Raw genomic sequence first — 45682 nt, 5'->3', positions numbered from 1 at the left:
TAAGCGCTGACGTCAGACACACCGAAAATCCGCCGCATAATCAAACCAAACAGATGCGCCAGATCCTCTCTTAGCTCAGGCAGCCATCTGTCCCAAAATCCCCGACGACGGACAGTCCGACTGATAGATGTGTGACAAAGATCAAGCACGAGACGCGTCATCTGCGCATCCGTTAGACAAAAAAAGATTTGGCTTATTCGCCACCCATTTTTGAGCTGTGAATCATGCGGCCAATCGGAAATCAGTGGGTCCTGAGGTTACGCATTCGACGTGGATAAGACACACAGACAAACATCGGTTTGGTCCGACTGGACATTGCTGAACGGGTTATCTTTAGATGAATCTGCAGGACCTCAGCGACATCACAGCACGCGCGACAAGAACGCCTTGGTGCGCGGTTCGTGTGGTTGGGAGAAGAGCACCTCGGGCGGACCCTGTTCCAGGATGCGTCCGGCATCAAGGAAACACACTTTGTCTGCCAGCTCACGTGCAAAACCCATTTCGTGGGTGGCAAGTACCATGGTCATACCCTGCTTTCGCAGGTCCCTCAGCACGTCCAGAACCTCGCCTACCAGCTCGGGATCCAGCGCACTTGTAATCTCGTCAAACAGCATGATCTGCGGCTCCATCGCCAGCGCGCGGATGATTGCCACCCGCTGCTGCTGGCCGCCCGATAGCTGGTCTGGATAGTGTTCCATCCGGTCACCCAGCCCAAAGCGCGTGAAAAGCTGGGTCACCTTCGGGCGTAAGTCTTCTCTGCTCAGTCCGCGCACACGACGCGGTGCGAGCATGACGTTCTCTGCTGCCGTCATGTGAGGAAAGAGGTTGTAGCTTTGGAACACAATGCCGATCTGTTGGCGCACGGGCTGTGGGTCAAGCCCCGGTTCCGAGATGTCCTTCCCATCCAGCCAGATCTCGCCGTCATCGATGGGTTCAAGCAGGTTCATGCAGCGCAAGAGCGTGGATTTGCCAGAACCTGAAGCGCCAATGAGGCACACCATTTCGCCCTCAGCCACATCCAGGTCAATGCCCTTGCATACCTCGTGATCATCGAACCGTTTCCGCACCCCTCGCAAGGATAACTTTGCTGTCATGTACGGGCCCTGTTCTGCTTGTTCATAAGGTAGTCCGCATACCGCGTGGCTGGTATGGTCAGCGCAAGAAAGATAAGCGCTGCACCCACATAAGGCGTAAAATTGGCATAGAGCGATTTGTAAACACCAGCCTGTCGGAAAATCTCAACCGGGCCGATAAAGGACAATAGCGCCACGTCCTTCTGCAAAGCGATGAACAGGTTCATATTGGCAGGAACGACGTTTCGTATGGCCTGCGGCAGGACCACATAGCGCATGGTGTCCTGATCGCTTAGCCCCAGCGAGGCCGCGGCGGATCGCTGCGACTGGTGGATCGAGTCAATGCCCGAGCGGATCACCTCGGCCACATAGGCCGAATAGACCAAAACCAGCGCCAGGGTGCCCCAAATGTACGGGCTGTTCCAGGGCCTCGGCAGGCCCAACCCGGGCACGCCAAAGCCAATAATGTAGATAACAAGAACCACCGGCAGGCCACGGAAGATGTCCGTATATGCAATGCCGAATAACCGCAGCGGAAAAAGCGCAGGTGCGCGCGTGTCCCGACACAGCGCGATAACCAGACCCGTGATCGCGATAAGCGGCGCTGACCAGGCAAAAATCATCACGTTCATAAGAAAGGCTTCGAGCAATCCGGGAAACGTCTCGGCGAAGACCCGGCCGTTAAAAAACGAGCGTTGTACGGCCTCCCAACCGGGGGCGAGCGGGACGAGGACGACGATGGCAAGAGCCACGCTGACCGCCGAAATCAGCGCTATGCGATTTGAGCGACGCCGTACCTCGGCTTCATAAACCTCGCGACGCGTTGGCGTCGCGGCAGAGTGCTCAACCGAGTCTTTTTGCAATGACGTTTCTTTCATCTATTCGATGACCGGCACACCTGTAGCCTCGGACAGCCATTGGGTTTCAATCGCCGCAAGCTCGCCGCTTTCGGTCAGTTCTGTGATGGCCGCGTTGACGCATTCCTTCAACGCGTTGCCCTCTTCCATCAAAAGGCCGAACTGATCAGGACTTTCGGTTTGCCCCGGAGGGAACTGGCCAAGCAATGCACCGTTTTCGACCACGACAGCCGACAGATAGAGTGCCGTAGGCAGGTCATAAATTGCGGCATCGATCTGGCCGGCCATGATGGCAGCATTCACATCGGCATTGTCGTTGTAAAGCAGCGGTTCACTCGAAGGCTGGATCACGTCGTTCAGCATCGGGATTGCGGTCGTCGTGGCCACGGCGCCCCACTTCAAATCCTTGAGGCCGTCCAATGTCGCTTCTGCGCCGGAATCGACAACGTTCTGGGTGGTCAGAACCGCCATGGCCGAGGTGTAATATGGCAGGCTGAAATCAACCATTTCTTCCCGTTCGGGCGTGATCGAGTACTGCTGCATGTTGAAGTCAAAGCTCTTAGCGCCAGGCTGAATCGCCTCGTCAAAACTTGTACGTACCCAGGTGACATTGTCCTGGTCGAAGCCCATTTTCTTGGCGATGGCATAAGCAACGGCAGCTTCGAATCCTTCGCCGCTTCCGGGCGCGTCATTCATTACCCAGGGATAGTAGGCCGGATTACCTGTTGCGATTGTCAGGGTGCCCTCTGTGAGGGTCTTGCCCTTGGCGCAGGTCCCATCGCCCGCGGCAAACACCGAGGTTGTTGAGAAAAGCAAGGCCAGAGCTGGGCCAGCAATCAGTTTCATAAATCTTCTCCCTGTTTTTGTTTGGTCACAGGTTCTTATGCGCAGGGGGATTTGTCTAGGTGTTTGATCCCACGGTGTGATGGCGGGTTCTCTTCGTTCGTCAGGACCTTTGCACTAGAATCAACACAAATATGTCGCAGTTGTGGAAAGTGTGAAGCAACCAATATAGGAGTATGCTGCATCGCAGCGATTTGCCGAAGGGGCGTCTACCATGTTCCGTCTTGAAGGTTTGAACGCGCTTCTCGGCTTGGCCAAAGATCAATCAATAGCCTGGGGGTTGCGCGCGATCCCGAGCAGACCGCGTTGATCTTTGCTGGGATCTAGACGTGTGGTGGGGAATTTCAACACCACCGGTGGCGAGTACGGCAATTATCGAATGACAGGAGTTTCTCATGACATCGAATGTTCAGGCGAACACCTTGGGGACCAGCCGGACGCTGGCTGATGATACGGGCTATTTGCAGGACCGGACGGCAATAGCTGTGGCGCGGGCTCTGGACCGGTCCGGGTTACAATGGGAAATGCTGTCCCAAGCGGCATCGCTGAACGCGCGTCGGATCGCAGAAAACCACACAGAGCACACCCACCGTCTGATACAGGGGTTTGCCGATCTGGCCACGCAGATGACACCGGCAACGGTGGCGCGGAATTGGTCGGAATACCTCAGGGATGCGGGACAGCGGGTGGTTCTGACGCTGGACGCACTGCGCGAACGCGGCGATGTATTTCTAGAACATGAGGCTGCCGGCTGCCCGCCGGTGCTTGCCTATGAATACGAAGTAGTAGCCGATGGTGCAGATCTAGAGCGGCCCTGCAATTACCAGCTGTTGCGCATCATCCCGCCCGAAGGTGTCGCGGTTGACGATCAGAGCCGCCCTTATGTGATCATTGATCCGCGCGCCGGACATGGCGGCGGCATTGGCGGGTTCAAACCCGATAGTCAGGTCGGCGTGGCGCTGGCCAAGGGGCATCCGGTCTACTTCGTCAACTTCCGGCGCGATCCGGTGCCGGGACAAACATTGGCGGATGTGATGCATGCCGAGGCCGGGTTCGTTCGCGCCGTTCGCGCTCGTCACCCCGATAGCCCGCAGCCGGTTGTGATCGGCAACTGTCAGGGTGGCTGGGCGACTTTGCTGATGGCCGCTTGTAATCCTGACTTGACCGGACCACTGGTTTTGAATGGCGCGCCGGTTTCGCCGTGGTCGGGCGAGGTCGGCGAAAATCCGATGCGTTACAATGGCGGGGTGCTTGGCGGCACCTGGCAGCCAATGTTTTGGTCCGATCTGGGGGCGGGGCAATTCGACGGGGCCAATTTGGTGATGAATTTCGAACAGCTGAACCCCAGCCGGAATTATTTTGGCAAGTATTTCGACCTCTATCGCGACCCCGAAGGCGGGCGCGAACGGTTTATTGATTTTGAACGCTGGTGGGGCGGTTTCTTTATCCTGAACGAGAAAGAAATTCACTGGATCGTCGAACAGCTATTTGTCGGCAACCGGCTGGTCCGGAACACTGCCCAGCTAGAGCCCGGCGTGCCGCTGGACATCAAGGCGGTTCGCGGTCCGATCTTTGTCTTTGCCAGTCACGGCGACAATATCACTCCGCCTCAGCAGGCGCTGAACTGGATCGCCGACACCTATACTGACGAAGAAGAGATCCGCCTGCGCGGCCAGCGCATCATTTACATGCTGCATGAAGAGGTCGGGCATCTGGGTATCTTCGTGTCTTCGAAAGTGGCTCGAAAAGAACATTCCGGACTGACTTCGACGCTGGAAACCGTCGAGGCAATGGCCCCCGGTCTTTACGAGATGCAGATCGAAAATATCGAGGGTGAGGGGGCCGAGAAACGGTTCGAGATCCGATTTGTGGAACGTCGTTTGACCGATGTTGCGGCGCTGGATGATGGGCGGCGGGACGAAACCGGCTTTGCCGCAGTGGCTGAGGTGTCCGAGTTGCAGGCTGGCCTCTATGAAACCTTTGCCCGCCCGGCGGTGCAGGCACTCACCACGCCGAGCACCGCGAAGGCGCTGCGCGACCTTCACCCGCTAAGGGTACAACGGGCGGCACAGTCGTCGCAATCGACCGCTGCTTTCGGGGTTCAGCAACTGGCGCAGGCGGCCCGTGCCCAACGCGCACCTGCTGCACCCGACAACCCGTTCCTGACGGCCGAAAAACTGACGGCGGACTGGGTTGAGCAGGCGATGGATCTGGGCCGGGACCTGCGTGACGCTTGGTACGAGATGACGTTCCATGCGCTCTGGAACGGCCCGCTGGCAGCTACGTTCGGACAGCAGCAGGCAGAGCGACGCACCTTGCCCGATCTTGAAAGCCTGCGCGCGCTGCCCGAAGTTAAATCGGCCCTGGCACATATGGGGCAAGGCGGCGTAGCCGAAGCGGTGGTACGGATATTGATCCTGCTTGGGGGCAGCAACCGCAGCTATCGCTCCGAGATGCTGGATCGGTGGTCAGATATCTTCACTCGGGAAGAGCCCTTTGCCGACCTATCGGTAGAACGCCGCCAGCATCTGCTGCATGAACAATCGATTATAGCAACGCTCGACCCCGATGGCGCAGTTGAGACCCTGCCGGATCTTTTAGCGCACCCCGAAGACCAGGCGCTGGCGGTGGCGCTGATCGATCGGATCATCGGTGAGGTCGAGGCCCCAACCCCAGAGCTGAAGGCAATGGCGCGCGACCTGTGCCATGCGCTGAACCTGAAAACCCCGAAGGAATTTGCCGAAACCCCCACGAAACGGAAAGCTACGGGCGTGCGAAAGGGTCGCAAGATCTGAAAACTCCGGACACCGCACCGGTATTTCCAAGTTTTTGACATCGCTTGCAAAGAGTGTCGGACGATGCAGCCAGGTGGTCATCGTTAGAGCATGACCTTTCCAGAGATCAGGCGCGTCCGTTGGTACTGCGGCGACCCCATTGGCTCACTGCAACATTCAAGATGGTACCCGTCCCTGAGCAGCTTGAATTCCAAGCATCATGATTGCAATTGTCTCCGGCGTTTAACGTAACAATATCAATGGTCAAAAAACAACTTGCGCTGGTCCGGAATCAACTTAAACAGAAAATATGAATAGCCACCAAAATCCCACTCTGCTTGAACTAGGAAACAGCCCTGTTATCGCGAAGGGAAACAGGCAATTCGTATATGAACACCCATTTGACAAAGGGCTACTGTTAAAGGTTCCGCAACCTCACACGATGGATGCAGGTTCGAGGCTTGTAACCGACAAGTGGTATGACCGGCTGTTTCGTAGAGCTACCGTTTTTAAGGGTTTCATGCGTGAGTTTGACGAAGCGTTTTTTCTGATGGTCCGCCATCAAGAAAGTCCGGACGTGATGCCCGTTTGTAGGGTGTTTGGCACCGCACCGACAGACAAGGGTCTGGCGTTGGTCTATGAACGCATTTCTGATCCGGATGGACAGCTTTCCCCAAGTCTGGGTCAGTTGATTGCCGAAAGTCGCCTCACCCCTCAGCATTTGAGCGATCTCAATAAACACTTCGACCAATTGTCAGAAGAACGTGTCGTCATAAGCAATAAGAACACTGGCAATCTTGTCTATCAAACATGGCCCGACGGATCCGGGCGATGGGTTTGGATTGACAGCTTTGGGTCTAAACAAGTCATTCCTCTGCGAAGATGGGTTCGCAGCTACAATGACCGAAAGCTCGGCCAAGTTCGAAAAAAGTTCTTTGACTTGATAGACGCCGCAAAGGGCTAATCGTCAGACCAGCCCAGTCGATTGGAATCAACAGGTCCTTGCTGGTACGACTGGGAAGACGCCCATTCAGCTGGTGGCTAATGCAGCGAAGCCAAATCGACGCCATTTGATTACCGTAGAGCGGGTTCTATCAGCCAAGACCAAATGCTTGGCCCATGCGCGTCCGGCGGCGCTCGATGGATTTGCGGAATGCTAAATCAGAAACCAGCGTCAGCGGAAACAACACTCTTTCGCCCAAGCCATCGATAACGACCAGTTTTCCATTGCGCTCTTGCGCACGTACAATGTTTTCAAAACCCAGGTCGCCCACGATAATCCGGCCACGTTCAAGGTCGTCCATGAGTTCCATGAATTCACCGTGCAGCTGCTTGCGCTCTGACATGTCATCGCCCAATGCGGCCCGTTCCGATTCCAGCGTTGGCGCCAAATCGCCATCAGGACCGGTCATCTTTTCGACCACCAGCGCGGGTCCCTGAGATGTCGCCGCATACCCCATAAAATCCGCAAGGCGTTCAATCTCGGGGCAGCCTCGTGTCAACGCGGCTAAGTATTCGTTTGCTTCCCGGTTCCACTGACGAAGGTTGCCATAGCGCCTCTCAGCATAACGAGGAATTACGTGGTTACGCACCGGTTCATCCACCCGGACTTTCAACAGCGCGCGCTCAATAAACGGATGCTGATAAATTTCGTAGTTGCGGCTTCTTCGCATTGGCCGAATTTTACTTAAGTCTATCATGTTGTTTTGCCGATCCTAATAAAGAAGATCGCCGATTACAGCCATCCTCTCAAACCAAGGTCTCCAATTAGTCTTTTTCATGTTTGAGGACAACCAGATGCCGAAACAAGACATTTAGTACGGGCATCTTGCGGAACGTATCGATAGTGAAGCGGTACGGTTCATCGCGCCCAGATTGATGATAGATCAAATTTTCCGCTTTGGTTGGTCCCGTGATCTCCGGTCAGTTGAAGCTCAGAGTTGGCCGTTAGCCCGCAGGCACCCGATCACGCGGCTTGCCATATTTGCGCATCGCTTGCCTCCGAATGGAAAGATCGCTTCGAATCCACCACGAACCTGTCGTTCAAGCGCTGAACGCAGTCGGCGACGGGCGCGGAATAGGCGCGTTTTTACCGTGATCGGATTGATCTGAAGCTCACGGGCGATGGCCATAACGCTCATATCTTCGGACTCGCGCAACAAAAATGGAAGGCGCATATCGGGTGGCAGTTCGGAAACCGCGGTTTCCAATAATCCGCGGAGTTGCGCCCGGCCTATGGCGGCATCGGGAAGTTCAGAATTCTGACCGGGAAATGTCAGGATCCGAGACAGGTGAGTCTCGTCAACGGTGTCGTACTCTTCCTCTGGCTGGAATCGTCTGCGTTGCATGCGCGCGGTATTGATGACGATCCGGGTTATCCAGGTCGAAAAGCTTGCGCGTTCCTGAAAACTGTCCAGTTTGCTGAAAGCGGACATATAGGCCTCTTGCAGCGCGTCTTCGGCTTCGGAATCTGTATCGACGATACCCCGGGCAACGCGGAACAGACGCGGATTCAGACGCCGGACAAGTTCGCGGACGGCCGTTTCGTTTCCGCTCCGGGCGTCGGCCACAAGCTCTGCTTCGGTTTTAGCCGTTCCGTATTGGATTGCCGTCTTGTGACTTGTCCCGACCGTCATGATCTGTCCTTTCGCTTGATGTTACCTTTCGCGATTAATTCCTGTGCCAATGGCAATGCCTCCAAAACCTGATCGGATACATCGCTTTGATCTTCCGAGGTTCCTTCCCAACCCGCATCGGCGGGGGTCCCCACCACAATGCGGCCGACCATCGCCGCCATTTCGTGGGGCAGGCAATAGTAATCGTACACCCCAGGAGCTGTCAGCGTGACCTCGAAATATGCATCGGGCAGCAGAAAGTCGCTGTCCCAGGGGTCCGCCGCCGCAGGAATGCGACGTTTTCGGTCATAAAACTTGGGGTGATAGGCGGTCACCGTATGGCTGTTTCCTGGGTCCCGGTTGGTGAAACGGATGGTGGAGCCCGGTGCCACTGACAAGCCCAAGGGATCAAACCAGACCCTCTCGCCACGCGCGCTGCCGCGCATTTCAACATCGATAACTGTTTGTGCACCTGATGATCGTGTGCCTGCGCAGGTAGCGATCGCGCCACCTGCGAGCCACAGCGCATAGCGTCGCGTGCAGATCATTCGGCCAGCCGTTCTTTTGCCCCCTCATCATGGAACAGCACGACATGTGCGTGGGGCTTTTCCACTCCGGGGTGGCCGGCGTTGAAGTAAACATCTGTCGAACTGACAGTGTGCGACCCCAATCCCAGCCCGTCGAATGCAACTCCGTTCTGCAGATCGTCGAGCGGGGTCATGTAGATCGTTGCCGACAACTGCCCATCGCGATCATAAGCCAGGAACGGACCAGCGGGCAGGGTGGCCGGGTCTACAAACAGCGTGCCAAGACCCGGGATGAATTCTGGCAGAGGCAGCACGTCGCTCACTTTCACATAAGGATCACCGGCGGGTGCATTCATAAGAGCCTTTTCGTCATGCGCAGCGGCAAGCGTTGTGGTGACGAACAACAGTCCAATTGCAGACACAGAGATTTTAGTCATGGGCTTGTCCTTTCCATAGTTCACATCCGGTGCGTCACAATTGGCACCTGTGTTATTGGATGCGCTGCGCGCGAAAAGGTTCCCAAGTTTCTTCGATGGGTTTTTGATGGCCGGCCGCGCTTTGGTCAGCTGCGCGGAGTATTCCGGCGATCAGGATTGTATTTGCGACGTTCATGCCTGGACTGGCTTTGCTAGTGGGTGGCGCTCCACCTCATCCCCAAGTCCGACAGATGCCTTTGAACCCGTCCAGGATAGTCGGACACGATTGCGTCCACGCCCAGATTAATCATCTTGCCAATGTCTTCGTGTTCATTGACTGTCCACACTGCGACGCACAGGCCCAGCTTTTTGGCAAGAGCCACGCTTTCAGCAGTCACATCCGCAAAATACGGACACCAAAGCGCACCGCCCGCTTCTTTGACCAAATTTGGAATTTCATCGCGACGGCCACGAAAGTCCGGACAAACTGCTTTTGATGAGTCCTCGCCCACATCATCCGCGTTATCGGGAAGCTGCGTCAGGTACGAAGACGGCATATCAGGGGCCTGTCGCTGACATTCTTCCAATAGAGCCCAGTCAAAGCTGTGCAGAACCGCACGCGGCGACAAATCCTTGGCGCGAACGTCTTGAAGAACCCGGCCAACGAAGTTCTGTCGGTAAAACGCATCATGGGCCAAATCGGGATCTGACTTTAGTTCGAGCATCAGACAGGCATCGCTGTATTTTGGGTCATCGACCAGTTCCAACAGGTTCATCAGCGTTGGAACACGAACATTGTCCATTTGGGCCTGGTCTGGAAAACGACGACCATAGGCGGAATGCCCGTCCAACCGTCCGATGTCGAATTGCTGAATCCGTTCGACGGTCAACGAGGAAACCTTTGGCTCTTCTCCTACCAAAAATCGACCATTGGCGTCACGAAATGTCGGCGCGTGCAGGCGGTGGTTATGGGTTATGACCGGAACGTTATCTGCCGTAAGCACGACGTCAAACTCCAGGAGCGGGACGCCGATGGACAGCGAAAAGCCAAAGCCAATCATGCTGTTTTCAGGTAGGACGCCGCGTGCACCCCGATGCCCGACAACCCGGATCAGGTTTTCACCGCCACGAAAGGCTTCAACCTGTGGAAACGTCATCAGCTTTGCAGCCTTTCACCGGTTGAATGGTCAAACAGGTGCATATTCTCTGAGGCGATCGAAAACCGCATGTTCGGATGCTGGCCTTCGATTGGGTGGACACCCGGAAGGCTTATCGTAATCGCGCTGCCAGAGCCTATGAGCTGACCGTGCAATAGTGTGTTTGCCCCCAATGGTTCCGCAATCTGAATCGTTGCTTCCAACGGACCGTTTTCATCCAACAACAGATGCTCTGGTCGTATCCCCAATTTTGCCGCGATATCAGGCCCCTGGGATGTGCCGACCTCAATTTCTCCGATCTTGACTGTCCCGTTTTCACGCCGGGCGTCAAACACGTTCATCGCAGGGCTGCCAATGAACTGCGCCGCGAACAGAGTTCTGGGTGTTTCGTAAACTTCCAACGGTGTCCCGATCTGCTCGGCGCTACCGCCATTCATCACGATCATCCTGTCCGCCATCGTCATGGCCTCGACCTGGTCGTGAGTAACGTACAGGGAGGTGACTCCAAGCTTTTCCTGGAGCTCACGGATTTCCAGACGCATCTGAACACGCAGTTTGGCATCGAGGTTAGAGAGCGGCTCATCAAACAGGAAGACTGCCGGTTCGCGGACAATGGCACGGCCCATGGCCACCCTTTGGCGTTGACCGCCCGACAATTGCCGCGGCTTGCGATCCAGCAAAGCTTCAAGCTGTAGCAGTTTGGCGGCGTCAGTCACTTTTTGATCGATCTGATCTTTGGGAAGTCCGGCAATCTTCAGACCGTAACCCATATTCTGACGCACGGACATATGCGGGTAAAGCGCATAGTTCTGGAACACCATTGCTATATCCCGATCCATCGGCTCTTTGTCGTTGGCTCTTTCATCGCCGATCCGGATTTCCCCGGACGAGACCGTCTCCAACCCTGCCACCATTCGCAGCAGCGTGGATTTACCGCAGCCTGAGGGGCCGACGATCACGATGAACTCTCCGTCTGCGATATCGACATCGATACCGTGGATCACATCCGTCGGGCCAAAACTCTTTTTGACGTTCTCTAGGGTTACTGTTGCCATTTCTTACTTCTCGCTATCGACAAGGCCGCGGACAAAGAGCCTTTGCATTGACACCACTACGATGACTGGCGGGATCATTGCCAGAATTGAGGTCGCCATGATTGTCGGCCAATGGGCAAAGTCGTCACCGGACGGGAACATCTGTTTGATACCCATCACAATAGTGTTCATTTCAGGATCGGTGGTGATCAGCAGCGGCCACAGGTACTGGTTCCAGCCGTAGATGAACAAGATCACGAACAGCGCCGCGATATTGGTCCGGCTCATGGGCACAACGATGTCGATGAAGAACCGCATCGGGCGGGCTCCATCCACGCGGGCAGCTTCGGCCAGTTCATCAGGGATCGTCAGGAAGAACTGACGGAACAGGAAGGTCGCCGTTGCCGAAGCAATCAGGGGAAAGATCAGACCGTAATAACTGTTGAGCATGCCAAACCCGGCCACAACCTCGAAGGTTGGAACAATCCGCACCTCGACCGGCAGCATCAGGGTCAGGAAGATCAGCCAGAAAAACGTCCTACGGCCTGGAAACTTGAAGTAGACAATCGCAAACGCTGACAGCAGGGAGATGATGATTTTGCCCACCGCGATGCCAATGGCCATCACCAGGCTGTTGAAAAGCATCGTTGCGACGGGCACGTTTACCCCCGAGAACAGCGCCGCTTTGTAGTTCACCCAGAACTGATCACCCGGCACCACGGGCATTGGCGGAGAAACGATATCGGCCTGGGTCACGGTTGAAGCAACAAAGGCCAGCCAGATCGGGAAAAAGATGATCAAAACGCCAAGGATCATGAACGCATGGGTGAACCAGATGCCTACGCCACGTTTTTCGACCATTCCGTGTTGTTGGGCTGCCATCAGTAATGCACCCTCTTTTCCACGTATTTGAACTGAATGACGGTCAACAGGCCGACAACAATCAGCAAGATGACAGATTGTGCCGAAGATGATCCAAGATCCTGCCCGACAAAGCCATCTGAGAAGACCTTGTAGACTAGGATCGTCGTCGCCTGTTGCGGGCCGCCGCCAGTGATCGTGTGGATCACCCCGAAGGTTTCGAAGAAGGCATAGACAACGTTCACCACCAGCAGGAAGAATGCAGTCGGAGACAGCAGCGGCAGTACAATCGTGAAGAACCGGCGCCAGAAATGCGCGCCGTCAATTGCCGCCGCTTCGATGACCGAGCGGGGAACGGATTGCAGCGCTGCAAAGAAGAACAGGAAGTTATAGCTGATGCGCCCCCAAGCCGAGGCGACAACAACCAACCCCATAGCTTCGGTATCGTTCAGGACATGGTTCCAGTCATAACCAAGCTGGCTGAGATACCACGCCACCACACCAACGCGTGTATTGAACATGAACAGCCACAGCACACCGGCCACAGCAGGGGCTACGGCATAAGGCCAGATCAGCAATGTGCGATAAACACCCGAACCTTTAATGAGCCTATCTGCGATAACTGCCAGAAATAGCGCCGGTATCATCGAACAGAGAGTCACAAGCGTCGAAAACACAGCCGTCGTGACGAAAGATGCGCGATAATATTTATCGCTCAAAAGGAATTCAAAGTTTCCCAGTCCGACATACTGGGACGACAGGCCGAATGGGTCAGGTATGAACAGAGATTGCCATACCGCCTGACCAGCGGGATAGAAGAAGAAGACAGCGGAAATGATGACCTGTGGGGCGATCAGCGCCAATGGCAACAGCCAGCCGCGAAAGGTGACGCGTTTTTCCATCCAGAAAGTCCACCGAAGAAAGAAAATGCGGGCCCGAAAAAGACCCGCATGAAGTTATGACTTATTGATTGGCGGATTCGAACCGGCGCAGCAGCGCGTCACCACGTTCCTTCGCGCTATCCATCGCTTCCTGAGCAGTTTTCTCACCGGCCCAGACGGCCTCAAGCTCTTCGTCGATGATGCCGCGGATCTGGTCGAAGGAACCCAGGCGCAGACCTTTGGAATTCGCAGTTGGCTCTTTCGCGGTCATCTGGATCACAGCGATGTCGGTGCCGGGGTTTTCGTCATAGAAGCCCGCCGCACGTGTCGCATCACCCGCTTCGGCCGTGATCGGAAGGTAGCCGGTGTTCTGGTGCCAGGCCGACTGCACGTCAGACGATGACAGGAAGCTCAGGAACTCTCCGACGCCCTTGTATTCTTCGGGGTCATGACCTTCCATTACCCAAAGTGATGCGCCTCCGATAATGGTGTTCTGCGGCTCACTTGTGACGGCTTCCCAGTAGGGCAGCGGACGGACGTCGAAGTTGAATTCGGCTTCTGCCTTGATGCCTGCGTAACCGGCTGAGCTTTCAGTGAACAATGCGCATTCGCCTGACCGGAAGTTCGCCCCGCCTTCGTTTCTGCGACCGGTGTAGATGAACTTGCCATCCTTGGCCCAGTCACCCATCGCGGTCAGGTGTGCCACCTGCGCCGGTCCGTTCAGCATCAGCTCGGTATCCAGACCGGCAAAACCGTTGTCCTTCGAGGCAAACGGAACATCGTGATAGGCCGACATGTTCTCAAGATGGATCCAGCTTTGCCATGCGGTGACCAGCGGGCAATCTTCGCCCCCGGCCTTGAGCTGTTCAAGTACGTCTCCAACCTTTTCCCACGTGGACAGATCCGTATCCGGATCAACGCCGGCGGCCTGCATGGCGTCGCGGTTGACCCACAAAACCGGCGTGGATGAGTTGAAGGGCAGCGAAAGCATGTCGCCGTCCGTGGTCGTATAGTACCCTTTGACGGCCCCGATATATGCATCGGGATCAAAAGGCGCGCCACTTTCAGCCATCACTTCGTAAACCGGCCTGATCGCACCTTCGGCTGACATCATCGTTGCCGTACCGACTTCGAATACCATCAGGATGTTCGGCTGCTCACCGGCGCGGAAGGCGGCGATGCCCGCGTTCAGGGTTTCCGAGTAGTTGCCCTTGTGGCTTTCGACCACAACAAATTCGTCCTGACTGGCGTTGAACTCTTCGACCTGGGCTTTGACCAGCTCACCAAGGCGGCCGGTAAAGGCATGCCAGAACTGAACCTCGGTTTGTGCCATTGCCGCCACTGGGGACAATGCAGTTGTTACGGCGAGAGCGCCGAGAAAATTCTTTTTCATGATTCCTCCCATGCATCAGGTTCGATGCTTCGTTGAATACCGACCGCAACGGGTAAACGGCACACATGACGATTTCACGACGTTAACGTTACAGAAATATAATTCAAGCCCAATTTACTGGATAAAAAAATAACATAGTGTTATGAGGCGAGGGCGGTAGATTGGGATCGGTAATGAGTCAAATTCTTAGGGTCCGGCAGTTAGAAGCCCTTATGGCTGTAACAACCAACGGCTCTGTCACGGCGGCAGCGACCGACCTGGGAGTGAGCCAGCCAGCCGTCAGCAGGTTGCTTTCGGATCTTGAAAAGTCACTTGGGTTTCAGCTTTTCGATCGCCGTGAAGGCCGATTGGTGCCAACGCAGGAGGTTCGGTATCTTTTGCCCAGCGTCGAGCGTGTGCTCGAACTGATGAGGCAAATCTCTGACGTCAGCCAGGACATCACACAGCGCAAAGCAGGGCACATCCGTGTTGCATGCCTGCCCGGGTTCGCCACCAGCCATTTGCCCGATGTTGTCGCCAGATTCTTGAAGGATCGGCCCGGCGTCACCTTGACGATCGAACCTGACAGACCCGAGCGCATTCTTGAATGGATGATCGGCGAGCAGTATGATTTTGGGATCACAGACAGCTTTAATGGTCATCCCGCTGTCGAAAGCTGGGATATCGAGGTCCGGACGGTTTGCGTGTTCCCCACCGGATGTGAATTGGAAAACCTCTCTGAGGTTACACCGACTGATCTCGTAAACAGCAAAATTATCCACACACGACGCGACAGCGACTTTTTCGGAAGGCTCTCAAAAGCGTTTCAAAGTGCCAATGTGGAATTGAATTCCCATATTGAAGTCAGGCAGTTCACGGCGGCATGTGAATTGGCCGTGAAAGGCGTTGGCGTTTCCGTCGTGAGCGAACTGGACGCCGTCCAATACGCAGCCCACGGGTTAAGCTATCGACCGTTCAAGCCATTCTTACCGCATACTCTTTCGCTTGTTCGACCGATTTTGAAACAACCGTCACTGGTGACCCTGGAATTCATCGAGCAGTTCCGAGACAGCCTTGAGCCTTTCAAAGCGGAATAGGACCGTCGAAATTAATTCTTGCAACCGGTTGCAAAAATATTGATTGTGTCACCTGAGAATTGATTCGGGGGACCGTATGTTGAAGATCGGATTGCTGGGGGCCGGACGTATTGGTCGCGTGCATGCGGAAGCGATTTCGGCACACCCCCAAACCGAATTGACGGCTATTTCAGACGCGGTGAATGATGCCGCTGTCGGTCTGGCTGCTGAGTACGGCGCCAGGGTGCAAAGCTCTGACGAGATTATCGGTGATTCAACGATTGATGCGGTTCTGATCGCAACGCCTACAGATACGCATTCCGACCTGATCGAAGCGGCAACGCAGGCCGGCAAAGCGGTCCTGTGCGAAAAACCCGTAGATCTGGACCTTGAGCGAGCAAAAATTTGCCAAAAAGCCGCGGGCGCGACTGGTCAACCGGTCATGCTTGGCTTCAACCGTCGCTTCGATCCCAATTTCCAGGCGCTGAAAGCCGCCTATGATGGTGGCGAGGTCGGGAAAGCTGAGCTGTTGTCCATAACGTCGTTTGATCCGGCGCCGCCTCCGGTGAGTTATGTCAAGGTATCGGGCGGGTTGTTCCGGGACATGATGATCCATGATTTTGACATGGCCAACTATCTGATGGGGCAGATGCCTGTCACCATTTCAGCCGTGGGAACCTCGGTCGTCGATCCGGAAATTGGGCAGGCCGGTGACGTAGATACGGCTGTGGTAACAATGACTTACCTGGATGGTAGCCTTGCTGTCATAAAGAACTCGCGGCGCGCAGCCTACGGGTACGATCAACGGGTCGAGCTGCTTGGTTCAAAGGGTCTTTTGCAGGCGCATAATGTCCTTGAGAACTCGGTTGTTAAATCAACAGCCGACGGCGTGACCGGAGCGAAGCCAACATACTTCTTTCTTGAACGCTACATGGCCGCTTACCGCGCCGAATGGGATGCGTTTACGCGCGCCATTCAGTCCGGCTCGGACGTGCCGGTAACACTTGAGGATGGTGTCGCGGCGTTGGCGATGGCCGAAGCCGCAACGCGCTCGGCGAAATCCGGAAGGCCCTTAGCGATGGAGGAAGTTTTTTTGAAACCGGTTGCAAAATGATCGGATTTCCGGAAACTGAAGGAAGCTCGATCACCGATCGGAGCAGACGAGATTCGGTTTAGCCGAATGGCCGGGCAGACCCGGCACCAAGATTGAATTTTCTATTGGGAGGAATGGAAATGAAAAAAATCGTAAAAGGTGTGCTGATGGCCAGCGCAGTCGCATTTGCCGGCGCCACAGGCGTTGCGGCAGAAGGCGAGAAGTATATTCTGGTCAGCCATGCTCCGGACAGTGACAGCTGGTGGAACACCATCAAAAACGGCATCGCCCTGGCGGGCGAGCAGATGGGTGTTGAGGTCGAGTACCGCAATCCGCCTACTGGTGACCTTGCCGACATGGCACGGATCATTGATCAGGCCGCGGCTTCGGGTCCCAACGGTATCATCACAACTCTGGCCGACCCGGACATTCTGGAAGGCCCGATCAGGGCTGCCGTAGATTCTGGTATCGACGTCATCATCATGAATACCGGCACGCCGGAAAAGGCGCGCGAAGTTGGTGCACTGATGTATGTCGGCCAGCCGGAATATGACGCTGGATTGGCTGCGGGCCAGCGTGCTAAAGGTGATGGCATCGGCTCGTTCCTGTGTGTGAACCACTATATCGTGCAGCCATCCAGCCAGGAACGCTGTCAGGGCTTTGCAGACGGTCTGGGCATCGAGCTGGGCGAGCAGATGATCGACGCAGGGCAGGACCCGGCCGAGATCAAAAACCGCGTTCTGGCTTACCTCTCGGCAAACCCCGAAACGGATGCCGTTCTGACACTTGGCCCGACTTCGGCTGACCCGACCATTCTGGCGCTGGAAGAAAACGGCATGGCCGGTGACATCTACTTCGGCACCTTCGATCTGGGTGGTGAAATCGTCAAAGGCATCAAAAGCGGTGTGATCCAGTGGGGTATCGACCAACAGCCCTTCCTGCAGGCCTACCTGCCTGTCGTTGTGATGACGAACTACCATCGCTATGGCGTCCTGCCGGGCAACAACATCAACTCGGGCCCCGGTTTCGTAACCGCTGACGGGTTGGAAAAAATCGAAGAGTTCGCGGGCGAATACCGCTGATCTTCAAAACGGTGCGGACGCACGATGTGTGTCCGCACCACCAGATGCAAGCATTCAGACGAACGCGCCAAGGAGGCAACAATGGCTGAGTCAGCGCAATCCGCAGTCGGTGGTGACGAGCGGGTAAAAGAGATATCACCTCTACGCCAGGCCCTGATACGCCCCGAATTGGGCGGAATGGTCGGCACAGTCGCAGTATTCACGTTTTTTCTGCTGTTTGCTTTTGACAGCGGCATGTTCACCAGTCAGGGCGTGATGAACTGGTCCGTGGTTTCCGCGCAGTTCATGATCATCGCTGTTGGAGCCTGTTTGCTTATGATCGCCGGTGAGTTTGACCTTTCCGTCGGCTCAATGATCGGGTTCGCGGGCATGATGATCGCGATTTTCTCGGTCACTCTTAGCTGGCCGGTCTGGATTGCCATCATGGTGACCTTTGTACTTTGCGTCTCGATTGGGGCGCTGAACGGCTTTATCGTCGTGCGCACCGGGTTGCCCAGCTTTATCGTGACGCTGGCCTTCCTGTTTATTCTGCGTGGTTTTACCATTTTTCTACCGCAAACAATCGAGCGGAAAACAATCATTGGCGGCATCCGGGATGTAGCCGAGGGCGATTGGCTGGCATCGGTGTTTGGCGGCAAAATAGGGCAGGGCTTTTTCGTCTGGTTGGGCGATAATGACCTAATCGGAACTTTTGAACGCGGCACGCGCGAGGGTCAGCCGGTGGTTGACGGTATCCCCATGCTGATCATTTGGGCCATCGTGCTTATCATCTTCGGCCATGTGCTTCTGACCAAAACAAAATTCGGCAACTGGATCTTCGCCTCGGGTGGCGACGCCGAGGCTGCCCGAAACTCGGGTGTTCCGGTGAACAGAGTCAAAGTTCTGATGTTCATGTTCACCGCCTTCTGCGCGACAGTTTTTGCGACCTGTCAGGTGATGGAATTCGGTTCCGCTGGTGCGGATCGCGGATTGTTGAAGGAATTCGAAGCGATCATCGCCGTGGTCATTGGCGGTGCGCTGCTGACCGGCGGATATGGCTCCGTAATTGGGGCGGCGCTTGGGGCTTTGATCTTTGGCGTGGTGCAACAGGGGCTGTTTTTTGCCGGGGTCGAAAGCTCTCTGTTCCGGGTGTTTCTGGGCGTGATCCTGTTGGGTGCCGTGATCCTGAACACCTACATCCGTCGCATCATCACAGGAGAACGCTGAGATGACTGAAGATACCAATTTCCATCATGGTGATGTGCAGGGTCAGGATCCGATCATCCGGATGATCGACATTGAAAAGCACTTTGGCTCCGTGATTGCTCTGGCCGGGGTCAGCTTTGATCTGAAACCGGGTGAGTGTCACTGCCTTCTGGGTGACAATGGCGCGGGTAAATCGACCTTCATCAAGACCATGTCCGGGGTCCACAAGCCAACGGCTGGCGAGATCATCTTTGAAGACAAACCTATGCATTTCGAGGACCCGCGCGATGCTATCGAAGCCGGGATCGCAACAGTGCACCAACATCTGGCGATGATCCCGCTGATGAGCGTCAGCCGCAACTTCTTCATGGGCAATGAACCCACGCGCAAGGTCGCGGGGATCAGCTTTTTTGACAAGAAACAGGCTGATGAGATCACCATGGAAGAGATGCGCAAAATGGGCATCAACCTGCGTGGTCCCGATCAGGCTGTGGGTACGTTGTCAGGCGGTGAGCGTCAGACGGTTGCGATTGCACGCGCCGTGCATTTTGGCGCTAAGATCCTGATTTTGGACGAACCGACATCGGCTCTTGGCGTGCGCCAGACTTCGAACGTTTTGGCGACCATCGACAAAGTGCGCAGTCAGGGTGTGGGTGTGGTGTTTATTAGCCACAATGTTCGGCACGCGCTGGCGGTCGGCGATCGGTTTACGGTGTTGAACCGGGGTAAAACACTGGGCACGGCCAAACGGGGTGAGATTTCGCCCGAAGAGCTACAGGACCTGATGGCAGGTGGTCAGGAACTGGCCCAGCTGGAAGGGTCTTTGGGCGGAACGGTCTGACGCGGTCCCGCGCAGACCCAGCTTTCGAAAAACTGGAATTCAACGGAGTGGCCATGTGGCCTTGAGTTGAAAGGGATCAATATGGGCAAAACTATCAGACTGACCGCAGCGCAAGCTCTGGTTCGCTATCTGGGCGCGCAGATGAATGAGGCCGGAGAGCCGTTTATCGCAGGTGTCTGGGCTATTTTCGGCCATGGAAACGTGGCTGGCCTGGGCGAGGCGCTGCATGCAATGAAAGACAGCTTGCCGACTTATCGCGGCCATAACGAGCAGACGATGGCGCATTGTGCCATCGCTTACACCAAACAGATGCGGCGATCACGGGCGATGGCGGTGACCTCGTCCATCGGACCGGGCGCGACCAACATGGTGACAGCCGCCGCCTTGGCGCATGTGAACCGCTTGCCGGTGCTGATCATCCCCGGGGATATCTTCGCAACGCGTGGTCCCGATCCGGTGTTGCAGCAGATTGAAAGCTTTGGCGACGGTACCGTCAGCGCAAATGACTGTTTCAAACCCGTCAGCCGCTATTTCGACCGGATCAGCCGACCGGAACACCTGCTGACCGCTCTGCCGCGCGCTTTCCGCACCATGACGGACCCCGCCGACTGCGGACCGGCAACACTAGCCTTCTGTCAGGATGTTCAGGCCGAGGCCTATGACTATCCCGAAAGCTTTTTTGAGCCGCGCGTCTGGTATCAGCGCCGCATCCGCCCAGATGAGGGTGAGCTGGCCCGCGCTGTGGCGGCTATCAAGGCGGCAAAGCGCCCGGTTATTGTCGCCGGTGGCGGCGTTCACTACTCTGGTGCGACCGATGCGCTGCAGAGTTTCGTGGAAACGCACAATATCCCGATCACGGAAACACAGGCAGGTAAATCCGCTTTGGCATGGGATCACCCGCTGAACCTCGGGCCCGTAGGTGTGACAGGCGGCGAACCGGCCAATTCCGTCTGCGCCGAAGCTGACTTGGTTCTGGCCGTTGGATCTCGCTTACAGGATTTCACCACCGGGTCTTGGGGCCTGTTCTCAAACCCTCAGCGCGAGATGATCTGTCTGAATACCGCTGCTTATGATGCAGAAAAACACGGCGCGATGCCGCTGCAATCAGATGCACGCGTCGGGCTGGAGGAGCTGGGTGCGGCTTTGCAGGGATACCGGGCCGACCCTGTGCAAGATACGCTTAAGGCGGATTGGTTCGGCAAGGTCGACAAACTGACCGATGCCCCCGGCGACGGGAACGCATTGCCAACAGATATGCAGGTTGTTGGTGCGGTTCAGCGTGCCTCGAACAATGACACTGTCGTTATGTGCGCGGCGGGCACCATGCCCGGAGAGCTGCACAAGCTTTGGAAAGCACCACGTCCCGGTGCCTATCACATGGAATACGGCTTTAGTTGCATGGGGTATGAGATTGCCGGTGCGATGGGCATCAAGATGGCGCAACCGGATCGCGACGTGATCTGCTTTACCGGTGACGGCACCTATATGATGGCGAACTCGGAAATGGCTTCGGCCGCGATGATGGGCATCTCGTTCACCGTGGTCATCACCGACAACCGGGGCTTTGGCTGCATCAATCGTCTGCAGATGGGCACCGGTGGTGCCGAGTTTAACAACCTTTTGGATCATGCGGTGCATGAAACCCCATCGACCATTGATTTCGCGGCCCATGCCGCGGCAATGGGCGCAACTTCGGTCAAGGTCACTTCGATTGTCGAGCTGGAAGACGCGCTGGCTAAACGCGGCGATTTCCAGGGGCCTTACGTGGTGGTTATCGACACCGACCCGTACCCGTCGACCGAATATGGCGGCACGTGGTGGGAAGTGGCGGTGCCCGAGGTCAGCGTCCGCCCCGAAGTGAACGAAAAACGCGCAGCCTATGAGCTGGCGATCAAGGAAAGAAACACGAAATGAGCGTGAAAATCGGGATTTCTCCGATCGCCTGGCAGAATGATGACCTGCCGGACCTGACGGCGGCGTACACGATGGAACAAGCCCTGAAAGAGGCGCGCGAGATCGGATACACCGGTGTCGAGCGTGGTCAGCGGATGCCCAGCGATACCGAAGGGCTGCGTGCCTATCTGGAAGGCAATGACATTGCGCTCTGTGGCGGGTGGTGCTCGGGTTTCTCGCTGGTCAATGATTTCGCAGCAGAACGCGAGGCTGTGCGGGAACAGGTTGAACAGTTCGTGGCCCTGAATAGTCCATGTATTGTCTATGCCGAATGCTCAAACACCGTGCAGGGTCAGGCTGGTACGCCGGTCAACAACCGGTCCAAGCTATCCAAAGACGAAGTGTTGGCCTATGCCGCCAAGGTCACCGAACTTGCTAAATGGATGGCCGACCAGGGTATGCCGATGGCCTATCATCATCACATGGGCACGATCATCGAGACCGAGGATGACGTGAACTGGTTGATGGAAGGTTCGGGCCCGGAGGTGAACCTGTGCTTTGACACTGGGCACCTACTTTTCGGTGGCGGGGATGTGATGGCGACCCTCAAACGCTGGGGCGACCGTGTGCATCACGTGCATTTCAAAGATATCCGCCCGGCTGTGGTGCAGGACGTAAAGGAGAATGATCGCAGCTTTCTCGATGCGGTCGTCGCCGGAGCATTCACCGTTCCAGGTGACGGGTGTATCGACTTTCAGGCTGTGGCGAATGCGCTCAAATCCTTGGATTACAACGGATGGATTGTTGTCGAGGCCGAACAGGACCCGGCCAAGGCTCCGCCATACGAATATTCCAAGAAAGGCTACGAGCACATTCTCGACGTCTGTGGACAGGCAGGATTGGAGGCCCAAGCGTAACAACTCTCCCTTCGGGGTTAACACCGAAGCCATGAAAAAGGAGAACTCTCATGGTAAATCAGCAGCTAGGTTTTGTCGGCTATTTCGACCGGGAATCCTGTGATCTGGATGAATTCAAGGTATTGACCTCGCAGAACCTTACAGCCGATGTCGTCCCGCACGCCGCCTCGATCGAAAAGAACGTTCCAGTCTATGACATGGACGAGTTGAGCCCTGCGCTAGAAAACGTAGGTAAGCGCAAGGCTCTGCTGGCCGAGTGGGGCCATGTGTTGGACAAATCATCGGGCGTGATCGTTCTGAAACGTGCGTTCTCCGATACGTCCGTGATTGACCGCGCAACCGATGTCTTTCGCCAGATCATAGCTGACGAAAGACAAAGCGGCGCGGGAGAGGGTGACCACTTTGCGGCGTCCGGGGCCAATGACCGGATCTGGAACGCGCTGCAAAAACAATGCCTGCGCGATCCCGAGGGCTTTGCCCTCTATTTCGGAAACACGGCTGTTGCCGCAGCCTGCGAGGCGTGGTTGGGGCCAAACTATCAGGTCACGGCACAGATCAATCAGGTGCGTCCGGGTGGTAAAGCGCAGCAGGCGCATAGGGATTACCACCTTGGATTTCAGAGCGCAGAAAGTGCTGCGTGCTATCCAGTGCACGCACATCTTGTTACGGCATCACTGACATTGCAGGGGGCGATTGCCCATTGCGACATGCCGGTCGAAAGCGGGCCAACCAAGCTGCTGCCGTTCTCGCAGCTTTATCCGCCGGGCTATCTGGCGTTTCATGACGAGGGTCATCGCGAGTATTTCGAAGACAGCTATATCCAGCTGGCGCTGGACAAGGGCGATGCTGTGTTCTTCAACCCGGCACTGTTCCACGCGGCTGGTGAAAATCGCAGTGCGGATATCGACCGGATGGCGAACCTGTTGCAAATCTCCTCCGCTTTTGGTCGCGCGATGGAAACCGTTGACCGGCGGTCCATGTCTGAGGCGGTGTTCCCTTCGCTTATTGCATTGAAACAACGCGGACAGATGAAAGGGGCCGAACTGGATGCAGCCATCGCGGCCACGGCAGAGGGATACCCGTTCCCGACCAATCTGGATACGGACCCACCGGTCGGCGGCAACGCACCGGAAAGTCAGGCCGATATTTTGCGACGTGCTGTGTCCGAAGGCTGGACCGAACAACAACTGACCGAAACATTCTTGGCGCTGCAAACAAGGCAAGCAGCCTGAAGGAATACGGGCGGGCGTTCCAAGCCCGCCCCACACGGAGAAAAACAAATGGCCGACCTGCTCAAAAAACCCTTTGGGACCAGAGGTAAAGTGCATGACATCACTCCGGCAAGCGCCGGGTGGCGGTACGTCGGGTTTGCGCTTTACCACCTGCGGGCAGGCGACACAGTGGCCGAGGCGACGGGTGATCGTGAGGTCATTCTGGTCATGGTCGAAGGCAAGGCCCGCATCGCCGGAGCTGACCGAGACTGGGGTGTTCTGGGCGATCGGATGAACGTGTTCGAAAAGACACCGCCGCACTGCCTGTATCTGCCGAACGGCACAGAATGGACGGCTACAGCCGAAACGGATTGCGTGATTGCGGTGTGTACAGCCCCGGGCAAGAATGGCCACTCTGCGCGACGCATCGGCCCCGACGGCATTACTCTGACCGAGCGCGGCAAGGGTGCAAATACGCGCTATATCAACAACATCGCGATGGAGAATGAGGACTATGCCGATAGCTTGCTGGTGACCGAAGTGTTTACGCCAAGCGGGCATTGGTCATCGTATCCCAGCCATCGACATGATGAAGATGATTTTCCGCGGATCACCTATCTGGAAGAGACCTACTATCACCGTCTGAACCCGGCGAACGGGTTCGGGATTCAGCGCGTCTATACCGATGATAGGCAGTTGGATGAGACTATGGCTGTTTCCGATGGTGATGTTGTTTGCGTGCCCCGCGGTCATCACCCATGCGGCGCACCCTACGGGTTCGAGATGTATTATCTGAACGTTATGGCCGGACCGCTGCGCAAATGGCGTTTTGTTCCGGCCCCCGAAGTTGAATGGATCATGGAGCGCGACGCGTAACGCCCACGCCTACCTTTGCGCAGGGGCACCAAAGGCCCGTATGACCATGCGGGCTGCCGCCTCAACCGGGTCGTGGGTCTCTTTCAGGATCGTCACGCGGTCAAATCTGTCCGTGTCGCGGTTGACTGCCTCGCGCAGCGCGTTGCCAAACGCCATACGCAGTTCTGTCCCGATATTGAACTTGCAGATCGACGTTTTCCGCGCCAACCGGCTGCGTTGTTCCACAGGCACGCCAGAGCCGCCATGAATGACCAACGGAACATTTGTTGCCGAGTCGATTTCGGCGATGCGGACCTCATCCAAACCGCCCTCTTTGTCTTGTTGCAGATGGACGTTTCCGACTGAGATGGCCATCGCGTCCACGCCGCTTTCACGAGCGAACTGCGCGGCCTCGTTTGGGTCTGTCCCGTTCGATCCTTCGCCGCCGGAATAGCCGACAAAGCCGATCTCACCTTCGCAGGAAATACCGGCCGCATGGGCCATTTCGGCAATGGCAGCAGTTTCGTCGATGTTTTGCTGCAGCGGCTTGCGTGACCCGTCAAACATGAGCGATGTGAACCCGCTGTCCAATGCGATCTTGCAGTCCTCGAATGTATAACCGTGATCCAGATGGGCCACGACCGGAACCGAAGCTTTTTCCGCCAGGAAGCGAAACATCTTGCCCAGAACAGGCAGGGGCGTGTGTTCGCGGCAGCTTGGACCAGCCTGAAGGATCACCGGCGCATTTTCCGCCTCGGCTGCGGCTACATAGGCGCGCATATCCTCCCATCCCAGTGTAACAAGCCCGCCAACAGCGTAGCCGTTTTCGTATGCAGGGGTGAGGACGTCTTTGAGTGTGGCGAGGGTCATTTGAATTTGGCAATCATGTCTTTGATGCCCGGAATGGTCTCGACCTGATAGGCATGGGTTGGTTGAAAAAACTGAACCAGCGAACGCTGAGTCAGGCCGCCAAGGATAGTGAAATAGTACATCTCGTATCCCGGCAGAACACAGCAGGGGTGGTACCCCTTGTCGATGCAGATCGTTGAGCCGTCGACGATGTGATAGGCGTCGCCCGGTTCGTTATCTTCACGCTGCAACATCTGAAGGCCCGACCCCCAGTTGGGTTTGAAACGGAAATTGTAGGTCTCGTCGTGCCGCGTCTCGTCGGGCAGACGGTTCGTGTCATGCTTGTGGCTGGGGAATCCGGACCAGCCACCCTGACCCACAGTGTACAGCTCACTGATCAGCAGGCGACCCACTTTGTCGTGCTGTTTCTGGCCGAGGATGTGTTTGATTTTGCGATGGGTTTTCGTGTCGTCGCTTCCGTATTGAACCAAGTCATGTTCACGCACGTCGAACGGATCCAGCACCTTGTCGTACTTGGCGCCCGCTATGAAGATTTCGGTTTCATCCGACACGCAGACCAGTTGGACCTTAGCGCCGACCGGCACATAAACGCCTTCCGGATCCCCATCCCAGACGTCTTCGCCCCGCTTGCCCAGCTTGGCGAACTGCTCGCCTTCTACATCGACATCGACGCTGCCCGTGGCGGGCACGATACACGTCTCATAACCGGGCACTTGATATTCAAACGCTTCGCCCTTTTTCAGTTTGACGATGTTGAAGTAATTCAGCGGAACCGTTGGATCATCGGCGTCGACGATCGGTTTGTTCTGATTGTCATAGGGAGCGATATGCATGAGGGTTTCCTATGTCGTTGGGCCGGGATGGGACGCAAGAAACGCGTCCAGCTCCGACGTTGTTGGCATGGCTGGGGCGCAGCCGGGCTTTGACACAACGATCGAGGCGCAAGCCGAACCGCGCATGACTGCATCCTTAAGCTCGCTTCCAGCGGCGATCGAGGCCAGCAACCCCGCCATAAAGCTGTCGCCAGCACCGTTGGGTTTGACGGCCTCTACCGGATAGATGCCGGTTTCGATTTCCTGACCATCCACCAGAGTCACTGCGCCTTTTTCGCCCATCTTGTAGATCACGATCCGTCCCGGTTTCGCCGCCAACTCCTTGGCTTTGGCGAAGCCTTTGTCGATGCCGCCAGCCATGAACCCAAATTCTTCGTCATTGCCGACGATTAGATCGCATGCTTCGCCCGCGCGCGACAGGACTTCGGCGGCAACCTCAGGTGATGGCCAGCTGTAAGGACGGTAGTCGATGTCAAAAATCACCGGCACCCCCGCCTTGCGCGCGTTGTCGAACGCGCGAAACGTGGCGCTGCGCGAGGGTTCAGCGGCAAACACCGTTCCGGCAGATATCACGGCTGAAAATTTGCCGTAGTCGACCTTGTCCATGTCATCCTCGGTCACTTGAAAGTCGACTGCGCCGTTGCGGTAGATGACATTCTGAAATTCTTCGATCCGGCTTTCGTAAACGGCCAGAGACATGCGGTATTCACCGCCGACGACGCGGATAAAGGACGTGTCTACACCGTAATGAGCAAGTTTATTCAGGCAGAAGCGGCCAACCGCATCATCTGAGATCGAAGTGACCAAGGATGCCTGGCTGCCCAGTTTGACCAACCCCGCGCAGATATTTGCTGATGACCCGCCCAGATCGGCGTGAAACGTGTCGGCGTCTTCGCTTTTAACACCAACGGGATCGGCATACAGGTCCATGCCCGCGCGTCCAAAGACCGCGAACCGGTTTCCTTTGATACCGTCTATCAAAGCGCTCACGTCATGTCCTCCGGCAAAAATGGGCTGGCGAGGATCGTTGGTCCTTGCGTTGAATCGATTCACACGATACTGATTTTGCAACCGGTTGCAAATACATTGTTCGGAGCCGTTGCAGATGCCTGAAATCGGAATTGGAATAATCGGCGGCGGCTATATGGGCAAAGCTCATTCAGTCGCGATGTCAGCCGTAGGCGCAGTGTTCAACACTGCGTTGCGGCCACGACTTGAGATGATTTGCGCGTCCACGCCTGAAAGCGCCGAGCGATACCGCGCGGCTTACGGCTTTCGTCGTGCGACCTCGGATTGGTCTATGCTGGTCAATGATCCGGCAGTGGATGCCGTCGTGATTGCCTCGCCTCAAACAACGCACAGACAGATTGCAGAGGCCGCATTAGCCTTGGGCAAGCCTGTGTTGTGCGAAAAACCACTGGGGTCGTCGCTGGATGATGGGCGCGCGATGGTTTCCGCCGCCGAGACCGCAGGCGTCACCAATATGGTCGGGTTCAACTATGTCAGAACGCCCGCAACACAGTTTGCCCGCCAACTAATAACTGGCGGAGAACTGGGGGACATAACCTGGTTCCGTGGTGAGCATACCGAGGACTTCTACGCCGACCCCGACGCCCCGGCCACATGGCGGACGTCCGGAATGGCCAACGGCACGATCGGTGATCTTGCCCCGCATATGGTCAACGGTGCTTTGGCCCTGATTGGTCCGATTGTCGAGGTTATGGCCGAAGTCGAAACGGTTCATACTGAGCGCCCAGGCGGCACCGTCACCAATGATGACCACGCGCAAATCATGTGCCGGTTTGCCAGTGGCGCCATGGGCAATATCTATGTCAGCCGGATCGCGACAGGTCGAAAGATGGGCTATGCCTATGAAATTACAGGCACCAAGGGTGCAATCCGGTTCGATCAGGAAGATCAGAACGCCTTGTGGCTTTATCGACGCGAAGGACCAGAGGAAGAAAGAGGTTTCACCAAGATACTGACGGGTCCGGCGCACCCCGATTACGAGCCATTCTGTCAGGGCCCCGGTCATGGAACAGGTTATCAGGACCAGATCATCATCGAGGCCAAAGATTTTCTTGAGGCCATTCACACGGGCAAATCAATCTGGCCCACATTCCGCGATGGGCATGAGGTCAACTGCGTCCTTGCCGCCGCGCTGAAATCGTCGGAGCAACGGCAGTGGCAGGACGTCAGTACCGTCTGAACACAAAAACTAAGAGATCATCTAAGAGAGACGAGAACCATGGCAAAGCTGAAATGGGGCATGATTGGTGGTGGTGAAGGCAGTCAGATCGGACCCGCCCACCGGTTAGGAGCGTTGGCGGATGGGATGTTTGAATTCGCCGCCGGAGCGCTGGATCACCGCCCCGACATAGGGCGAGAATATGCGCAACGACTTGGAGTGGCGTCGCATCGTGCCTATGGCGACTGGCAGGAAATGCTGGCCGGCGAAAAGGACCGTCCCGACCGGGTTGATCTGGTGACCATCGCCACGCCGAACTCCACCCATTTTGAGATTGCCAAAGCATTCCTTGAAGCAGGGTTCAATGTGCTTTGTGAAAAACCGATGACGATGACCGTGGAAGAGGGCGAAGAGATCGTCCGCGTTGCAGAGGCCTCGGGCAAGATTTGTGCGGTAAATTATTGCTATTCCGCCTATCCGATGGTGCGCCAGGCGCGTGCGATGGTTCGCGCCGGGGATATTGGAAAGGTGCGTCTGGTTGTGACGAATTTCAGCCATGGCCACCATGGCGACGCGACCGACGCCGATAACCCGCGCGTTCGCTGGCGCTATGACCCGGCGATGGCAGGTGTGTCTGGCCAATTCGCCGATTGCGGTATCCATGCGCTGCACATGGCCAGTTTCATCAGTGACGATGAAGTCAAAACCTTGTCCGCAGATATGGCATCGACCATTTCAAGCCGCGAACTTGAGGACGACGCCATGGTCAACTTCCGAACGGAGGGCGGCGCGGTTGGCCGGCTGTGGACTTCGTCCGTCGCGATCGGGCGGCAGCACGGATTCGACATTCAGGTGTTTGGTGAAACCGGAGGTCTTCGCTGGACGTCCGAGCAGCCCAATCAGTTGATCTATACTCCTGTCGGTGGCCGTACGCAGATCATCGAAAAAGGCGAGGGCGGTCTTCACGGCGACGCGCAGCGATTGTCCCGTGTGGCGATTGCCCATCCCGAAGGGTTCCCGCTGGCCGTGGCCAACATCTATTGCGATCTTGCCGACGCTATTCGCGGAGAGGCACGTGATGGTCTGCCGACACCTGCCGACGGGGTGCGGTCGATCGCAGCCGTGCATGCCGCAGTGGCGTCGGCGAAAAATAACGGGGCATGGACTGACGCGCGCCCGCCGATGTTTCGCTGATCAGGGTCGGGGCCGCAATGTGCCCCGCTCGATCACACGGCACGGGAAAATACGGGCCTCGGGGTAACGCTCGGGGTCTTTCAGCATTTCTTCGACCAGATCGACGGATGCGGTAATGATTTGCTTGATCGGCTGATGAATCGTCGTCAGGTCCACGCTTTCCCAGCGCGACATCTCCATGTCGTTCAGGCCGATGATACCGATATCTTTGCCCGGTTTCAGCCCGTGATCGGATAATGCGGATAGGGCACCTATGGACAGAATATCGTCGCCGCAAAAGTAACCCTCTGCAGGGCCTTCCGCCAATTGCTGAAGCATTTCTTCCCGCCCGGCTTCAAATGAATAGGCGCCTGCGAAGCAATGCGTCACTTCGAGTTCTGGGCGCTTTTCAACTTCTTCCATGAAGCCGCGATACCGATCCATCGCCGATGTCGCATCTTGCGGGCCGCCCAGATAGCCGATACGACGATACCCCCGCGACGACAGCTCGCGCGCGGCCATGCGTCCGCATTCAACGTTGTCTATGCCTACAACATGCACCTCAGGTGACGTCGCTGATCGACCGAAAGTGTGCACAACCGGAACACCTGCATCGTGGAACGCCTTGGCAAAGCTGGGCGGCAAGGTAGATGAGGCGACAATGGCAGCATCCACAGAATATTGCCTCAGCATTCGGACCGAGTTTGTCGGCTCGGTTTCATCGGTCAGGTTCACGATCAGCGGACGCAGTCCGCGTTCCTGCAGGGCGCGGGTGAACTGGTCAAAGACTTCAAGAAAAATGGGGTTGTGGAAGTTGTTGGAAATCAGCCCAATCAACTTGGTCCTGCCGGTGGTGAGGGATGAAGCCAAGGCGTTTGGGCTGTACCCCAGTTCGGCCGCAGCCTTTTCCACCTTGCTACGTGTCTTTGGCGAGACGGATGCGCCTTCGGTAAAGGTCCGCGACACGGCAGAGCGGGATACACCGGCCAGTGCGGCCACTTCTTTTAGGGTCACACTCATGGCTGGCACCGATGGGTTCGGGGATGGCTTGCAGTCAAATTCATGGGAAAATACTACGCCTTATCGCGTCTAGTTTGCAATCGGTTGCAAGGCTGTGCTGAAAAGACGTTGGGTTCCTTGCAGAAGGGCATGCCAAGGCTTTGACACTCCGACTTGGATGCAATCTGTAAGTCCAAGCGTTGTATCGAAGGTGTTATCAGCATGCGCTCCGCACTTAACGACCCTGACAATGCGTGGCCAGCAACCTGAGAAAACCCCTTCTCCGAGCTCATTGAAGCAATGACCATTCAAGACGGTTATCTCCGCACACTTCAGCCCGAACGCGCATTGCCCCGCTTTTGGTGGGCGCGGTGACGATTGTGCCTTCTTTGACTGGCGACAAGGGTGTTGCCGTCCATCGCAGTCTTTGTTCCGGGGTAACATGCTTAAGAGGGCGCTGCAGGCTGGGTTCTTCGTAAAAAACGGGGCGGTTTGGTGCATGAACATTCAGGGATGTCATCTTGTAGGCGGTGAACACATCAAACGGCTTGCTCCGTTTTATGGCCGCCCGCATGGAATGCCGCCACGCATCCAGACCTGCTGGTGACACATAGAGAATAGCTATTGCTCCGGCCATAGAATGCAGTCGCAGCCAATCGCTGTTCTCAGTCGAAGCGAGTGCAAGGTTGTAATGCGCGCGGTGGCCGAAGCTTTGAACATAGCGACGTGTCCAGGGAAAGCAGCCGAAGGGTGAAATCCCCAAATAAACGATGTCCGCATCTTTTGGAATTTCGGGAATGGTCAGATCTTCGGTCAACGCGGAGACATCATCCTCCAGAACCAATGCCGGGAGCGTTTTGAGTGACTCAAGCGCTGCAAGGTGGGCGCGGGCGCAGTTTAAGGCATGGCTTTGTCCGGTGCTGCCTTCTGAAAATGAAAAACTGATGCCGTGCTTGTTCATCAAGTTGGTCATATGAAGCCGCCTGCTTTTGTTATCGGGTAAATTGATGACCCGGCAGTCTGAAACGATTGCGCTCAACTTCTTCATTCTGGTGTCCGTCAGCCGCGCCACGCAATTCGCACAGCCGATGAATGATCGTGGATCGTGGATTTCAAGATGCTTGAGCATCGGATCTGTTGCAATCGTTTTTAGCCTATGCGGGGCATGGGACATGGATCTGAATCCGCCTGACAACGACTGTCAGGCAAGAGACAAAGTTGGGCTGTTCTTGCATAGCTCGGACGCCTGCCAAAACAGAACATCCTCAAAATCCTGAAGCGCCTGTGATTTCGCCTGTGTCGCGGGGTACAACAAACCAAAGGTCATCCACCGCTCTGGTGCGATCGGAACCAGGGCCAGACGTTCTTTTGTTTCCTGTGCTGCGACCAGTTCGTCGGCAATCGTGATGCCAGCACCTTCTGCGACAAGCGAACAGGCAAGCTGGGACGCCGCGACTTCACAGGTATGTCTGGGATTGACGCCCGCAGACCGGAAGATGTCATCAAGCTGTTCGCGCAATAGAAGCCCGTTCATCAGCCGAATGACCGGCTCGCGGGCGAGATCAGTGGCGGTTACCGACTTGCGATCAGACAATGCATGCGCAACAGGTAAAACAGCCTGCGCCCGCACCCGCAGCAGGGGTTTTGTCCTGACGCCCGGATGCTCGACCGGCAATGCCCCGATTCCGATGTCATATTCACGACCGGCAAGCCATTTGCTGGCCTCGCGCCGCGCCCGGATATCCAGAGTTACGTTTGTATCAGGGTGGGCTTGTAAAAACATCGCAAGCGCCGGTGCCGAAATTGCCCTTGCGATACGCGGCATCGTGACCACGCGCAGTGTTTCCGTACGTCCGGCTTTAATCTCTGCAGCGATGCGGGGCACTTCATCAAGGTTGTCCAAGATACGCCCCGCTTCGCGGTAGAACGCCAAACCCTCACGCGTGGGTGTTAGATTGCGGCCACTGCGGTCAAACAGTGTCAGGCCCAATTCTGCCTCAAGCCCAGAGATCAGTCGGCTGATTGCAGGCTGACTCAGGTGCAGGATTTCAGATGCGGCCACGAGCGTTCCTTCGGAAAGGGTGGCACGAAAGGCGCGAAGGGCTTTGATATTCATTAGGCAGACTCTTTACTATTTTGCAAGATAAGATAACATCTTTGCATTTTTATTAACACTAAATTTAAGCTAAATAAAATCGCATCTTTAGGGAGGATGCTATGAAGCGTAGAACAATTCTCACTGCTGTTCTGGCGGCAGTAACCGTGACTGCAACAGCAACAGCAAGTTTCGCAGCCGACTGGCCGAAACGTCCGATCAACCTGGTTGTTCCATACAAAGCCGGCGGCGGTACAGACGCTTATGCCCGCGCTATTTCGGCAGCAGCCGAAGGGATTCTGGACGTTCCAGTTGTCGTCGTGAACAAACCCGGCTCGGGCGGTCTGAATGGTGCGAACTCGGTCGTGGGTGCACGCCCCGACGGCTATACTTTGATGATGACGTCGGGCGGTTCGTTCCTGTTGTCGACCATGACACGTGACACCGATATCGATGCACTGGACAGCTTTGAGTTTGTTGCTCAGGTCGGTCAGCTGCAAACGTCGCTGATGGTGCCGCTGAACAGCCCGTTCGAGTCCGTTCAGGACGTGATCGACGCGGCCAAAGCCAACCCCGGTCAACTGCGTTGGGCCCATTCGGGTCGCGGAGGCTTCCACCACGTTGGTGGCATGGGTTTCCTAGCCAGTAACGGCATCGAAGCTCAGGACGTACCGTTCAAAGGTGGCGGGCCGACCCGTGCTGCACTGATCGGGGAACAGGCTGACTTTGGTTTCCTGGGTGTTCAGCAGCTGGCAGGGTTTGAAGAGCAGCTTCGCGCCCTGGCGGTTAACAGCCAAGAACGTGATCGCATCATGAAAGACGTGCCTGCGTTTGGCGAACTGGGCATTCCGTTTGCCGCTGTTTCTTCGCCAGTGATCGTGTTCGCTCCGAAGGGCACACCGGCCGAGGTCGTTGCCGCGATGGAAACTGCGCTGGAGCAAATCGCCGCGAAACCCGAATTTGCCGAACTGCTGGCCTCGCGCGGAACAGGCCCGGTCTATCAGAATGGTGCGGACGCTAAAGCAACGCTGTCCGCCATGAAAGAGGACGCCGCTCCCCTGGTCGAAAGTCTGACCAACTAAAGTCCTCGGGGCCGGGTGGATATTCTTCCCCCGGCCTTTTTGTATCTAACGCAATCAGGGAGGAACGATATGCGCGCCTATGCAGAAGGCCTTGTGCTTGCCCTTATTTCCATCGTTGCCATTTGGGGCGCCTGGCAAGTGCCAGCAGCCTCGCCGGGGGATACCTGGGCTGGCATCGTGCCATTTTCAGCATCCATCGCACTGCTGTTTCTTTCCGGCTTGTTACTGTTAGGTGCCGTTCGGCAAACGGCAGGCGATACCGGTCAGGAACAGGATAGCGGAGCAACCCTGCAGATCATCGGCCTGTTCATCATCGCCCTGATCTATCAGCAATCATTCCGCTGGTTTGGCTATCTTTTGCCAACGGCGATCGCTGCGCCGGTCGTTTTGTACTTTTTCGGAGTTCGCAGCTGGATCAGTCTGGCGGTTTCCGTCGTTCTGTGCCCGTTGATCTTCCACCTCATCTTTTTTGTGCTGCTTGGTGTGTACCCGCCTTATGGCGAGGTATTTGACCTGCTCAGCTGGATACAGGGGTAATCCGTCATGGAAATTTTTCCCGCACTTCTTTCGGTCATAACCGACCCCAGTTTGCTGTTTGCCATCGTGCTGGCCGCAGCTGTGGGCATGGTTGTTGGGGCCACGCCCGGTCTGACCGCATCGGCAGCGATTGCCATGCTGCTGCCCATCACCTTTTACATGTCGCCACTATTCGCGCTCGCCTTCCTGTATGTGATCGGTAAGTCCGGTCGCTATGGCGGCTCGATCGCGGCAATTCTGTTCAACACGCCGGGCACTGCAGCCAGTGCCGCGACACAGATTGACGGTTATCCTCTTGCACGCGCCGGCCAGGCCGGCAAGGCGATGAAGGTCGCGACCATATCATCAGTCATCGGTGACCTCATGGGGGATATCCTGCTGGTCGTCGGCGTCGGTTTCATTGCATCTATTGCCCTAAAGCTTGGCCCGCCAGAAACCTTTGCGATCTACTTTGCAGCCTTCGTGGTCATCGGTTCGGTCATCGGCAGCTCAATCGTGAAAGGATTGGCATCTGCTCTGATGGGTATTTTGATCGCCATGGTCGGATTGGACCCCATCTCAAGCGAAGAGCGCTATACCTTTGGCTCGTTCGACCTGTCCAACGGGGTTGGCCTTGTGCCCCTGATGATAGGAGTATTTGTTCTGGGCGAGGTCTTTGCCCAATTGGAAACGCGTCGCAAGGCATCCGGCGAAACCGAAGAGAATGAAAGCACGGCAGACGGCAACAGCCTGACATGGGAAGAGTACAAACCTTGCTTGCCCCATGCGTTCCGTGGTGGCTTTATCGGCGCAGGCATCGGTGTGCTGCCAGGCCTGGGTTCGGCTATTGCCGCATTCATTTCATACGGTGAGGGCAAGCGCCGTGCCAAGAACCCCGAAAAGTGGGGCAAGGGCGCGCTGGAAGGTGTGGCAGCACCCGAAGCCGCAAACAACGCGGTATCTGGTCCGTCGATGGCCCCGCTGCTGACGCTGGGCATCCCGGGCTCGACGATTGGTGCAATCCTATTGGGTGTTTTCCTGATCCACGGCATCCAGGTTGGGCCAACCCTGTTTCTGACCGACAAAGAGCTGGTCTACAAACTGTTCGGGTGTGGGATGCTGGGTATCGTGGCCTATGGTCTGATCGGCTATTTCGGTGCCACTCAGGTTGCGCGAATTATTCTGAAGATCCCAACCAATGTCCTGTACCCGCTGATTTTCCTGACTGCGTTTGTTGCTTCGTATTCCGCGCGTGGATCAATGTTTGACGTGACGGTCATGACCTGTGCGGGCTTTGCTGGTTGGCTGATGCGCAAATACGACTTCAACGTTGCGGCATTCGTCATTTCGTTCGTACTGGCCAAAGGTGCTGAAGAAACATTCCGTCAGTCGTTGCTGATGTCGGATGGTGGCGCTCTGATCTTCGTTGAACGCCCGATCGCTCTGGCCTTCCTGGTCATCGGCGCAGGGGCAATTGCCTTCCGCGTCCGCGGGATCATGAAAGAGCGCAAGATCGCAAAGGGAGCGTTGGAAGATGCTTGAGCACTCCCTCTATCGCGACTGCTTTTCCAGCGCCGATATGCGGTCCGTCTGGTCGGAACACGCCACGATCTCGGCCTGGTTGAAGGTTGAACAGACGCTGGCCCGTCACCAGGCGCTGGAAAACCTGATCCCGCAAGAGGCTGCAGATGCGTTGGATGCGGTGTCGGTCTGCAATCTGGATACTGAGCGGTTGCACGAAGACATGATGCTTGTCGGGCGCCCAATCGTTGGTCTGGTCGAACAATTGCGAAGGCAGGTCGGTGAGCACGCGACAAAAGTCCACTACAGGGCGACAACACAGGACATAATGGACACCGCTCTGGCCCTGCAAATGAAGATCGGTCTGGAGCATATCCAGACCGGACTGCAAAGACTGACCAGCGCTATTGAGCAACATATCGATCAGCTTGGTGATACTGTCATGATCGGTCGCACGAATGGCCAGCATGCCTTGCCTATACGGGCCGAAACTAAACTGACCGTCTGGAAAGTTGAACTACAGCGGCGGGCACAAGCGTTGGAAGAAGCAGGCGTTCGCGGCCTGAATGTCCAGATTGGTGGCCCCGTTGGCGATCTGCGCGGTTACGAAAACGGGACAGGGCATCGCATCAAGGAAGGTGTTGCAGCCACCTTAGGTCTGAACATGGTGGAACCCCATTGGCAAAACGCCCGTGACGGGCTTGCCGATGTTGTAACTGCGCTGGGAGGGCTGTGTGCGACGCTGTGCAAAATCTCGCATAACGTCAATCTGTTGTCCTCATCGGATATTTCCGAATGGTCCGAGGTGCATGAAGCCGGTAAAGGCGCGTCTTCGGCCATGGCGCACAAACAGAACCAGCGCGCGTCAGAATTCGGAGAGGCCGTCGCCCGGCTTGGACGACAGCGGGCTGAACAGATCGGCGAATTCACTACCCATCAACACGAACGTTCGGGTGGTATGTGGATTGGCGAATGGATCGTTATTCCCGAGACGTTCTTGCTGACGTCGGGCGCTTTGTCATGGGTCGAAACGATCTTTGCGAACCTGGTTGTGGATTCTGAATCCATGGCCCGCAAGGTTACCGACTTTGAGTATAGCACGGCAGGGAAAACGCACTGAAGCGATAAGACTGGTCATATCACCGCTCATTTCTCGAGCGGTGATTGACGATGCGGGATAACATCACTGGGTCCTGCGCCTGAATTGGGGCTTACGCTTTTCCAGAAAGGCATTCATGCCTTCTTGTTGGGCTGGCAATCCATAAAGCGCGTGATACATCTGCCGCTCGAACCGCACACCCGATTCAAGTGTGCTCTGGTCGGCCATGTTTACGCAAGTACGCGCCATACTGACGATATCATCAGCATAATCCGCAATGGTTTCAGCCACCTCTTGCGCGGTGTCCAAAAGGGTATTCTGCGTGACAACTCGACTGACCAAGCCCATCTGCAGGGCCTCTGACGCGTCGATCATGCGCCCGGTCAGGATCATGTCCATAGCTCTGGCACGGCCGATCAGCCGCGTAAGCCGCTGCGTGCCGCCAATGCCGGGAATGCAGCCGATTTTGATTTCGGGCTGACCGAATTTCGCGGTGTCCGCGGCCAGAATAACGTCACACATCTGCGCAACTTCACATCCGCCGCCCAGGGCATAGCCGCTGACCGCCGCCACCTTGGCCAGGCGAAGCGCTGCAAACCTATCCCATTCGGCAAAGTAGTCACTTGCCTGCATGGTCGCGTAGGTTTGCACCGCAAGCTCGCCGATATCTGCCCCGGCGGCAAAAGCACGATCATTGCCCGTAAGGATCAGGCAGCCGATGCCGGGATCCTCGTCGAATTCGGTGGCGGCGGTCAGCACCTCATGCATGAGTTGTGTGTTCAATGCGTTCAGCTGATCGGGCCGATTGAGGCGGATCGTTGCGACCCGCCCCCGTGTTTCGGTTTCGATTGTCTCAAACATGATCAGCTATCCCAAATTGCGCCATAGGCGGGAATGCCAAGGCTTTCCAAGTCATGCACAACCTTGCGGGTCAGCTTTTGGTTCGAGATCACGATAACCGCTTCGGCCCCGCTGTCGCGAGCGGCTTGCAATGCCAAGGCCGAAAGGTTCGGTTTGCCGTCTTCGTCGGTGTCCCAGATCAAAGGCTGCTCGGTATTTGCTTCGATCTCGTCAACCAGCGTGTCACCATAGGTTTTGCGCGGGCTTCGGGTGGACCAGATCAGGCGGTTCGGCACCTCTTTGGCCAACAAATGCGGCAGGATCGGCCCAATGCCCGAACCGGTGCCCACATACACCACTTTCTTGAAAAGCACTTCGATCCGCGCCACACCTGATGTCGTGATACCCTTGACCCAAACCTTGTCTGGCGGGTTGTCGATAAAACGCCCGGTCCAGTCCCCGGCGCGGCTGATGGCCAATCGATAGCCGGACCGGTCCGGAGCGGGGATATTGGCGAAGGAGTGATACTCACCAAACGGGGTGTGGCTGATCGCGTTCGAGCTGCCGGGGAATGGCGTATCCCCATAGTCGAAATGCGCAATTATCGCATGGTTAGACGGCTTTTCAATCCTGACATCGACGCGTTTCAGTGTCAGCCATGGCGACAGGATCGACAAGGTGATCAGGCAGAGCATCCAGAAGGCCGGGCTGTGCAACAACATGCCCCCCATGTCACTTGTGATCGAGATCGTCTGCGCCCAGAACAATCCCAAAACCGTCCAGCCGACAAAGCGGTGCGTTTTCTCGAACGCATTGTGGAACCGTGCGCGGATCGGGCCGAGGGCCGATATTACCATCAATGTCATCAAGACGACCATTGTCGCGCTCAGGGCCAGTGTCAGATCCGATGGCAGGGCGCCTCCGTTGGCGCGGTTCCAAATTATTGCAAAAAGAAGAAAGCCGAACCAGATGGTCCCAGTGACGGTGCCGCCGGAATGCAACCCGCCAAAGTGGAACACCTTGCCAGCCCCCCAACGGATCCAAAGTGGCCATGATGTGGGAATGCGTGTGGCCAGCCAGAACAGGGCGTTGACCACTCGTTGTTGCCGGATCAGGATGCCGAGGCTGAGGTTGATCAGCGCCATATCCGAAATCGGGCCGAGCGTGAATGCACTATCAGCGAACCAAGTCCCATCGCGCAATCCAATCACGAAGACGGCCAGGTTCACCAATGCAACAAGCATTACCAAGCGGCGGTATTCCATCAGGGCCGGGTGGCGGGTCACCCGCCGCCAATTCAGGCCGCCTGTGTCAAGATTTGTCGTCTGCGTCGTCATCAGTTCAACTCCGCACCAGTATTTGCGATATGGGTGCGCGCCAGATCCAGCAAGAGACGCTTGTCCAGCTTGCCGCGCGGAGTGCGGGGCAGCATGTCCATCGGGACCACAACGGCGGGGCTGCAGTAGTATGGCAGGCGATCCGAGACGGATTGCGCCGCCTGCTTGGGGCAGGCCGACAACGGTGAGATAAAGCTGACCAGATTGCGGCTGTCATATTGCAACGTCACCGCCTGCTGACAGCAGGGTGAGGCCTCAAGCGCGGATGTAACGCCGTCCAGCTCAACCCGGAAACCGCGCACCTTGACCAGGTCGTCAACGCGCCCGAAATGCTCTAACTCACCGGTCTTCGTCCAGCGTCCCAGATCACGGGTGCGGAACATCATATGCCCCGGTCGGAATGGGTCAGGTCGGTAACGCTCGGCTGTCAGTTTGGGGTTGGCGAGGTAACCGGCTGTGACGCAATCGCCGCCAGCCCACATCTCGCCCTTTTCGCCGATAGGTAAAGGGCGCAGGTTTTCGTCCAGAACATAAACCGTGTTGTTCGGTGTTGGGCACCCAATCGACAGAAACGGTTTGTCGGGGTGATGCGGCTCGGCCGTATTGATGATGGTGGTCTCGGTCGGACCACAGGAATTGTAGAAAGTGCAAAAGGTTGACCAGCGATCTGCCAGCGGGCGGGGGCAGGGTTCGCCCGCTACGGCGACAGCTTTGACCTGCGTGCAGCGGGTCTGGTCCAGCGCATTCAGGATCGAAGGCGTGGCGATCAGCACATCCACCTTCTCGGCCGTTTCCTGAATCGATTTGCCACGGATCACCAAAGTTGCGCCATTGGACAAAGCGCCAAGGATCTCCCACGCGGCCATGTCGAATGAGATCGACAGGATCTGTCCGACCCGCAAGCCCGGTCGCATCCCCAGATCCCCGGGGGCGGTCAGCAAGATATTGGCCAGATTCCGATGGCTAACCTGTACCCCGTTTGGAACGCCGGTTGTGCCGGACGTGAACAATATCATCGCCAAATCGTCGGGGTTGGCCTGATAGGCAGGGCCGGGGGCCGGGGCGTCCAGCATCGGGTCGAACATTGTCGTATCAATGGTGATCAGGGTTTGGTCCAATCCAACGGGGATTTGATCTGCCATTTCTCTCAGGCCGAGGATGATTTTTGCACCAGTTACATTTGCAACATGGCGTAAGGTTTCCGTCGGCGCGACACCGACATGCTGCGGAATATAGGCGGCCCCAAGCTTTATGGCGGCGACGATACCTACGACCATCTCGACTGAACGATGCAGGAACAGGCACACCGCGTCGCCGCGTTTCACGCCATGGACGCGCATGACATTAGCCAATCGGTTCGAGGCCTCGTCCAGTGCCCGGTAGCTAAGGTTATGGTCCGCACATTCCACCGCGGTGGCACCGGGCTGATCCCGCAACGACTGTCGTAGCGCATCTGCGATGGTGGCATGACGTGGCGGAACCTGCGGCCCCCAGCCAAAGGATATAAACAGCTCTTGATCTTCGGGGCTGAGCGCGTCCAGCGCACCCGGCTTTTTTGTGCGGGCTAGATCGGTCTGAGACAGGGGGGGGTAGTTTGTCTGGGGATCGGTTGCGATAAGGTGCATGGCATTCTCCAGTTCAAGAAGGGGTCACACCTTAGTGATAATGGGAAAAATTCCCATTATAGGTCGCATTCGATCACATTTTGAACACGAAAGCGTTGAATTCGTTAATTCTAGGAAAATGTTATCAACTACCAATCCGTGACGAGTTCCAAAATGTCGAATGATCCCAAACCTCCTCTTGAAACCGCGCTGTCTGCGTTGCTGGTCCCACTGGCGCAGGCAATGGTTGCGCATGGGGTCACGCTTGGCTCCGCGACCGAAGCGCTCAAACAGGCCCTGCTGACGGCTGCCGAACAAAGCACAGACGGAAAGCTGAGCGACAGTCGCGCCAGTTTGTTGACGGGTCTGCATCGCAAGGATGTCAAAAGGCTGCGCAACACCGACGATGATGCCCCGTTGAAGCGCAGTTGCAATGCGGCGGCACTGGTCATCAGCTATTGGTCGACGACGCCCGAATTTCTGGACGACTTGGGCGCGCCTCGGACTCTGAGCGGTAAAGGCGACGAAAATGGCCCGGGATTTGATGATTTGGTGCGGCGCGCGCGTGTGGACATGGCCCCAGGTACCGTTCTGGAAACTTTGATCGACCAAAAGAATGTGGAACAGGTCGGAAAAGGCAAGCTTCGCCTTTTGTCCCAAGCCTTTCTTCCTTCTGCTTGTAGCGCTGAACAAGTGGCGGCCTACGAGGCGACACTGTCTGCTCACCTTGCTGCAGCAACGCAGAACTTGCTGGCCGAGCCAGGTGCCCCACGCAATTTTGACCGTGCGGTACGGTATTCTCATCTGTCGTCGGAATCGATTGAAGAGTTGCGTCAATTCTCGTCAGACAGGGCGCAAACGCTGCTGCAAGAGATCAATTCCCTGGCCCGCGAGCTGCAGGACAAAGACAGTAATGGCGATCACAGCGGTCGGTTTGCAGCGGGCGCTTTTGTTCTGCCCTCGCCGCAAGAAGCGCAAAGTAAAAACCCGAAAGAGGATGAGTAAATATGGGTGTGTTTCTTCGTGTGCTCGCGGCGTTTTTCATGGTGTCTTGGCTGCCTGCTCCGATTCAGGCCGAAGACAAAGGTGAAACTGATCGTGAAGGTGGCATTATCGGCACCGGTATCGTGGGCACGATCACCCATCTGGGCAGCATCCATGTGAATGGGCAGCATATTCTGTTCGATGACCAGTTACCGGTTGCCGACTCGGTTCCTATGATCACTGCGGGCGAGTTGAAGCCGGGTCATACCGTTGCGGTTGTTGTAACTCAGGAAAATGGCGGGTGGCACGCAAAGCATATCCGTCAGATCCTGCCTCTGGTCGGACCAGTTTCCAGCGTGCGGGACGGCAAGATATCGGTTCTTGGAACCGAAGTTGCGTTTGAACAGCGTGCAGACATTCAGGTCGGTGATTGGGTCGCCATCAGCGGATTGTGGCAAGGTCAGTCAGTGCGCGCTTCACACATCGAAAAACTGACAAGCGTTGGGCATCAGGCGCGGTTATCCGGCACATATCTTGGGGCTGACCCTCAGGCTCAAACTGTCATCGGGGCAAGCGTTGTCAGTGGGCTTGAGCCGCAACATCTGTCGCCGGGTGATCTTGTCCGGGTCGTTGGGCAGCCAACTCGCGACGGGATCATGGCCGAGCGTCTGGAAGCCGGGCTGTTCGCCGGTGCGGTCGGCGTTGTTCAGGTTCAGGGCTATTACTCGGAACCCCAGCCCGGTGGGCTGTATACGGTGCTGGGAAGTGGCTTGATCGCCTATAGCGATCAGCCCGAGATGATAGACCCGAACACCCTTGTTATCCGCTGCGGCGATGGCAGCGGGCTGGTGAATGTAGGCAGCATAGGTGCTTTCGCTCAGCTGGGATGCTGAAACGTGCACTCTGGTTTTGGCTTTCGGGCGACACGTTTGATCCGGGAGGGTTTAGTCGTGCCCTCAATCTAATCACAGGGTTTGATCCGTGTGGATCCGGCCGGAGTTTTGAAAGCACGAAAGCGTTTCAGAAATGAAACGCGAGGTGACTTGCCCCAAAGGCAAAGCTGAACTTATCGTCGCAGGTAGGATAAGCGCCCTGCGGGCAGCGCAGGGTAAAACTCTGGGAAAGCAAGTTTTCGAGAAGGTATACCAGATGTCTGAAAACACCCCAACGCGTGATGTCGTACTTAGCCAGGCGCAATCCGACAAATACTGGGAGGATGGGTTTCTTTTTCCGTTGACCATCTTCTCCGAAAAGGAGGCCGCCGAAACCCGCGCTGAGCTTGAGCGGATCGAGCGGGAGTGGCTTGACGCGGATCTGCCCTTGCCGTTGAACACCTATAAACGGGTCAACGCACATTTGGTGATGCCGCTTGCGGCGCGTGTCGCGACGGATCCCCGCGTATTGGATGTGGTTGAGGGTGTATTGGGGCCAGATATCATGGTTTGGTCAGCTGAATTCTTCATTAAAGAGCCGCACACAGCCCATACCGTCGGGATGCACCAGGATTTGACCTACTGGGGTATGGGTGAAACCCCGGATCAGGTCACCGTCTGGATTGCGTTGTCGCCGGCAACGGTTGAAAGTGGGTGTATGGATTTTGTGCGCGGCAGCCACAAGAACCCGATCCTTCCCCATAAGGACACGTATTCAGACACCAATCTTCTGTCGCGCGGACAAGAGGTTGCGGTGGATGTCGCCGAGAAAGACAAGACCCACATCGAATTGGCACCGGGGCAGATGTCTCTGCATCATGGGCTGACGATCCACGGTTCGGGTCCCAATCAATCGGGTGACCGGCGTATTGGTCTTGCGATCCGCTATCTTAACCCGAATGCCAAGCAACTGGTGGCCGAGCGAGACTATGCCATGCTGGCGCGCGGGCAGGACGGCCAAAGCAACTTTGTTCATGTCGAGCCGCCAACCAAGTTGTTTTCTGCTGATGCGCTGACGCTATACGACAGGGTTCGCAGCGATCAAAGCGCAGCGTTGGCAGAAGGGGCAATAGGCTCAGTACCGTTGTATGCGTCGTCCTGAAGCGCTTGCGCAAACGATGGTCAACTGCAGTTGAATCAAAGCCCGATCGTGGCGCAGGGTTGCATTCAGGGGTATATTGCTGTTTCTGAGGCGGCGAAAAGCAAATCAGATATTCTCGGATCGCGGCTATGACAAAAACAGCATTGGTGACTGGTATTACAGGGCAGGACGGATCTTATCTTGCTGAGCTTTTGCTGGAAAAAGGGTATGAAGTCCATGGGATCAAGCGCCGTGCATCTTCGTTCAACACACAGCGCATTGACCACATTTATCAGGACCCGCATGTGCCTAATCCGCGCTTGCACCTGCATTACGGTGACCTAAGCGATACATCGAATCTGACGCGCATCATTCAAGAGGTTCAACCGGACGAGGTGTATAACCTTGGCGCACAGTCCCACGTGGCGGTCAGTTTTGAATCGCCCGAGTATACCGCTGATGTCGATGCGATCGGTACGTTGCGCCTGCTCGAGGCGATCCGCTTTCTGGGTCTTGAGAAAAAGACACGCTTTTATCAGGCGTCCACGTCCGAACTGTACGGATTGGTCCAAGAAACACCGCAACGCGAGACAACGCCGTTCTATCCGCGTTCACCTTACGCGGTTGCCAAGCTTTATTCCTACTGGATCACCGTCAACTATCGCGAAGCCTATGGCATGTATGCGTGCAACGGCATCCTGTTCAATCACGAAAGCCCGCGCCGGGGTGAAACCTTTGTGACGCGCAAGATCACCCGTGGTCTGTCCAACATTGCCCAGGGTCTGGAAAGCTGCCTGTATATGGGCAACATCGACAGCCTCCGCGACTGGGGGCACGCCAAGGATTACGTCCGGATGCAATGGTTGATGCTGCAACAGGACGCCCCCGAGGATTTTGTTATCGCAACGGGTGTGCAGTATTCAGTGCGGCAATTCATCGAATGGTCTGCCGCTGAGCTGGGTGTGACGCTTGAATTCTCAGGCACAGGCGTCGATGAAATCGCGACGGTCAAATCCGTCGAGGGCGATAGTGCACCTGCGTTGAAACCCGGCGATGTGATCATGCGCATCGACCCGCAATATTTCCGCCCGGCCGAAGTGGAAACATTGCTTGGCGATCCTTCGAACGCCAAAAACAAACTGGGCTGGGAGCCGGAACTGACCGTTCAGCAGATGTGCGTTGAAATGATCACCGAGGACCTGAAGACAGCCAAACGTCATGCCTTGCTGAAACAGCATGGTTACGAATTGCCGGTCACTCTGGAAAATGGCTGAGGCAGGCGGCATGCGTAAGATCTACGTCGCCGGGCATCGCGGCATGGTTGGCGGCGCAATCCTGCGTCGCTTGCAAGACCGTCAAGCATCAGGTGAGGCGCTGGAACTTGTGACACGGACCCATGCGGAACTTGATCTGACCAATCAAGCCGCTGTCGCCGATTTCATGCAGGCCGAGCGCCCGGACGTTGTCATTCTGGCGGCGGCTAAAGTCGGCGGTATCCATGCCAACAACACCTACCCGGCGGATTTCATTTACAAAAATCTGATGATCGAGTGCAACGTGATCCATCAGGCGTTTGCCGCGGGGGTCAAAAACCTGCTGCAATTGGGCAGTTCCTGCATCTATCCGCGCGCTGTGCCGCAGCCAATGCGCGAAGATGCCCTGCTGACAGGCGTGTTAGAGTCGACAAACGAACCTTATGCCGTGGCAAAGATTGCCGGTATCAAGCTGTGTGAAAGCTACAATCGGCAGCACGGCGTGGACTATCGTTCCGTGATGCCGACAAACCTGTACGGACCTGGTGACAATTTTCACCCTGAAAACAGTCACGTCCTGCCCGCCCTGATCCGCCGATTTCACGAGGCACGCCGGGATGATCTGGACGAAGTTGTCATCTGGGGCACAGGCAAGCCCCGGCGCGAGTTTCTGCATGTCGACGACATGGCTGAGGCGTCTTTGTTCGTAATG

43 protein-coding genes (1 of these 43 running past the window's edge) are annotated in these 45682 nt (G+C 56.4%); 22 read left to right on the top strand and 21 right to left on the bottom strand.

Translation table 11 applies throughout. The annotated features are described in order from the left end of the window. Positions 1–362: 362 nt before the first annotated feature. Genes DS906_RS14365 through DS906_RS14355 form a run of 3 tightly spaced genes read right to left on the bottom strand, consistent with a single transcriptional unit; the run spans position 363 to position 2776 of the window. A complete protein-coding gene (locus DS906_RS14365; RefSeq protein WP_113790820.1) occupies positions 363–1094 on the bottom strand; it encodes an amino acid ABC transporter ATP-binding protein in 732 nt (243 codons plus the stop codon). Continuing rightward, on the bottom strand, positions 1091–1951 hold the full coding sequence (locus tag DS906_RS14360) for an amino acid ABC transporter permease (protein WP_113790819.1): 861 nt from the start codon (positions 1949–1951) through the stop codon (positions 1091–1093). Before DS906_RS14360 ends, DS906_RS14365 begins: the two co-directional genes overlap by 4 nt. Further along, positions 1952–2776, bottom strand: a complete 825-nt coding sequence (locus tag DS906_RS14355) for an ABC transporter substrate-binding protein (protein WP_113790818.1) — start codon at positions 2774–2776, stop codon at positions 1952–1954. It abuts the gene before it with no gap. A 392-nt stretch (positions 2777–3168) separates the two neighbouring features. On the opposite strand from DS906_RS14355, the gene DS906_RS14350 reads away from it, so the two are divergent. After that, positions 3169–5568, top strand: coding sequence for a DUF3141 domain-containing protein (locus tag DS906_RS14350; protein ID WP_113790817.1), 2400 nt, complete (start codon positions 3169–3171; stop codon positions 5566–5568). 289 nt (positions 5569–5857) lie between these two features. Beyond that, positions 5858–6511 (top strand): YrbL family protein, encoded by a 654-nt coding sequence (locus DS906_RS14345; RefSeq protein WP_113790816.1) that lies wholly within the window; start codon positions 5858–5860, stop codon positions 6509–6511. Positions 6512–6641: 130 nt separating this feature from the next. Here the strand turns inward: DS906_RS14345 and DS906_RS14340 are convergent, their stop codons facing one another. From DS906_RS14340 to ugpB, 9 genes are all read right to left on the bottom strand, one after another. Beyond that, complete coding sequence (locus DS906_RS14340; RefSeq protein WP_113790815.1) at positions 6642–7247, bottom strand: YrbL family protein; 606 nt, start codon at positions 7245–7247, stop codon at positions 6642–6644. A gap of 234 nt (positions 7248–7481) precedes the next feature. Further along, the gene (locus tag DS906_RS14335; RefSeq protein ID WP_113790814.1) at positions 7482–8183 is read right to left on the bottom strand and encodes an RNA polymerase sigma factor; all 702 of its coding nucleotides are present in this window, start codon (positions 8181–8183) and stop codon (positions 7482–7484) included. Then, a complete protein-coding gene (locus tag DS906_RS14330; protein ID WP_113790813.1) occupies positions 8180–8710 on the bottom strand; it encodes a plastocyanin/azurin family copper-binding protein in 531 nt (176 codons plus the stop codon). Before DS906_RS14330 ends, DS906_RS14335 begins: the two co-directional genes overlap by 4 nt. Next, positions 8707–9126 (bottom strand): hypothetical protein, encoded by a 420-nt coding sequence (locus DS906_RS14325; protein WP_113790812.1) that lies wholly within the window; start codon positions 9124–9126, stop codon positions 8707–8709. The genes DS906_RS14330 and DS906_RS14325 overlap by 4 nt, the downstream gene beginning before the upstream one ends. Before the next feature lie 191 nt (positions 9127–9317). Continuing rightward, positions 9318–10262: a glycerophosphodiester phosphodiesterase family protein gene (locus tag DS906_RS14320; protein ID WP_233494801.1), complete on the bottom strand. Its 945-nt coding sequence runs from the start codon at positions 10260–10262 to the stop codon at positions 9318–9320. Continuing rightward, positions 10262–11317: a sn-glycerol-3-phosphate ABC transporter ATP-binding protein UgpC gene (gene ugpC / locus DS906_RS14315; protein WP_113790810.1), complete on the bottom strand. Its 1056-nt coding sequence runs from the start codon at positions 11315–11317 to the stop codon at positions 10262–10264. Before ugpC ends, DS906_RS14320 begins: the two co-directional genes overlap by 1 nt. A gap of 3 nt (positions 11318–11320) precedes the next feature. Continuing rightward, the gene (gene ugpE, locus DS906_RS14310; RefSeq protein ID WP_113790834.1) at positions 11321–12157 is read right to left on the bottom strand and encodes a sn-glycerol-3-phosphate ABC transporter permease UgpE; all 837 of its coding nucleotides are present in this window, start codon (positions 12155–12157) and stop codon (positions 11321–11323) included. A 20-nt stretch (positions 12158–12177) separates the two neighbouring features. Beyond that, positions 12178–13059 carry a sn-glycerol-3-phosphate ABC transporter permease UgpA gene (ugpA, locus tag DS906_RS14305; protein WP_113790809.1) on the bottom strand — a complete coding sequence of 294 codons (882 nt, stop codon included), beginning with the start codon at positions 13057–13059 and terminating at the stop codon, positions 12178–12180. 61 nt (positions 13060–13120) lie between these two features. Beyond that, positions 13121–14431 (bottom strand): sn-glycerol-3-phosphate ABC transporter substrate-binding protein UgpB, encoded by a 1311-nt coding sequence (gene ugpB, locus DS906_RS14300; protein WP_113790808.1) that lies wholly within the window; start codon positions 14429–14431, stop codon positions 13121–13123. Between the two features lie 173 nt (positions 14432–14604). Here ugpB and DS906_RS14295 point away from each other — a divergent pair, with 173 nt between their 5' ends. The 9 genes from DS906_RS14295 to iolB all read left to right on the top strand — a co-directional run bounded on the left by DS906_RS14295 (position 14605) and on the right by iolB (position 24584). After that, positions 14605–15507 (top strand): LysR substrate-binding domain-containing protein, encoded by a 903-nt coding sequence (locus DS906_RS14295; RefSeq protein ID WP_113790807.1) that lies wholly within the window; start codon positions 14605–14607, stop codon positions 15505–15507. A gap of 76 nt (positions 15508–15583) precedes the next feature. Next, positions 15584–16600, top strand: a complete 1017-nt coding sequence (gene iolG / locus DS906_RS14290; protein WP_113790806.1) for an inositol 2-dehydrogenase — start codon at positions 15584–15586, stop codon at positions 16598–16600. A gap of 119 nt (positions 16601–16719) precedes the next feature. After that, complete coding sequence (locus tag DS906_RS14285) at positions 16720–17661, top strand: sugar ABC transporter substrate-binding protein (RefSeq protein ID WP_113790833.1); 942 nt, start codon at positions 16720–16722, stop codon at positions 17659–17661. 81 nt (positions 17662–17742) lie between these two features. Further along, complete coding sequence (locus DS906_RS14280; protein ID WP_113790832.1) at positions 17743–18867, top strand: ABC transporter permease; 1125 nt, start codon at positions 17743–17745, stop codon at positions 18865–18867. Between the two features lies 1 nt (position 18868). Then, on the top strand, positions 18869–19687 hold the full coding sequence (locus tag DS906_RS14275; RefSeq protein ID WP_113790805.1) for an ATP-binding cassette domain-containing protein: 819 nt from the start codon (positions 18869–18871) through the stop codon (positions 19685–19687). 81 nt (positions 19688–19768) lie between these two features. Further along, a complete protein-coding gene (gene iolD, locus DS906_RS14270; protein ID WP_113790804.1) occupies positions 19769–21601 on the top strand; it encodes a 3D-(3,5/4)-trihydroxycyclohexane-1,2-dione acylhydrolase (decyclizing) in 1833 nt (610 codons plus the stop codon). Next, positions 21598–22497 carry a myo-inosose-2 dehydratase gene (gene iolE, locus DS906_RS14265; protein WP_113790803.1) on the top strand — a complete coding sequence of 300 codons (900 nt, stop codon included), beginning with the start codon at positions 21598–21600 and terminating at the stop codon, positions 22495–22497. Before iolD ends, iolE begins: the two co-directional genes overlap by 4 nt. 50 nt (positions 22498–22547) lie before the next feature. After that, positions 22548–23729, top strand: coding sequence for a phytanoyl-CoA dioxygenase family protein (locus DS906_RS14260; protein WP_113790802.1), 1182 nt, complete (start codon positions 22548–22550; stop codon positions 23727–23729). A gap of 48 nt (positions 23730–23777) precedes the next feature. Continuing rightward, positions 23778–24584: a 5-deoxy-glucuronate isomerase gene (gene iolB, locus DS906_RS14255; RefSeq protein ID WP_113790801.1), complete on the top strand. Its 807-nt coding sequence runs from the start codon at positions 23778–23780 to the stop codon at positions 24582–24584. Between the two features lie 9 nt (positions 24585–24593). On the opposite strand, the gene DS906_RS14250 is transcribed toward iolB, so the two are convergent. Genes DS906_RS14250 through iolC form a run of 3 tightly spaced genes read right to left on the bottom strand, consistent with a single transcriptional unit; the run spans position 24594 to position 27256 of the window. After that, positions 24594–25433: a class II fructose-bisphosphate aldolase gene (locus DS906_RS14250; protein ID WP_113790800.1), complete on the bottom strand. Its 840-nt coding sequence runs from the start codon at positions 25431–25433 to the stop codon at positions 24594–24596. After that, positions 25430–26266 carry a 5-deoxy-glucuronate isomerase gene (locus DS906_RS14245; RefSeq protein ID WP_113790799.1) on the bottom strand — a complete coding sequence of 279 codons (837 nt, stop codon included), beginning with the start codon at positions 26264–26266 and terminating at the stop codon, positions 25430–25432. The genes DS906_RS14250 and DS906_RS14245 overlap by 4 nt, the downstream gene beginning before the upstream one ends. A 9-nt stretch (positions 26267–26275) precedes the next feature. Beyond that, entirely contained in the window at positions 26276–27256 is a 981-nt protein-coding gene (iolC, locus tag DS906_RS14240) for a 5-dehydro-2-deoxygluconokinase (protein ID WP_113790798.1), read from the bottom strand. 115 nt (positions 27257–27371) lie between these two features. Here iolC and DS906_RS14235 point away from each other — a divergent pair, with 115 nt between their 5' ends. Together DS906_RS14235 and DS906_RS14230 are read left to right on the top strand one after the other, a co-directional pair. Beyond that, the gene (locus DS906_RS14235) at positions 27372–28475 is read left to right on the top strand and encodes a Gfo/Idh/MocA family protein (protein WP_113790797.1); all 1104 of its coding nucleotides are present in this window, start codon (positions 27372–27374) and stop codon (positions 28473–28475) included. 39 nt (positions 28476–28514) lie between these two features. Then, positions 28515–29648 carry a Gfo/Idh/MocA family protein gene (locus DS906_RS14230; RefSeq protein ID WP_113790796.1) on the top strand — a complete coding sequence of 378 codons (1134 nt, stop codon included), beginning with the start codon at positions 28515–28517 and terminating at the stop codon, positions 29646–29648. Here DS906_RS14230 and DS906_RS14225 read toward each other — a convergent pair whose 3' ends face one another. The 3 genes from DS906_RS14225 to DS906_RS14215 form a co-directional block, all read right to left on the bottom strand. Next, complete coding sequence (locus DS906_RS14225) at positions 29649–30647, bottom strand: LacI family DNA-binding transcriptional regulator (protein ID WP_113790795.1); 999 nt, start codon at positions 30645–30647, stop codon at positions 29649–29651. It lies immediately after the preceding gene. Between the two features lie 268 nt (positions 30648–30915). Then, a complete protein-coding gene (locus tag DS906_RS14220) occupies positions 30916–31800 on the bottom strand; it encodes a hypothetical protein (RefSeq protein ID WP_147235261.1) in 885 nt (294 codons plus the stop codon). 27 nt (positions 31801–31827) lie between these two features. Then, positions 31828–32742 (bottom strand): LysR family transcriptional regulator, encoded by a 915-nt coding sequence (locus tag DS906_RS14215; RefSeq protein ID WP_113790793.1) that lies wholly within the window; start codon positions 32740–32742, stop codon positions 31828–31830. A 101-nt stretch (positions 32743–32843) separates the two neighbouring features. Here DS906_RS14215 and DS906_RS14210 point away from each other — a divergent pair, with 101 nt between their 5' ends. The 4 genes from DS906_RS14210 (at position 32844) to DS906_RS14195 (ending at position 36960) form a co-directional block, all read left to right on the top strand. Beyond that, a complete protein-coding gene (locus DS906_RS14210; RefSeq protein WP_113790792.1) occupies positions 32844–33803 on the top strand; it encodes a tripartite tricarboxylate transporter substrate binding protein in 960 nt (319 codons plus the stop codon). Between the two features lie 69 nt (positions 33804–33872). After that, positions 33873–34340, top strand: coding sequence for a tripartite tricarboxylate transporter TctB family protein (locus DS906_RS14205; RefSeq protein ID WP_113790791.1), 468 nt, complete (start codon positions 33873–33875; stop codon positions 34338–34340). 6 nt (positions 34341–34346) lie between these two features. Then, entirely contained in the window at positions 34347–35861 is a 1515-nt protein-coding gene (locus DS906_RS14200) for a tripartite tricarboxylate transporter permease (protein WP_113790790.1), read from the top strand. Further along, positions 35854–36960: a lyase family protein gene (locus DS906_RS14195; protein ID WP_113790789.1), complete on the top strand. Its 1107-nt coding sequence runs from the start codon at positions 35854–35856 to the stop codon at positions 36958–36960. The genes DS906_RS14200 and DS906_RS14195 overlap by 8 nt, the downstream gene beginning before the upstream one ends. Positions 36961–37023: 63 nt before the next feature. Here DS906_RS14195 and DS906_RS14190 read toward each other — a convergent pair whose 3' ends face one another. Genes DS906_RS14190 through DS906_RS14180 form a run of 3 tightly spaced genes read right to left on the bottom strand, consistent with a single transcriptional unit; the run spans position 37024 to position 40741 of the window. Beyond that, positions 37024–37800, bottom strand: coding sequence for an enoyl-CoA hydratase-related protein (locus tag DS906_RS14190; RefSeq protein WP_113790788.1), 777 nt, complete (start codon positions 37798–37800; stop codon positions 37024–37026). Positions 37801–37802: 2 nt separating this feature from the next. Beyond that, complete coding sequence (locus DS906_RS14185) at positions 37803–39116, bottom strand: hypothetical protein (RefSeq protein ID WP_113790787.1); 1314 nt, start codon at positions 39114–39116, stop codon at positions 37803–37805. Continuing rightward, positions 39116–40741, bottom strand: coding sequence for an amino acid adenylation domain-containing protein (locus tag DS906_RS14180; protein ID WP_113790786.1), 1626 nt, complete (start codon positions 40739–40741; stop codon positions 39116–39118). Before DS906_RS14180 ends, DS906_RS14185 begins: the two co-directional genes overlap by 1 nt. A gap of 153 nt (positions 40742–40894) precedes the next feature. Between DS906_RS14180 and DS906_RS14175 the strand changes: the two genes are divergently transcribed. From DS906_RS14175 to DS906_RS14155, 5 genes are all read left to right on the top strand, one after another. Continuing rightward, positions 40895–41725, top strand: a complete 831-nt coding sequence (locus tag DS906_RS14175; protein ID WP_113790785.1) for a DUF6502 family protein — start codon at positions 40895–40897, stop codon at positions 41723–41725. A 2-nt stretch (positions 41726–41727) separates the two neighbouring features. Next, a complete protein-coding gene (locus DS906_RS14170) occupies positions 41728–42597 on the top strand; it encodes a DUF5666 domain-containing protein (RefSeq protein WP_113790784.1) in 870 nt (289 codons plus the stop codon). A gap of 133 nt (positions 42598–42730) precedes the next feature. Beyond that, on the top strand, positions 42731–43738 hold the full coding sequence (locus DS906_RS14165) for a phytanoyl-CoA dioxygenase family protein (protein ID WP_369934915.1): 1008 nt from the start codon (positions 42731–42733) through the stop codon (positions 43736–43738). Between the two features lie 128 nt (positions 43739–43866). Then, positions 43867–44991, top strand: a complete 1125-nt coding sequence (gene gmd, locus DS906_RS14160) for a GDP-mannose 4,6-dehydratase (RefSeq protein WP_113790783.1) — start codon at positions 43867–43869, stop codon at positions 44989–44991. A gap of 10 nt (positions 44992–45001) precedes the next feature. Further along, positions 45002–45682, top strand: the 5' portion of a protein-coding gene (locus tag DS906_RS14155) for a GDP-L-fucose synthase (protein WP_113790830.1). Its footprint extends 297 nt past the window's final position; 681 of the gene's 978 nt are visible here — the first part of the coding sequence; its start codon is at positions 45002–45004; its stop codon lies beyond the right edge, outside the window.

This window comes from Ruegeria sp. A3M17 (genome assembly GCF_003318255.1).
Taxonomy (GTDB): domain Bacteria; phylum Pseudomonadota; class Alphaproteobacteria; order Rhodobacterales; family Rhodobacteraceae; genus Ruegeria.
This window is presented reverse-complemented; position numbering and strand designations above follow the sequence as displayed.

Excerpts from the sequence above, each read along its gene's own strand:
- DS906_RS14365 (WP_113790820.1), bottom strand. The coding sequence starts at position 1,094 with ATGACAGCAAAGTTATCCTTGCGAGGGGTGCGGAAACGGTTCGATGAT.
- DS906_RS14360 (WP_113790819.1), bottom strand. The coding sequence starts at position 1,951 with ATGAAAGAAACGTCATTGCAAAAAGACTCGGTTGAGCACTCTGCCGCG.
- DS906_RS14355 (WP_113790818.1), bottom strand. The coding sequence starts at position 2,776 with ATGAAACTGATTGCTGGCCCAGCTCTGGCCTTGCTTTTCTCAACAACC.
- DS906_RS14350 (WP_113790817.1), top strand. The coding sequence starts at position 3,169 with ATGACATCGAATGTTCAGGCGAACACCTTGGGGACCAGCCGGACGCTG.
- DS906_RS14345 (WP_113790816.1), top strand. The coding sequence starts at position 5,858 with ATGAATAGCCACCAAAATCCCACTCTGCTTGAACTAGGAAACAGCCCT.
- DS906_RS14340 (WP_113790815.1), bottom strand. The coding sequence starts at position 7,247 with ATGATAGACTTAAGTAAAATTCGGCCAATGCGAAGAAGCCGCAACTAC.
- DS906_RS14335 (WP_113790814.1), bottom strand. The coding sequence starts at position 8,183 with ATGACGGTCGGGACAAGTCACAAGACGGCAATCCAATACGGAACGGCT.
- DS906_RS14330 (WP_113790813.1), bottom strand. The coding sequence starts at position 8,710 with ATGATCTGCACGCGACGCTATGCGCTGTGGCTCGCAGGTGGCGCGATC.
- DS906_RS14325 (WP_113790812.1), bottom strand. The coding sequence starts at position 9,126 with ATGACTAAAATCTCTGTGTCTGCAATTGGACTGTTGTTCGTCACCACA.
- DS906_RS14320 (WP_233494801.1), bottom strand. The coding sequence starts at position 10,262 with ATGACGTTTCCACAGGTTGAAGCCTTTCGTGGCGGTGAAAACCTGATC.
- ugpC (WP_113790810.1), bottom strand. The coding sequence starts at position 11,317 with ATGGCAACAGTAACCCTAGAGAACGTCAAAAAGAGTTTTGGCCCGACG.
- ugpE (WP_113790834.1), bottom strand. The coding sequence starts at position 12,157 with ATGGTCGAAAAACGTGGCGTAGGCATCTGGTTCACCCATGCGTTCATG.
- ugpA (WP_113790809.1), bottom strand. The coding sequence starts at position 13,059 with ATGGAAAAACGCGTCACCTTTCGCGGCTGGCTGTTGCCATTGGCGCTG.
- ugpB (WP_113790808.1), bottom strand. The coding sequence starts at position 14,431 with ATGAAAAAGAATTTTCTCGGCGCTCTCGCCGTAACAACTGCATTGTCC.
- DS906_RS14295 (WP_113790807.1), top strand. The coding sequence starts at position 14,605 with ATGAGTCAAATTCTTAGGGTCCGGCAGTTAGAAGCCCTTATGGCTGTA.
- iolG (WP_113790806.1), top strand. The coding sequence starts at position 15,584 with ATGTTGAAGATCGGATTGCTGGGGGCCGGACGTATTGGTCGCGTGCAT.
- DS906_RS14285 (WP_113790833.1), top strand. The coding sequence starts at position 16,720 with ATGAAAAAAATCGTAAAAGGTGTGCTGATGGCCAGCGCAGTCGCATTT.
- DS906_RS14280 (WP_113790832.1), top strand. The coding sequence starts at position 17,743 with ATGGCTGAGTCAGCGCAATCCGCAGTCGGTGGTGACGAGCGGGTAAAA.
- DS906_RS14275 (WP_113790805.1), top strand. The coding sequence starts at position 18,869 with ATGACTGAAGATACCAATTTCCATCATGGTGATGTGCAGGGTCAGGAT.
- iolD (WP_113790804.1), top strand. The coding sequence starts at position 19,769 with ATGGGCAAAACTATCAGACTGACCGCAGCGCAAGCTCTGGTTCGCTAT.
- iolE (WP_113790803.1), top strand. The coding sequence starts at position 21,598 with ATGAGCGTGAAAATCGGGATTTCTCCGATCGCCTGGCAGAATGATGAC.
- DS906_RS14260 (WP_113790802.1), top strand. The coding sequence starts at position 22,548 with ATGGTAAATCAGCAGCTAGGTTTTGTCGGCTATTTCGACCGGGAATCC.
- iolB (WP_113790801.1), top strand. The coding sequence starts at position 23,778 with ATGGCCGACCTGCTCAAAAAACCCTTTGGGACCAGAGGTAAAGTGCAT.
- DS906_RS14250 (WP_113790800.1), bottom strand. The coding sequence starts at position 25,433 with ATGACCCTCGCCACACTCAAAGACGTCCTCACCCCTGCATACGAAAAC.
- DS906_RS14245 (WP_113790799.1), bottom strand. The coding sequence starts at position 26,266 with ATGCATATCGCTCCCTATGACAATCAGAACAAACCGATCGTCGACGCC.
- DS906_RS14235 (WP_113790797.1), top strand. The coding sequence starts at position 27,372 with ATGCCTGAAATCGGAATTGGAATAATCGGCGGCGGCTATATGGGCAAA.
- DS906_RS14230 (WP_113790796.1), top strand. The coding sequence starts at position 28,515 with ATGGCAAAGCTGAAATGGGGCATGATTGGTGGTGGTGAAGGCAGTCAG.
- DS906_RS14225 (WP_113790795.1), bottom strand. The coding sequence starts at position 30,647 with ATGAGTGTGACCCTAAAAGAAGTGGCCGCACTGGCCGGTGTATCCCGC.
- DS906_RS14220 (WP_147235261.1), bottom strand. The coding sequence starts at position 31,800 with ATGTCCCATGCCCCGCATAGGCTAAAAACGATTGCAACAGATCCGATG.
- DS906_RS14215 (WP_113790793.1), bottom strand. The coding sequence starts at position 32,742 with ATGAATATCAAAGCCCTTCGCGCCTTTCGTGCCACCCTTTCCGAAGGA.
- DS906_RS14210 (WP_113790792.1), top strand. The coding sequence starts at position 32,844 with ATGAAGCGTAGAACAATTCTCACTGCTGTTCTGGCGGCAGTAACCGTG.
- DS906_RS14205 (WP_113790791.1), top strand. The coding sequence starts at position 33,873 with ATGCGCGCCTATGCAGAAGGCCTTGTGCTTGCCCTTATTTCCATCGTT.
- DS906_RS14200 (WP_113790790.1), top strand. The coding sequence starts at position 34,347 with ATGGAAATTTTTCCCGCACTTCTTTCGGTCATAACCGACCCCAGTTTG.
- DS906_RS14195 (WP_113790789.1), top strand. The coding sequence starts at position 35,854 with ATGCTTGAGCACTCCCTCTATCGCGACTGCTTTTCCAGCGCCGATATG.
- DS906_RS14190 (WP_113790788.1), bottom strand. The coding sequence starts at position 37,800 with ATGTTTGAGACAATCGAAACCGAAACACGGGGGCGGGTCGCAACGATC.
- DS906_RS14185 (WP_113790787.1), bottom strand. The coding sequence starts at position 39,116 with ATGACGACGCAGACGACAAATCTTGACACAGGCGGCCTGAATTGGCGG.
- DS906_RS14180 (WP_113790786.1), bottom strand. The coding sequence starts at position 40,741 with ATGCACCTTATCGCAACCGATCCCCAGACAAACTACCCCCCCCTGTCT.
- DS906_RS14175 (WP_113790785.1), top strand. The coding sequence starts at position 40,895 with ATGTCGAATGATCCCAAACCTCCTCTTGAAACCGCGCTGTCTGCGTTG.
- DS906_RS14170 (WP_113790784.1), top strand. The coding sequence starts at position 41,728 with ATGGGTGTGTTTCTTCGTGTGCTCGCGGCGTTTTTCATGGTGTCTTGG.
- DS906_RS14165 (WP_369934915.1), top strand. The coding sequence starts at position 42,731 with ATGAAACGCGAGGTGACTTGCCCCAAAGGCAAAGCTGAACTTATCGTC.
- gmd (WP_113790783.1), top strand. The coding sequence starts at position 43,867 with ATGACAAAAACAGCATTGGTGACTGGTATTACAGGGCAGGACGGATCT.